This window comes from Azospirillum sp. TSH100, from assembly GCF_004923295.1.
Classification (GTDB): Bacteria; Pseudomonadota; Alphaproteobacteria; order Azospirillales; family Azospirillaceae; genus Azospirillum.
Genome location: NZ_CP039636.1, coordinates 160001 through 216086, shown reverse-complemented (window position 1 = coordinate 216086; position 56086 = coordinate 160001). Strand labels below are relative to the sequence as shown.

54 protein-coding genes (2 of these 54 cut by a window edge) are annotated in these 56086 nt (G+C 66.2%); 17 read left to right on the top strand and 37 right to left on the bottom strand.

Annotated elements, in window-relative coordinates:
• Window positions 1-666: the 3' portion of a sensor histidine kinase gene (locus E6C72_RS18760; protein WP_247875936.1), read on the top strand. The gene continues 366 nt to the left of window position 1, outside the view; only the last 666 of its 1032 coding nucleotides appear in the window; its start codon lies off the left edge, out of view; the stop codon is at window positions 664-666.
• A 67-nt stretch (window positions 667-733) separates the two neighbouring features.
• Complete coding sequence (locus tag E6C72_RS18755) at window positions 734-1489, top strand: TlyA family RNA methyltransferase (protein ID WP_109442981.1); 756 nt, start codon at window positions 734-736, stop codon at window positions 1487-1489.
• Window positions 1490-1530: 41 nt separating this feature from the next.
• Here the strand turns inward: E6C72_RS18755 and E6C72_RS18750 are convergent, their stop codons facing one another.
• From E6C72_RS18750 to E6C72_RS18730, 5 genes are all read right to left on the bottom strand, one after another.
• Window positions 1531-2400 carry an alpha/beta fold hydrolase gene (locus tag E6C72_RS18750; protein WP_109442980.1) on the bottom strand — a complete coding sequence of 290 codons (870 nt, stop codon included), beginning with the start codon at window positions 2398-2400 and terminating at the stop codon, window positions 1531-1533.
• 149 nt (window positions 2401-2549) lie between these two features.
• Window positions 2550-4412, bottom strand: coding sequence for a right-handed parallel beta-helix repeat-containing protein (locus E6C72_RS18745; protein WP_109442979.1), 1863 nt, complete (start codon window positions 4410-4412; stop codon window positions 2550-2552).
• A gap of 345 nt (window positions 4413-4757) precedes the next feature.
• Window positions 4758-5525, bottom strand: coding sequence for an amino acid ABC transporter ATP-binding protein (locus tag E6C72_RS18740; RefSeq protein WP_109442978.1), 768 nt, complete (start codon window positions 5523-5525; stop codon window positions 4758-4760).
• Window positions 5522-6181 (bottom strand): amino acid ABC transporter permease, encoded by a 660-nt coding sequence (locus E6C72_RS18735; protein WP_371298448.1) that lies wholly within the window; start codon window positions 6179-6181, stop codon window positions 5522-5524. Before E6C72_RS18735 ends, E6C72_RS18740 begins: the two co-directional genes overlap by 4 nt.
• 132 nt (window positions 6182-6313) lie before the next feature.
• Window positions 6314-7087 (bottom strand): amino acid ABC transporter substrate-binding protein, encoded by a 774-nt coding sequence (locus E6C72_RS18730; RefSeq protein ID WP_109442976.1) that lies wholly within the window; start codon window positions 7085-7087, stop codon window positions 6314-6316.
• 341 nt (window positions 7088-7428) lie between these two features.
• On the opposite strand from E6C72_RS18730, the gene E6C72_RS18725 reads away from it, so the two are divergent.
• The gene (locus tag E6C72_RS18725) at window positions 7429-9492 is read left to right on the top strand and encodes a HAMP domain-containing methyl-accepting chemotaxis protein (protein WP_109442975.1); all 2064 of its coding nucleotides are present in this window, start codon (window positions 7429-7431) and stop codon (window positions 9490-9492) included.
• Window positions 9493-9556: 64 nt separating this feature from the next.
• Here the strand turns inward: E6C72_RS18725 and E6C72_RS18720 are convergent, their stop codons facing one another.
• Window positions 9557-9895, bottom strand: a complete 339-nt coding sequence (locus E6C72_RS18720; protein ID WP_109442974.1) for a hypothetical protein — start codon at window positions 9893-9895, stop codon at window positions 9557-9559.
• Window positions 9896-10100: 205 nt separating this feature from the next.
• Here E6C72_RS18720 and E6C72_RS18715 point away from each other — a divergent pair, with 205 nt between their 5' ends.
• On the top strand, window positions 10101-10778 hold the full coding sequence (locus tag E6C72_RS18715) for a dienelactone hydrolase family protein (protein WP_109442973.1): 678 nt from the start codon (window positions 10101-10103) through the stop codon (window positions 10776-10778).
• Here E6C72_RS18715 and E6C72_RS18710 read toward each other — a convergent pair.
• Both E6C72_RS18710 and msrP read right to left on the bottom strand, forming a co-directional pair.
• The gene (locus tag E6C72_RS18710; RefSeq protein WP_109442972.1) at window positions 10690-11454 is read right to left on the bottom strand and encodes a sulfite oxidase heme-binding subunit YedZ; all 765 of its coding nucleotides are present in this window, start codon (window positions 11452-11454) and stop codon (window positions 10690-10692) included. The genes E6C72_RS18715 and E6C72_RS18710 overlap by 89 nt on opposite strands.
• A gap of 2 nt (window positions 11455-11456) precedes the next feature.
• Window positions 11457-12404 (bottom strand): protein-methionine-sulfoxide reductase catalytic subunit MsrP, encoded by a 948-nt coding sequence (gene msrP / locus E6C72_RS18705; protein ID WP_109442971.1) that lies wholly within the window; start codon window positions 12402-12404, stop codon window positions 11457-11459.
• Window positions 12405-13163: 759 nt separating this feature from the next.
• On the opposite strand from msrP, the gene E6C72_RS18695 reads away from it, so the two are divergent.
• From E6C72_RS18695 to E6C72_RS18675, 5 genes are all read left to right on the top strand, one after another.
• The gene (locus E6C72_RS18695) at window positions 13164-19088 is read left to right on the top strand and encodes a HAMP domain-containing protein (RefSeq protein ID WP_211100502.1); all 5925 of its coding nucleotides are present in this window, start codon (window positions 13164-13166) and stop codon (window positions 19086-19088) included.
• A gap of 236 nt (window positions 19089-19324) precedes the next feature.
• A complete protein-coding gene (locus E6C72_RS18690) occupies window positions 19325-21466 on the top strand; it encodes a response regulator (RefSeq protein ID WP_109084628.1) in 2142 nt (713 codons plus the stop codon).
• A gap of 63 nt (window positions 21467-21529) precedes the next feature.
• Window positions 21530-21904: a hypothetical protein gene (locus E6C72_RS18685; RefSeq protein ID WP_109084627.1), complete on the top strand. Its 375-nt coding sequence runs from the start codon at window positions 21530-21532 to the stop codon at window positions 21902-21904.
• A gap of 85 nt (window positions 21905-21989) precedes the next feature.
• Window positions 21990-22259 (top strand): DUF5985 family protein, encoded by a 270-nt coding sequence (locus tag E6C72_RS18680; RefSeq protein ID WP_199228696.1) that lies wholly within the window; start codon window positions 21990-21992, stop codon window positions 22257-22259.
• Window positions 22259-22534, top strand: coding sequence for a DUF5985 family protein (locus E6C72_RS18675; protein WP_109084626.1), 276 nt, complete (start codon window positions 22259-22261; stop codon window positions 22532-22534). The genes E6C72_RS18680 and E6C72_RS18675 overlap by 1 nt, the downstream gene beginning before the upstream one ends.
• A gap of 52 nt (window positions 22535-22586) precedes the next feature.
• Here E6C72_RS18675 and E6C72_RS18670 read toward each other — a convergent pair whose 3' ends face one another.
• Window positions 22587-22949, bottom strand: a complete 363-nt coding sequence (locus E6C72_RS18670; protein ID WP_247875520.1) for a hypothetical protein — start codon at window positions 22947-22949, stop codon at window positions 22587-22589.
• A 255-nt stretch (window positions 22950-23204) separates the two neighbouring features.
• Here E6C72_RS18670 and purT point away from each other — a divergent pair, with 255 nt between their 5' ends.
• Entirely contained in the window at window positions 23205-24374 is a 1170-nt protein-coding gene (gene purT / locus E6C72_RS18665) for a formate-dependent phosphoribosylglycinamide formyltransferase (RefSeq protein WP_109084624.1), read from the top strand.
• 47 nt (window positions 24375-24421) lie between these two features.
• Here purT and E6C72_RS18660 read toward each other — a convergent pair whose 3' ends face one another.
• From E6C72_RS18660 to E6C72_RS18600, 13 genes are all read right to left on the bottom strand, one after another.
• Window positions 24422-25600: a calcium-binding protein gene (locus tag E6C72_RS18660; RefSeq protein ID WP_109084623.1), complete on the bottom strand. Its 1179-nt coding sequence runs from the start codon at window positions 25598-25600 to the stop codon at window positions 24422-24424.
• A 279-nt stretch (window positions 25601-25879) separates the two neighbouring features.
• Window positions 25880-27115: an MFS transporter gene (locus E6C72_RS18655; RefSeq protein WP_109084622.1), complete on the bottom strand. Its 1236-nt coding sequence runs from the start codon at window positions 27113-27115 to the stop codon at window positions 25880-25882.
• A complete protein-coding gene (locus tag E6C72_RS18650) occupies window positions 27115-28284 on the bottom strand; it encodes a thiolase family protein (RefSeq protein ID WP_109084621.1) in 1170 nt (389 codons plus the stop codon). Before E6C72_RS18650 ends, E6C72_RS18655 begins: the two co-directional genes overlap by 1 nt.
• Window positions 28281-29747: a class I adenylate-forming enzyme family protein gene (locus E6C72_RS18645; RefSeq protein ID WP_109084620.1), complete on the bottom strand. Its 1467-nt coding sequence runs from the start codon at window positions 29745-29747 to the stop codon at window positions 28281-28283. Before E6C72_RS18645 ends, E6C72_RS18650 begins: the two co-directional genes overlap by 4 nt.
• Window positions 29748-29787: 40 nt before the next feature.
• Window positions 29788-30336 carry a biotin transporter BioY gene (locus tag E6C72_RS18640; RefSeq protein WP_109084619.1) on the bottom strand — a complete coding sequence of 183 codons (549 nt, stop codon included), beginning with the start codon at window positions 30334-30336 and terminating at the stop codon, window positions 29788-29790.
• Between the two features lie 27 nt (window positions 30337-30363).
• Entirely contained in the window at window positions 30364-31014 is a 651-nt protein-coding gene (locus E6C72_RS18635; RefSeq protein WP_109084618.1) for an energy-coupling factor transporter transmembrane protein EcfT, read from the bottom strand.
• Window positions 31014-31688, bottom strand: coding sequence for an energy-coupling factor ABC transporter ATP-binding protein (locus E6C72_RS18630; protein WP_109084617.1), 675 nt, complete (start codon window positions 31686-31688; stop codon window positions 31014-31016). Before E6C72_RS18630 ends, E6C72_RS18635 begins: the two co-directional genes overlap by 1 nt.
• 138 nt (window positions 31689-31826) lie before the next feature.
• Window positions 31827-32627, bottom strand: coding sequence for a class I SAM-dependent methyltransferase (locus E6C72_RS18625; protein ID WP_158280123.1), 801 nt, complete (start codon window positions 32625-32627; stop codon window positions 31827-31829).
• Between the two features lie 167 nt (window positions 32628-32794).
• Entirely contained in the window at window positions 32795-33622 is an 828-nt protein-coding gene (locus E6C72_RS18620) for an amino acid ABC transporter ATP-binding protein (protein ID WP_109084615.1), read from the bottom strand.
• Window positions 33622-34326 (bottom strand): amino acid ABC transporter permease, encoded by a 705-nt coding sequence (locus tag E6C72_RS18615; RefSeq protein WP_109084614.1) that lies wholly within the window; start codon window positions 34324-34326, stop codon window positions 33622-33624. Before E6C72_RS18615 ends, E6C72_RS18620 begins: the two co-directional genes overlap by 1 nt.
• A gap of 4 nt (window positions 34327-34330) precedes the next feature.
• Window positions 34331-34978 carry an amino acid ABC transporter permease gene (locus E6C72_RS18610; RefSeq protein ID WP_109084613.1) on the bottom strand — a complete coding sequence of 216 codons (648 nt, stop codon included), beginning with the start codon at window positions 34976-34978 and terminating at the stop codon, window positions 34331-34333.
• A gap of 79 nt (window positions 34979-35057) precedes the next feature.
• The gene (locus E6C72_RS18605; RefSeq protein WP_247875519.1) at window positions 35058-35903 is read right to left on the bottom strand and encodes a transporter substrate-binding domain-containing protein; all 846 of its coding nucleotides are present in this window, start codon (window positions 35901-35903) and stop codon (window positions 35058-35060) included.
• Between the two features lie 50 nt (window positions 35904-35953).
• Window positions 35954-36799 (bottom strand): GntR family transcriptional regulator, encoded by an 846-nt coding sequence (locus E6C72_RS18600; protein ID WP_109084612.1) that lies wholly within the window; start codon window positions 36797-36799, stop codon window positions 35954-35956.
• 394 nt (window positions 36800-37193) lie between these two features.
• On the opposite strand from E6C72_RS18600, the gene E6C72_RS18595 reads away from it, so the two are divergent.
• From E6C72_RS18595 to E6C72_RS18585, 3 genes are read left to right on the top strand one after another with little or no spacing between them, the layout of a single operon-like run.
• Window positions 37194-38288 (top strand): paraquat-inducible protein A, encoded by a 1095-nt coding sequence (locus E6C72_RS18595; protein WP_247882160.1) that lies wholly within the window; start codon window positions 37194-37196, stop codon window positions 38286-38288.
• On the top strand, window positions 38281-39954 hold the full coding sequence (locus tag E6C72_RS18590; RefSeq protein WP_109084611.1) for an intermembrane transport protein PqiB: 1674 nt from the start codon (window positions 38281-38283) through the stop codon (window positions 39952-39954). The genes E6C72_RS18595 and E6C72_RS18590 overlap by 8 nt, the downstream gene beginning before the upstream one ends.
• A gap of 56 nt (window positions 39955-40010) precedes the next feature.
• Window positions 40011-40586 (top strand): membrane integrity-associated transporter subunit PqiC, encoded by a 576-nt coding sequence (locus E6C72_RS18585; protein ID WP_247875517.1) that lies wholly within the window; start codon window positions 40011-40013, stop codon window positions 40584-40586.
• A 14-nt stretch (window positions 40587-40600) separates the two neighbouring features.
• Here E6C72_RS18585 and E6C72_RS18580 read toward each other — a convergent pair whose 3' ends face one another.
• The 5 genes from E6C72_RS18580 to E6C72_RS18560 form a co-directional block, all read right to left on the bottom strand.
• Window positions 40601-41140, bottom strand: coding sequence for a hypothetical protein (locus E6C72_RS18580; RefSeq protein ID WP_109084609.1), 540 nt, complete (start codon window positions 41138-41140; stop codon window positions 40601-40603).
• A gap of 109 nt (window positions 41141-41249) precedes the next feature.
• Window positions 41250-42008 carry an ABC transporter permease gene (locus tag E6C72_RS18575; protein ID WP_282183283.1) on the bottom strand — a complete coding sequence of 253 codons (759 nt, stop codon included), beginning with the start codon at window positions 42006-42008 and terminating at the stop codon, window positions 41250-41252.
• On the bottom strand, window positions 42005-42964 hold the full coding sequence (locus E6C72_RS18570; protein WP_109084608.1) for an ABC transporter ATP-binding protein: 960 nt from the start codon (window positions 42962-42964) through the stop codon (window positions 42005-42007). Before E6C72_RS18570 ends, E6C72_RS18575 begins: the two co-directional genes overlap by 4 nt.
• On the bottom strand, window positions 42961-44145 hold the full coding sequence (locus E6C72_RS18565; protein WP_247875516.1) for an ABC transporter permease: 1185 nt from the start codon (window positions 44143-44145) through the stop codon (window positions 42961-42963). The genes E6C72_RS18570 and E6C72_RS18565 overlap by 4 nt, the downstream gene beginning before the upstream one ends.
• Window positions 44146-44154: 9 nt before the next feature.
• Window positions 44155-45087: an ABC transporter substrate-binding protein gene (locus tag E6C72_RS18560; protein ID WP_109084607.1), complete on the bottom strand. Its 933-nt coding sequence runs from the start codon at window positions 45085-45087 to the stop codon at window positions 44155-44157.
• A 169-nt stretch (window positions 45088-45256) separates the two neighbouring features.
• On the opposite strand from E6C72_RS18560, the gene E6C72_RS31820 reads away from it, so the two are divergent.
• Entirely contained in the window at window positions 45257-45433 is a 177-nt protein-coding gene (locus E6C72_RS31820; protein ID WP_169055241.1) for a hypothetical protein, read from the top strand.
• 42 nt (window positions 45434-45475) lie between these two features.
• On the opposite strand, the gene E6C72_RS18555 is transcribed toward E6C72_RS31820, so the two are convergent.
• Window positions 45476-46036 carry a cysteine hydrolase family protein gene (locus E6C72_RS18555; protein WP_109084606.1) on the bottom strand — a complete coding sequence of 187 codons (561 nt, stop codon included), beginning with the start codon at window positions 46034-46036 and terminating at the stop codon, window positions 45476-45478.
• Between the two features lie 151 nt (window positions 46037-46187).
• Here E6C72_RS18555 and E6C72_RS18550 point away from each other — a divergent pair, with 151 nt between their 5' ends.
• Complete coding sequence (locus E6C72_RS18550; RefSeq protein WP_109084605.1) at window positions 46188-46607, top strand: Lrp/AsnC family transcriptional regulator; 420 nt, start codon at window positions 46188-46190, stop codon at window positions 46605-46607.
• A 15-nt stretch (window positions 46608-46622) separates the two neighbouring features.
• On the opposite strand, the gene pqqE is transcribed toward E6C72_RS18550, so the two are convergent.
• From pqqE to E6C72_RS18505, 9 genes are all read right to left on the bottom strand, one after another.
• A complete protein-coding gene (gene pqqE / locus E6C72_RS18545; protein WP_109084604.1) occupies window positions 46623-47741 on the bottom strand; it encodes a pyrroloquinoline quinone biosynthesis protein PqqE in 1119 nt (372 codons plus the stop codon).
• A gap of 25 nt (window positions 47742-47766) precedes the next feature.
• The gene (pqqD, locus tag E6C72_RS18540) at window positions 47767-48063 is read right to left on the bottom strand and encodes a pyrroloquinoline quinone biosynthesis peptide chaperone PqqD (protein ID WP_109084603.1); all 297 of its coding nucleotides are present in this window, start codon (window positions 48061-48063) and stop codon (window positions 47767-47769) included.
• On the bottom strand, window positions 48060-48836 hold the full coding sequence (gene pqqC / locus E6C72_RS18535) for a pyrroloquinoline-quinone synthase PqqC (RefSeq protein ID WP_199228695.1): 777 nt from the start codon (window positions 48834-48836) through the stop codon (window positions 48060-48062). The genes pqqD and pqqC overlap by 4 nt, the downstream gene beginning before the upstream one ends.
• Window positions 48833-49777 carry a pyrroloquinoline quinone biosynthesis protein PqqB gene (pqqB, locus tag E6C72_RS18530; RefSeq protein ID WP_109084602.1) on the bottom strand — a complete coding sequence of 315 codons (945 nt, stop codon included), beginning with the start codon at window positions 49775-49777 and terminating at the stop codon, window positions 48833-48835. Before pqqB ends, pqqC begins: the two co-directional genes overlap by 4 nt.
• Before the next feature lie 84 nt (window positions 49778-49861).
• The gene (pqqA, locus tag E6C72_RS18525; RefSeq protein ID WP_014249839.1) at window positions 49862-49942 is read right to left on the bottom strand and encodes a pyrroloquinoline quinone precursor peptide PqqA; all 81 of its coding nucleotides are present in this window, start codon (window positions 49940-49942) and stop codon (window positions 49862-49864) included.
• A gap of 136 nt (window positions 49943-50078) precedes the next feature.
• A complete protein-coding gene (locus E6C72_RS18520; RefSeq protein WP_109084601.1) occupies window positions 50079-50597 on the bottom strand; it encodes a rhodanese-like domain-containing protein in 519 nt (172 codons plus the stop codon).
• Between the two features lie 59 nt (window positions 50598-50656).
• Window positions 50657-51307 (bottom strand): response regulator transcription factor, encoded by a 651-nt coding sequence (locus E6C72_RS18515; protein ID WP_109084600.1) that lies wholly within the window; start codon window positions 51305-51307, stop codon window positions 50657-50659.
• Window positions 51308-51490: 183 nt separating this feature from the next.
• Window positions 51491-51952 (bottom strand): cytochrome c-550 PedF, encoded by a 462-nt coding sequence (gene pedF / locus E6C72_RS18510; RefSeq protein ID WP_211100501.1) that lies wholly within the window; start codon window positions 51950-51952, stop codon window positions 51491-51493.
• 253 nt (window positions 51953-52205) lie between these two features.
• Complete coding sequence (locus E6C72_RS18505; RefSeq protein ID WP_109865398.1) at window positions 52206-53123, bottom strand: SIS domain-containing protein; 918 nt, start codon at window positions 53121-53123, stop codon at window positions 52206-52208.
• 247 nt (window positions 53124-53370) lie between these two features.
• Between E6C72_RS18505 and edd the strand changes: the two genes are divergently transcribed.
• Window positions 53371-55209 carry a phosphogluconate dehydratase gene (gene edd, locus E6C72_RS18500; protein WP_109865397.1) on the top strand — a complete coding sequence of 613 codons (1839 nt, stop codon included), beginning with the start codon at window positions 53371-53373 and terminating at the stop codon, window positions 55207-55209.
• Between the two features lie 137 nt (window positions 55210-55346).
• On the top strand, window positions 55347-56086 hold the 5' end (the start) of the coding sequence (zwf, locus tag E6C72_RS18495) for a glucose-6-phosphate dehydrogenase (RefSeq protein WP_109865396.1). It continues 781 nt past the right edge of the window; only the first 740 of its 1521 coding nucleotides appear in the window; the start codon lies at window positions 55347-55349; the stop codon falls past the right edge of the window.

The window sequence follows — 56086 nt, the reverse complement described above, 5'->3', positions numbered from 1 at the left end:
CTGGGAGTCAATGGTGTCGTCCGTGGACTGATCATCACGGCGGAGGAAACCCCGGAGTCGGTGGCGGAGCACGACCGCCGCCTGCGCGACGTGAGCCACCGCCTGAAGAACACCCTCCAATTGGTTTCCAGCCTGCTGACCTTGCAGACACTGTCGAGCAAGGATCCGGAGGTGCGGCGGGCCTTGCAGAGCGCCGGCGGCCGCGTCGGCATCGTCACCCAGGCCCATCAGCGCACCCATGGCTCCTTGCGCACCGGCACCATAGACATGGCGGTCCATCTGCGTGAACTCTGCCAGGAGCTTGAGGCGACTCTGCCCGGTGCTCACAGAATTCTGGTCACGGCGGATTCGACGCAGATGCCAGCGGATACCGTCATTCCCTTCAGCCTGATCGTCAGCGAACTGGTGGGCAACGCGGCCCGCCATGCCTTCCCCGCCGGGACGCCCGGAACCATTGATGTGCGGCTGGGGCGAGGCGAGGGAGATGCTATTCGGTTGGAGGTCCTCGACCGCGGCACCGGCCTGCCGCCCGGCCTCGATATGTCGCGGGCGACGACACTGGGTCTGAAGGTGGTGCGCGCCTTCGTCGGCCAGTTGCGCGGCAAGCTGACGGCGGACAGCAGCCCCCAAGGCACCCGTGTTGTGGTGGAGTTTCCCCCAGCCTGAGAGGGCTTGCCCTTCCGACCGTTCCGCGTCAGGAATGCGCCATTGCGGGAGAGCGAAGGGCAACGCTATGGCACGGGTGAGGGTTGACGTGGCGCTGGTGGAGCGTGGGCTGGCGGAAAGCCGCGCCAAGGCGCAGGCGCTGATCCTGGCCGGGCTGGTCTATTCCGACACCAAGCGTATCGACAAGGCCGGCGATCTGATCGCGGCGGAGGCCCCGCTGGCGGTCAAGGGGCAGGACCATCCCTGGGTCTCGCGCGGCGGGTTGAAGCTGGTGAAGGGGTTGGACGTTTTCGCCATCGATCCCACCGGCCTGACTGCGGTCGATGTCGGCGCCTCCACCGGCGGCTTTACCGATGTCCTGCTGACCCGCGGGGCGGCCAAGGTCTATGCCGTCGATGTTGGCCACGGCCAGCTGGCCTGGAAGCTGCGCAACGATCCCCGCGTGGCGGTTCTGGAAAAGACCAACGCCCGCCATCTGACTGCCGCCGAAATTCCCGATCCCATCGACCTCGTGGTGTGCGATGCCAGCTTCATTGGGCTGGAGATTGTGCTGCCGGCCGCACTGGCCCTCGTGGTGCCGGGCGGCCGGCTGGTCGCCCTGATCAAACCGCAGTTCGAGGTCGGCAAGGGCCGCGTTGGTAAGGGCGGCGTGGTGCGCGAACCCGAACTGCACCAGGAAGTTTGCGACCGCATCCGCACGTGGCTGGACGCGCTGCCGGGCTGGCGTGTGCTGGACATCACCGAAAGCCCGATCACTGGGCCGGAAGGCAACAAGGAGTTCCTGATCGGCGCAGTGAAGGACGTGGGTTTACTGGAGCCGTGATGCGGTTCCCCCTGGTTGTGCCTGATCCCGGCGGCGAGGTCTCACGTTCTGCCTTGAAGTGCCAGGAAAGTCAGGAGTTCCCGGGCAAGCTCCGCCGGTGCTTCCTCGGCCATGTGATGGCCGCAGTCCAGTCCACGGCCGGACAGGTCGGGCGCCCACGGCCGCCAGACGGCGAGGACGTCGCCATAAAGGGCTTCGAGGTCGTCCCGTTGTGACCACAGGGCCAGTGTCGGGCAGGCGATGGTCCGCTCGGCCCGCCGGTCCGCTTCATCATGCTCCCGGTCGATGCCGAGCCCGGCACGGTAGTCCTCCATCATGCCGTGGACCGTGTCCGGGTCGTGGATGGCGGCGCGGTAATCGGCATAGGCTTCGGATCCCATTTCCTGGGGCGAGCCGCCGTACCAGACATCCGGATCGGTGAGGATGGCCCGCTCCGGCTTGTCGGGCTGGCCGTAGAAAAACCAATGCCACCAGGACTGGGCGAACCGGGCATTGCAGCGCCCCAACGCCTCGGCGATGGGCACGCCGTCCAGAACGGCCAGATGCGTGATGGCCTGCGGATGATCCATCGCAGCGCGGAAGGCCGTGTAGGATCCCCGGTCATGCCCGACGATGGCGAAGCGTTCGAAGCCCAGGTGATGCATCAGCGCGATGCAGTCCCCGGCTTTGGCGCGCTTGGACGATCCCGCATGATCGGGGGTATCGGCCGGCTTTGACGACCGGCCGAAGCCGCGAAGGTCCGGGCAGACGACGGTATGTGAGCCGGCCAGCAGCGGGGCGACGCGGTGCCATGTGGCATGGGTGCGGGGATGCCCATGGAGAAGCAGGACGGGCGAGCCATCCCCTCCATGGCGCACGCGCAAGGTCGCTTTCGGCAGTTCCACCATCTCGAGATGGAAGCCTTCGAACATGAATGCCTCCTCGCGGAAGTGGCGTGGCTTTCGATGGATCCTGTTTTCAACAACATGCTCGCGATGTGCCGGTTCCCGGCATCATCAACTGCAAAAAGGGCCATCCGTCGCCGGACGGCCCGCTAGTCAGGATGGCTGATTGAGGTCGGTCAGCCGATCAGCCCGATGTCATGGGTGGGGATGTGATCGAAACCCATCCCGTAGACCGGCGAGTTGGACGCGAGGCTGTAATCATGGGCACCTGGATTGACGAAGGCCGGGTCCAGCTGCACCGAACCGTTGTCGTAGCCGGCGGCCTTCCACTCGGCCAGATCGCCCTTGCCGCCGCCCGCCATCACCTGCGGCCAGACGTCGAACATGTCCTTCGACGTGTCCAGGTTGCTGTAGAAATTGTTGTGGAAGTTGCCGACATTGGCCGGGCCGTAGATGTGGACCGCAGTGCCGTCTCTGACATCGACGACGTTGCCGGAAATGTCGTTGCCGCTCATCTGGTGGCCTTGCCAGCCGCTCCAGGCGACCGGCTGTTGAAGGCCGATCTGGGCGCCGCTGTTGTCGGCGATCACGTTCTCTGTGACCGTGTTGTCCCAGCCGCCATGCAGGAATACGCCGCCGATGTTGCCATGGACGATGTTGCCCTTCACCGTGGCGCCGCTGGTCCAGTCGTCGAGATAGATGCCCCAACTCGCCACGTCGCCCGACGGGTTGGTGGCGGTGGTGCCGGTTACCTCGTTGTTGACCACGGTGTGGTCGGTCAGGTCCTGCTGGCGGTTGATCAGGTAGATGCCGCCGCCGTCGTTCGATTCCAGGTTGGCGTCTACCACCTTGTTGTTGGCGATGGTGACCCGGTGGGTGGCGTCGCTGCCGTCCGTCTGCACCGAGCCGACGGCGATGGCCTTCTCTGGCGAATCCTCGACCAGGTTATGCGTCACCTGGACGTCGGAGCTGCCGTTGATCCAGATGCCGGCATCGCCGCGGTCTGCGGCGTTCGGGTGCGTGATGTGGTTGTCCGACACGATGGTGGCGTTGGAGCCGGCCTTGACGAAGATCGCCTCGGCGCCGGTGCTGTCGAATTGGTTGCCGATTACCTTGCTGTCGGCACTGTTCTGCACCGTGATGCCATAACCGCCGCCCTTCACCGCGTTGTTGGCGAAGGTCAGGCCGGAGGCATTGTCGGCGAAGACATAGTGGCCGCCAACGACGCCGTCGGCGAAGGTCAGGCCTTCGATGGTGACGTTCTTGGCGCCGCCGAGACCGAAGGACACGGACGCATTCGACCCGCCGTGGATCACTGCCTTCTCACTGCCATAGCCGGCGAAGGTGACGCCGGAATCCTGGCCGTCCAGCCACAGGCCGTTCTGGTGGTAATCGCCGCCACGGATATAAGTGGTGTCGATGTTCGGGTCGGCGCGCATCGCGGCTTGCGCCTTCTGCAGCGAGGCAAAGGGACCGTCGGTGCCGTCGACATTTGGGGCTGCCAGCTTGCCAGACCAGCTGTCGTTGCCGTTGGTGGCCACATAGAAGCCTGGCTCGGTCGGCTTCGGCACCGATGGCGCGGGAGTGGAGGGCGTCGGGTCGGTCGACGGCGCCTCGCTGACCGGCGGAACGGTGGGAGTCGTCACCGCGGAAGTGGGAAAATAGCTCTTGTCCGCGTCGACGACCAGCGTGCCGTTCCACCACAGGCCGGCCTGACCATCGGCGACGTTGCGGCCGTCCAGCGCGCCCTTGTCGTAGGACACATGGTCGTCGGTCGGCAGGACAGACTTCCCGTTGATGGTGATTTCGTTGACGATCAGGTTGCGGTCGGTCCCGTGGAAGATTCCGTCATTGTCGTACTGGACCTCCACCTTGTGACCCTGGCCCTGAACGATGTCCGTCTTGAAGACGAAGTCCTTGGCCGTGGCATCCGTGGTGCCCTCACCGATCTTCTTGCTGTCGACCAGCAGGTTGAAATGCGCGTCGAGGGTACCCTTCGCGCTCACCGTGATGGTCGAGTTCCCGGAGGTCGTGGCCATTGATCCGTATCCTTAGCGGTTTTGATGCGGCGCCAAGATGGTCAAGACAGCTGGGGCAATAGTGAGGCATTTTTCACAGACTTAACGAATAGGTGGTAAAATCTGTTATAATACTGCGACCAGTCGTTGTTTATCTTTTGGTATAGTACGCATAGTCCCGAATTGAATCAGTAAGGGGCACCTCTGTGGCCGGTATGATGCTGTTGCTATTCTGAATGAGAAGGTGGGGTGATCAGCGGCTGCGGGCAAAATGCTTTCTGATTCATCCTGTCGATGCCGGCGGAGCAGCATTCCTCTCTTGAATGCTGCTTGGCGCCGGCTCTTGCCGATGGCCGGTGGTCCCCTTCAGACCCCCTTGCCCCGCTGTCCGTGCTGAGTCAGGGTGGCGATGAAGCGTTGGGTGCGCTCACGGCTGGGGTGGCTGAACAGCGTCTGCGACGGGCCGGCTTCCACGACCTGCCCAGCGTCAAGGAATACCACCTCTTGGGCGATGCGCGAGGCGAGCCGCAGGTCGTGGGTCGCCATCACCATGGTGGTGCCCTCGGCCGCCAGCGCCCCCAACACGTCCACAACTTCGCCTGACAATTCAGGATCGAGGGCGGAGGTCGGCTCGTCGCACAGCAGCACGCGTGGCGACGGGGCAAGCGCGCGGGCGATGGCGACGCGCTGCTGTTGTCCGCCGGACAGGGTCGTTGGCCAAGCATCGGCCTTATGGTCCATGCCGACCTTGCGCAGCAAGGCCATTGCGCGGTCGCGCGCTTTTTCCGCCGGCCATTTCTGCACGGTCACCAGCCCCTCCATCACATTCTCCACGGCCGTGCGGTGGGGGAAGAGCTGGAAGTTCTGGAACACCATGCCGGTCTGGCCGCGCAGCCGCTGGATGTCCTTCCAGCCGGGCTTGCCGCCGGGCTGGAAGCTCAACTCCTCCTCGCCGATGCGCACGGTGCCGGAGGTTGGGATCTCCAGCAGGTTGATGCAGCGCAGAAGCGTGCTCTTGCCGCCGCCGGACGGGCCGATCAGGGCGGTGACGCGGCCCTCTGCCACGGTGACCGATACGCCCTTCAGCACGGTCAGGTCGCCGAAGCGCTTTTCGATGTTCGTCAGCCGGATCACGACTTGGCCTCCAGGAAACCGCCATACTGGTTGAGCCGCTTCTCCAAGCGGACTTGCAGCGCCGACAGGACGGAACTGAGCACGAGATAGATCAACGCCGCCTCGACATAGAGGATCAGCGGCTCGTAGGTGGTGGCGACGATGCGCTGGGCAGCCTGGAACAGCTCCGGCACCGTGATGGCGGCGGCGAGCGAGGTGTCCTTGACCAGCGAGATGAAGCTGTTGGACAGCGGCGGCACGGCGACGCGGGCGGCCTGCGGCAGGATGGTGCGGCGCATCGCCTGCGACCAGCTCATGCCGATGGAATAGGCGGCTTCCCACTGGCCCTTCGGCACCGAGCCGATGACGGCGCGGATGATCTCGGAGGTGTAGGCGCCGACATTCAGCGTGAAGCCGATCAGTGCGGCCGGGAAGGCGTCCAGCACGATGCCGGCGCTGGGCAGGCCGTAGAAGATCAGGAACAGCTGCACCAGCAGCGGCGTGCCGCGGATGATCCAGACATAGAAGCGGACGATGGCGGCCAGCGGGGCCGGCCCGAACAGCCGGACCACCGCCGCGACCAGCCCGACGATCAGGCCCAGCGCGAAGGAAGCCAGCGTCAGCGGAACGGTGAAGACCAGCGCCGCCCACAGCAGCGACGGAAGCGAGTCCGCCATCAGGGTAAGCCAGTGCAGCACGGGGAAGGTGCCTCTCGTGAGGATGGAATGACGATTGATGATGGAACGACAATGCCCCCGGCCCGGACGGGCAGGGGGCATTGTTGAAAGCCTGAATATAAAGCGGGACGGTTACCTGGAAACGTCGGCGCCGAAATACTTCTGCGAGATCGCCGCATAGGTGCCGTCGGCCTTGATGGCGGTCAGCGCCTCGTTGATGGCAGTGACCAGCTTGGCCTCGCCCTTGCGGACGATGATGCCGGACTGGTCGGCATTGTCCTGGGTCGCGGCGATCTTCACGTTGGCGTCTGGCTTGTGCTTCTTGAAATCGAGGAAGGATAGGCTGTCATTCACCGTCGCGTCTGCCCGGCCGTTTAGGACCAGCTGGATCGACTGGTCGAAACCGTCGGTCCCGACCAACTGCGCGCCCGACGCCTCCGCCAGCTTGCCGAAGTTGCTGGTCAGCGACTGGGCTGACTTCTTGCCCTTCAGGTCGGCGAAGCTCTTGATCACGCTGTTGTCGCCCTTCACGATCAGCACGGCGCGGCTGGTGATGTAGGGGTCGGAGAAATCATACTTCGCCTTGCGCGCCTCGGTGATGCCGACCTGATTGATGACGGCGTCGTAGCGGCGGGCGTCGAGGCCGGCAATCAGCCCGTCCCACTTTCCCTCCAGGAACTCCGCCTTCACGCCGATGCGCTTGGCGATCTCGCGCCCGATCTCCACGTCGAAGCCAACGAGCGCGCCCGATGCGTCATGGTAGGTGAAAGGGGCATAGGTGCCTTCGGTGCCGATCTTCAGCACGCCGTCGGCCTTGATGCGGTCCAGGTCGGCCTGAGCCTGGGCGGCGGAGACGGCAGCGACCTGAAGGAGGCCGGCGACGAGAAGCGATTTCAGCCATTTCATCGGTTGATGCCCAATGTTTCTTGCATGCGAGGTTGGGTTGGTTCGCCGTCTTCGGCGCTTTACGGCCGATGCCTGTCTTGGCGTTCGACGGCTCGGGTCACGCTACAGCGAAGAATAGTTTATCACAAGGGAATATCAAATATATTTAGCGCGCAGAATATGTACAATGTGCGTACCGCCTTCGGGCTTCGATGGGAAACCGGCGCCGATCGGTCTGGGTCCCGAGCCGATCGCATCGGGCTCCGGACGGCCCCTAAGTGACTGACGGACGAAATACAATTACTTTCATGGCTGCTACCGGACACAATCAGAATCCGGCGTCAGCCGCCTGGGGGACTCGCATGAATATTCGTACCAAGATTCTGTGCGCGAATATCCTGATCGCCGCCTTTCCCATCTGTATGGCGGCAGTCCTTGCATGGGATGCGGTCGGCGCCTTGCAGCAGCGCCACCGGACCGAACGCTCGCTCTACGCCTTCGAGGCGACGTTGCAGATCGGCCCCCTGCTGGCCAGCGAACGCGGGCGATGGGCGGTGGCGTTCGACAGTGACAAGCCGCTGGAGGCTGCCACCGCCAAGCCGCTGGACGACGCCGTCGGTGTCACCGACGCCGCGATCGAAAAGGCGCGGGCGCGGATGGAGGCCGCCGGCCTGTCCACCGGTCCCATCCTGAACGCCGCCAGCCAGATGAAGGCCGCCCGCACCGCGGCCCGACAGGCGGCGGAGCAGGCCAAGCCTGCCCGCCCGGCGACCATCGCCGCGGTCACCATCGACGCCATCGCCTCAGCCAACCAGAGTGTCGGCAAGGCGATCGACGACACCTACCGGTCCACCATCGTCAACGGCTCCGACCTGTTCGGACACGTCAATCTGGCGCGTCTGGCTCAGGACATGCGCGACATCGGCGGCACAAGGTCTGCATCGGTCGGGCTGTTCGTCGCCGGCATGCCGTTCGGGCCGGACCGCTTGCAGGCGGCGACGGAAATGACCGGCAAGGTCGCCGTCCTGTGGCAGATGATGCAGCAGGCGGTGCTGAATCTCGGCAATCCGCCTGAACTGACCAAGGCGCTGGACCATGTGCGCTCCACCATGATGACGGAGGGGGAGCAGCGTTTCCAGAGCGTGCTCGACGCAGCGCGGAAAGGCACGCCGTCTCCGGTCGCGTTGGCCGACTGGCGTCCTTGGGTGACGCCAATGCTGAACAACATCCTGGTGATGCGCGATGCGTCCCTTGCCGTCGCCCATCAGCTCAACGAGGAGAGCATTGCCGAAGCCTGGACACAGCTGATCCTGGCCGGCCTGGTTCTGGCTGCGGTCTGCATCACCTTCGGCATTGTGCTGATCGTGCTGTCGGTGCAGGTGACGCGGCGCCTGGGCTCGCTGACCTCCACCGTGGTGCGGCTGGCCGACGGCGACCTTGGCGTCGACATCGCCTATTCCAAGCTGCCGGACGAGATCGGCGCCATGGCGCGGGCCATCCAGGTGCTGAAGGAAAGTGCCGTGGAGCGCGTGCGGCTGGAAGCCGATCAGGAAACCCAGCGCGCCGCCCGCGAAAAGCGCACGGCGACGGTTGAACGGATGGTGCATGACTTCGACAGCACTGTGTCGGCCATCCTGAACAGCGTCTCCGGTGCCTCCGCCCAATTGAGCGAAACCGCCGATTCGATGGCCACGCTGGCGGAGGAGACCAGCCGGCAGGCCTCCGCCTCCACCTCGGCGGCCGAGCAGACCTCGATGAACGTGCAGACGGTGGCCTCCGCGACCGAGGAAATGACGGCGTCGATCCGCGAGATCAGCGAACAGGTCTCCCGCTCCAACAGCGTCGCCGCTCAGGCGGTGAGGGAGGCGCAGGACACCACCGGTTCCGTCCGCAACCTGGCAGGAGAGGTGGCGCGTATCGGTGAAGTGGTGAAGCTGATCCAGTCCATCGCCAGCCAGACCAATCTGCTGGCCCTGAACGCCACCATCGAGGCGGCACGCGCCGGCGAGGCGGGCAAGGGCTTTGCCGTCGTGGCGAGTGAGGTGAAGCAGCTGGCCAACCAGACGGCCAAGGCGACCGAGGACATCTCTGCCCAGATCGACAGCGTGCAGAACGCCACCCAGGGCACGGTCAGCGCCATCGAAGGGATCGGTGGAACCATCAGCACGATGAACGAGATCGCCGCGACCATCGCCGCCGCCATCGAAGAGCAGAGTGCCACCACGGCGGAGATTTCCCGCAACGTCCAGCAGGCGGCCCAGGGCACGGGCGAGGTCAGCGGCAACATCGCGCAGGTGCATGAGGCCGCCGCGCAGACCGGGCAGGCGGCATCGCTGGTTCTCGACGCCTCCACCGGCCTGACCCGTCAGGCGGCGGACCTTCGGCGGGAGATCGAGACCTTCCTGTCCGGCATTCGCGCAGCCTGAGGCCCTTGTCATTAGGGGGCGCCACGACGGTTCGCAGCGCCCCCGGCAGCCGGTTGAAAGCCGGTCAGTCGAAGCTGAAGCCCTGATCCTTCATGTAGATGTTCTTGACCTTGCACCAGTCGACGCTGAACTTCTCCGATTCATAGCCGACCCAGTCGACCTTGAAGGGCACGACGCAGTTGCCCTCGTTGCTGCCCCAGTCCATCTCGGCGGATTCGCCGGGCTTCAGCTTGAAGTCGATCCAGTTCTTGCTCCAGGTCCCGCCCTCATAGGTGCGGAAACCGCTGATGACGTAGTCCGACGACTTGTTGTGCAGGTTGAACTTGTAGGTGTCGGCCGCCTGTGCGGAGACGGCGGCGCCGGTCAGGGCGGTGAAGACGGCAAGGAAAGCGAAGTTGCGCACGATTCACCTCGTCATGGGTAGGCCGGCCTTGGAGGCCACGGACCGAAACCTGACGAAGCAATAACACGAAGGGAAGGGTGGATATGCCGAAGGAGGCAGGGCGCCGCCCTGTCGCCAGTTGCCCTGACGTTTCAGACCCTTATGATTGTCCGCAACGACCGCCTGGACCTCCGTGAGCGGTCTTGCAAAGATGAGGGTTCGGGACATGAGTGACGCAACGGCTGCCGGCTGGATCGAACTGACGGCGGCGGACGGCCACCGGATGCGCGCCTATCGCGCGCCGGCCAGGGGCGAGGAAATCGGGCGCCTGATCGTGGCGCCGGAGATCTTCGGCATCAATCATCATATCCGCAGCGTCTGCGACGGTTTCGCCCAGCAGGGCTTCACCACCGTGGCGCCTGACCTGTTCGACCGGGCCGAACGCGGGGTGGAGCTGCCCTATGACGATGCCGGGATCAAGCGGGGCATCGCCCTGAAGGGGGCGGTGGCGATTGCCGACGCCCTGCAGGATGTCTCGGCGGCGCTGGCCTATCTGGGGGGCGACGGGGCGGCTGCCATTGTCGGCTATTGCTGGGGCGGCAGCGTCGCCTGGGCGTCGGCGGCGTCGCTGCCGGTGCGGGCGGCCGTCTGCTATTACGGCGGCGATATCGGCAAGACGCTGGACAGCCCCCCGCGGGTGCCGACCCTGCTGCATTTCGGCGAGCAGGATCACGCCATCCCGCTGTCGGTCGCCGAGGGGGTGCGGTCGCGCTATCCATGGGCGCCGGTGCATGTCTATCCGGCCGGCCACGGCTTCAACTGCGACGAGCGGGGGAGCTTCCATCCGGAAAGTGCGGTTCTGGCGCTTCGCCGGACCGTCGGGCTGTTGCGGGCCGTGTTCTGACCGCAGGTGTCTCATCCTTCCGCCGCCGGTCCTTTTCCCGTCCCAACCGGATCGGCCAGCGGCGGAAGGCCAGCAGCCCGACGCAGATCAGCGCATAGACCAGCGGTGTGGTCTGCCAGCCTTTCACCAGCATGATGAAGTGCAGGCAGCCAGCCAGCCCGGCGACGAACACAGCCTTGTGCAGGACGCGCCAGCGCTTGCCGCCCAAGCGCTTCACCATGCCGTCGGTGGAGGTGGCGGCCAACAAGGTCAGGATCAGGAAAGCCCCCATGCCGACCGTGATGTAGGGCCGCTTGACGATTTCCTTCCAGATCGCCGCCCAGTCGAAGAACTGGTCCAGCCCGACATAGGTGGACAGGTGGACGGCTGCGTAGAAGAAGGCGAACAGCCCCAACATCCGGCGGAAGCGCGCCAGCCCCGCCACCCCCGTCAGCATCCGCAGCGGGCTCAGCGCCAGCGCGATCAGCAGAAAGCGCAAGGCCCACAGCCCACTGGCCTTGACGCTCTCCAGCACCGGCTCCGCCCCCAACTCGCCAGTGTAGGCGAGCCAGACGGTCCAGACCAGCGGAACCAGGGCGAGGGTGAAGACGACGGGCTTGGCCCAGCGCGAGGTGAGGGCGGCGTTCGCGGCGGCGCGCACATCGACGCCGCCGGCGGAGGCGAGGGGGGCGGCCATGGTCAGTAATTCGCCTTCAAATCCATGCCGGCATAGAGCGACGCGACCTCTTCGCCATAGCCGTTGAAGGGCAGGGTCTTGCGGCGCGAGAATTCGCCGACGCGCCGCTCGGTCGCCTGGCTCCAGCGCGGATGGTCGACGTCCGGATTGACGTTGGAATAGAAGCCGTACTCACGCGGCTGCGACTTGTTCCAGGCGGTGGCCGGCTGCTCCTTCACCAGCGAGATCTTGACGATCGATTTGATCGACTTGAAACCGTATTTCCATGGCACCACCAGCCGGATCGGGGCGCCGTTCTGGTTGGGCAGCACCTCGCCATACATGCCGACGGCCAGCATGGTCAGGGGGTGCATCGCCTCGTCCAGCCGCAGCCCTTCGGTATAGGGCCAGTCCAACACCCAGGAGCGCAGGCCCGGCATCTGCTTCGGGTCGTTCAGGGTCTGGAAGGCGACGTATTTTGCGTTGCCGGTCGGCTCAACCCGCTTCAGCAGTTCCGCCAGCGAAAAGCCGACCCAGGGGATCACCATCGACCAGCCTTCGACGCAGCGCAGGCGGTAGACGCGTTCCTCCATCGGGAATTTCAACAGATCCTCGATCCCGATGGTCATCGGCTTGGCCACTTCGCCGCCGATGGCGATTTCCCAGGGACGGGTCTTCAGAGTGCCTGCGTTTTCGGCCGGATCGCTCTTGCCGGTGCCGAACTCATAGAAGTTGTTGTAGCTGGTGGCCGACTTCATCGGCGTCGTCGGATCGAACTTCGGATCGGCCGGCTTGATCGTGGTCGCCGCCTGGAAAGGGCCTGCCAGCGCGTTGCCGCTCCAAACCGGCAGGCTGCCCAGCGCCATGGCGGCGGCGCCACCGGCGATCAGGCTGCGGCGCGACAGGAACAACTCCCGCGGCGTCACCTCGTCTTCGCGTGCCTGCGACGCGGTGGGAAACTTGAACAGCATCGACCCTCTCCCGAACGGACCATTCCTGCCACTAACCATAGGTCTGCGGCCGGCCATCGGCAAATCACAGGGTCTACACAATTGCGTGAGCGGGCGTTTAGGGGCGATCAGCGCCGTCCGAGCGGGATCACCACGGCCGAACCGACGAACCCACCCCCACGCGCCGTACGGCGTGCCGGGAAGGGCAACACGTTGGCCGGAGGCGGCGGCTGGGTGAGGAGAGGCATTCCGGAAAAGGAGTGGGCAAGGGCAGCACCCTGTTGGCAGGCGCGCATCCAAGAGAGCATGCAGCACATCGAAGCCTGCATGGGAAACGTCCAAAAAGTCATTGCCAAGCCTCGGGCTGTGAAGTGTCGGGTCGTCTTGCCTTGCGGAAAGCGGCAGCTGCTGAAAAGTCCCGCCATGGCTGAGTTTATAACGGTCGCGGCCGTCGAATCGTTCCGGAGCCTGAGCTTTGCACATCGGCCGCTCGGCTGAGTTGAGCCCGTGATAAGACCGGCCAAGCTCAAGAAAATTCCAGCCCCATCCTAAGTTATAGGCATAGCACTTACGCCGGAAGTTAGAATTTATACGAAAGGCCAAGTTGACCCGAATCGCCTTTACTTCATGGTGCGGGGCTGTAGGACTGCGCAGTCACGCTCCGGATGAGGATGGAGTGCGCACACTGTCGGTGCGGACGTTCGGAATCCCGGTTGTGTTGGCCTAAGTTTTCTTCGACCGCGCAGTCGGGCGGTCCTGGGGATGGGCAGAGCGCGGTCCATGGTGGGCACGGCGCGCGGATTGGGGAACGGCATGACGGCGATGGTCGAGACGGCGGACGCGTTGGATCCGAAGGTTCTGCTGATGGCCCTGCGGCAATTGCGCAAGGGTGAATTCTCGGTACGGCTGCCGCTGGACCTCACCGGAATCGACGGCGAAATTGCCGCCGCCTTCAACGACGTGGTCGAACTGAACCAGAACCTGACCGCCGAGGTCAGCCGACTCAGCGTCGCCATCGGCAAGGAAGGCCGCATCAGCCAGCGCGCCAAGCTGAACAATGCGTCCGGCGGGTGGGAAACCTGCGTCGACAGCATCAACACGCTGGTCGGCGATATGATCCAGCCGACGACGGAAATCGCCCGCGTCATCGGCGCTGTCGCCAAGGGCGACCTGTCCAAGACCATGGCGCTTGAGATCGAGGGCCGGCCGCTGCAGGGTGAATTCCTGCGCACCGCCCGCAACGTCAACACCATGGTGGACCAGCTCGTCACCGTCACCACCGAACTGACGCGCGTGGCGCGCGAGGTCGGCATCGAAGGCAAGCTGGGCGGTCAGGCCCAGGTCAAGGGCGTCGCCGGCAGCTGGAAGGATCTGACCGAGAACGTCAACGTGATGGCGGCGAACCTGACCGGTCAGGTCCGCAACATCGCCGAAGTGACGACCGCGGTCGCCAAGGGCGACCTGTCGAAGAAGATCACCGTCGATGTGAAGGGCGAGATCCTCGAGCTGAAATCGACCATCAACACGATGGTGGACCAGCTGAACAGCTTCGCCTCGGAAGTGACGCGCGTTGCGCGCGAGGTGGGCTCGGAAGGCAAGCTGGGTGGTCAGGCCAAGGTCGAGGGTGTCGGTGGCACCTGGAAGGATCTGACCGACAATGTGAACATGATGGCGGAAAACCTGACCGGTCAGGTTCGCAACATCGCCGAAGTCACCACCGCGGTCGCCAAGGGCGACCTGTCGAAGAAGATCACCGTCGATGTGAAGGGTGAGATTCTGGAGCTGAAATCCACCATCAACACGATGGTGGACCAGTTGAACAGCTTCGCCTCGGAGGTGACGCGCGTTGCGCGCGAGGTGGGCTCCGAAGGCAAGCTGGGCGGTCAGGCCAAGGTCGAGGGCGTCGGCGGCACCTGGAAGGATCTGACCGACAGCGTGAACATGATGGCGGCCAACCTGACCGGACAGGTCCGCAACATCGCCGACGTGACCACCGCCGTCGCGACGGGCGACCTGTCGAAGAAGATCACCGTCGATGTGAAGGGTGAGATTCTGGAGCTGAAATCGACCATCAACACGATGGTGGACCAGCTGAACAGCTTCGCCTCGGAAGTGACGCGCGTTGCGCGCGAGGTGGGCTCGGAGGGCAAGCTGGGTGGTCAGGCGAAGGTGGAGGGTGTCGGCGGCACCTGGAAGGATCTGACCGACAGCGTGAATCTGATGGCGGCGAACCTGACCGGTCAGGTCCGCAATATCGCCGATGTGACGACCGCCGTGGCGAACGGCGACCTCTCGAAGAAGATCACCGTGCCGGTGAAGGGCGAAATTCTGGAGCTGAAGAACACCATCAACACGATGGTGGACCAGCTGAACAGCTTTGCCTCGGAAGTGACGCGCGTGGCACGCGAGGTGGGTTCCGAAGGCAAGCTGGGCGGTCAGGCCCAAGTGAAGGGCGTTGGCGGCACCTGGAAGGATTTGACCGACAGCGTGAATGCGATGGCGACCAACCTGACCGGTCAGGTCCGCAACATCGCCGAAGTGACGACCGCCGTGGCAAACGGCGACTTGTCGAAGAAGATCACCGTCGACGTGAAGGGCGAGATTCTGGAGCTGAAATCGACCATCAACACGATGGTGGACCAGCTGAACAGCTTCGCCTCGGAGGTGACGCGCGTGGCACGCGAGGTGGGCTCCGAAGGCAAGCTGGGCGGTCAGGCGCAGGTGAAGGGGGTTGCCGGCACCTGGAAGGATCTGACCGACAATGTGAACGCGATGGCGACCAACCTGACCGGTCAGGTCCGCAACATCGCTGAAGTGACGACCGCCGTGGCAAACGGCGACTTGTCGAAGAAGATCACCGTCGACGTGAAGGGCGAGATTCTGGAGCTGAAATCGACCATCAACACGATGGTGGACCAGCTGAACAGCTTCGCCTCGGAAGTTGCCCGCGTGGCGCGCGAGGTGGGCATCGAGGGCAAGTTGGGCGGCCAGGCGCAGGTGAAGGGGGTTGCCGGCACCTGGAAGGATTTGACCGACAACGTGAACATGATGGCGGCCAACCTGACCGGTCAGGTCCGCAATATCGCCGAGGTGACGACGGCGGTCGCCAAGGGCGATCTGTCGAAGAAGATCACCGTCGACGTGAAGGGCGAAATCTTCGAGTTGAAATCGACCATCAACACGATGGTGGACCAGCTGAACAGCTTCGCCTCGGAAGTGACGCGCGTGGCGCGTGAGGTGGGCTCCGAAGGAAAGCTTGGCGGACAGGCCAAAGTGGAGGGGGTCGGCGGGACGTGGAAGGACCTGACCGACAATGTGAACATGATGGCGGCCAACCTGACCGGTCAGGTGCGCGGCATCGCCAGCGTCGTCACCGCGGTCGCCGACGGCGACCTGAAGCGCAAGCTGGCGGTGGACGCCAAGGGCGAGATCGCGGCACTGGCCAACACCATCAACGGGATGATCGACACGCTGGCGACCTTCGCCGATCAGGTCACCAACGTGGCGCGCGAGGTGGGCATCGAAGGCAAGCTGGGCGGTCAGGCCCGCGTGCCGGGTGCCGCCGGGCTGTGGAAGGATCTGACCGAAAACGTGAACCAGCTGGCCGCGAACCTGACCACCCAGGTGCGCGCCATCGCCGAGGTCGCCACCGCAGTGACCAAGGGCGACCTGACCCGCTCCATCACCGTGGAGGCGATGGGCGAGGTCGCGGCGCTGAAGGACAACATCAACGAGATGATCCGCAATCTGCGCGACACGACGCTGAAGAATGCGGAACAGGACTGGCTGAAGACCAACCTCGCCAAATTCACCCGCATGCTCCAGGGCGAACGCGATCTGGTCACCGTCTCCAACATGATCCTGTCGGAGATCGCGCCGCTGGTGAATGCGCAGCATGGCGTCTTCTATGTCGCCACCCGCGACCGCGACGAGCCGCTGCTGGAACTGGTCGCCTCCTACGCCTTGAAGGAGCGCAAGAACCTGTCCAACCGCTTCCACCTGAAGGAAGGTCTGGTCGGGCAGTGCGCCTACGAGAAGAAGCGCATCCTGCTGACCAACGTGCCGCGCGACTATGTCGCCATCAGCTCCGGCCTGGGCGAGGCGCCGCCGCTGAACATCATCGTCCTGCCGGTGCTGTTCGAGGATGACGTGAAGGCGGTGATCGAGCTGGCGAGCTTCGGGCGCTTCAGCGAGACGCATCAGAGCTTCCTGGAGCAGCTGACCGAGAGCATCGGCATCGTTCTGAACACGATCGCCGCCAACATGCGCACCGAGGGGCTGCTGAAGCAGTCCCAGCGCCTGACCACCGAGCTGCAAAGCCAGCAGGAGGAGCTGAAGACCACCAACGAGCGGCTGGAACAGCAGGCCGCCTCGCTGCGCAAGTCGGAAGAGCTGCTGAAGGCCCAGCAGGAAAAGCTGACCACCACCAACGAGGCGCTGGAGGAGAAGGCCGAGCAGCTGGAGAAGCAGAACATCGAGGTGGAGCGCAAGAACCGAGAGGTCGTGTTCGCCAAGGCGGCGCTGGAGGAGAAGGCCGAACAGCTTGCCCTGACCTCCAAATACAAATCGCAGTTCCTAGCCAACATGAGCCACGAGCTGCGCACGCCCCTGAACAGCCTGCTGATCCTGTCGAAGCTGCTTGCCGACAACCCCGACACCAACCTGTCCGACCGTCAGGTGGAATTCGCCCGCACCATCCATTCCGCCGGCTCCGACCTGCTGGGCCTGATCAACGACATCCTCGATCTGTCGAAGATTGAATCCGGCACAGTGACCCTGGAGATCGGCGAGGTCGTGCTGGGCGACCTGCGCAACCATGTGGAGCGCACCTTCGCGCAGCTGGCGCAGGAGAAGAAGCTGGACTTCGCAATCGAGATGGACGCGGCGCTGCCCGCCAGCATCCAGACCGACGAGAAGCGGCTGGCCCAGGTGCTGAACAACCTGCTGTCCAACGCCTTCAAGTTCACCGAAACCGGCGGCATCACCTTCCGGGTCGCCCCGGCTACGGAAGGCTGGAGTGCCGCCCACCCGACCCTGGACGCCGCGTCCTCGGTGCTGGCCTTCACGGTCATCGACACAGGTATCGGCATCCCCGAGGACAAGCAGCGCATCATCTTCGAGGCGTTCCAGCAGGCCGACGGCACCACCAGCCGCAAATACGGCGGCACCGGTCTCGGCCTGTCGATCAGCCGCGAAATCGCCCGGCTGCTGGGCGGTGAAATCCGTGTCGCCAGCACGCCCGGCAAGGGCAGTGCCTTTACCCTGTTTGTGCCGCGCAGCTATGACATCGTCGCCGAGCCCGTCACTCCTCTGGGCACCCCCGCCATTGCGGCGGCCAGCGCCACGATGCCGCCGGCCGCCCTGCTTCCCAAGCGGACGGAAACGGCGACCCGGCCGGTGGTGGCGTCCGGTCCGCAGGAAGGGCTGGCGCTGCTGGACATGCAGCCTGCCAGCGACGACCGCGAGCGGCTCCGTCCGGGCGAGCCGGTGGTGCTGATCGTCGAGGACGACAACACCTTTGCCTCCATCCTGCTGGACTTGGCGCGGGAGAAGGGCTTCCGCACCATCCTGTCCAGTGGTGGGGCTGCGGCGTTGCCGCTGGCGCGCAAATATCGGCCCGACGCCGTGCTGCTCGACATCGGGCTGCCGGACATGGACGGCTGGGCGCTGCTCGACCTGCTGAAGCGCGACCCGCAAACCCGGCACATTCCGGTTCATGTCATTTCCGCCAAGGACGAGCGGCGGCGCGGCTTGGCGATGGGCGCTTTCGATTATTCGGAAAAGCCGGTTGAGCGCGAGGCGATCTTCGACGCCCTGAACCGGGTCAAGAGCTTCAAGGAGCGCGACCACCGCAGGCTGCTGGTGGTGGAAAAGGACAGCCCGCAGCCAGGCGGCGTCGCCGCCCTGATCGGCAATGGCGACGTCGAGACGCACACCGTCACCTCGATCGAGGCGGCGATGGCGGCGCTGAGCGCCGACCAGTTCGACTGCATGGTGCTGGATCTCTCGAGCCCTACCCTGTCCGGCCCGGTTGCGGTTGATTTCGAATTGGTGGAATGGCTACGCACCCGCGATACACTCGCCTGGATGCCGGTGGTGGTCTATGTCGCGGCCGACATCGCGGCGGAGGACGAAGCGCGGCTGCGTCGGCTGGCCGAAACCGTGGTGCTTAAGAGCGCACGGTCGCCGGCCGGGCTGCTGGACGAAACCGCCCTGTTCCTGCACCGCGCTGTCGACCGGCTGCCCGACGAGAAGCGGCGCAGCATCCTGGATCTGCGCCAGCACGACCCGGCGTTGGCCGGCAAGCGGGTGCTGGTGATCGACGACGACATCCGCAACATCTTCTCGCTGGCCAGCGTGATGGAATCCCACAGGATCGAGGTCCTTCATGCCGAAAGCGGGCGCGAGGGGATCGAGCGGCTCCGCGCCGACCCCAATGTGGACGTGGTTCTGGTCGATATTATGATGCCGGAGATGGACGGCTATGAGACCATGCGCACGATCCGCAGCATCGACGAGTTCCGTGCCCTGCCGATGATCGCGGTCACCGCCAAGGCAATGAAGGGCGATCGCGACAAGTGTATCGAAGCCGGGGCGACCGATTACATCGCCAAGCCGGTGGACATCGATCATCTGCTGTCGCTGTTGCGGATTTGGACCGCCAGGAGCAGCCGGCAGCAACCGCGCGGCGGGGTGCAGGCATGACCCGGCGCAAGCTGCAACCCCTACGAGCGGTGCGGCGTGCGCCGTTCGTCCCGCCCGCGCCCAGCCCGCTGCCGGCGGCCCGTCGGTCTCGCCTGCTCGGCACCACCAGCGTCAAGTCGGCCAGTACCCAGCCGACAGGCGGGGTGGAGGTCGTGCCCGCCGTCCCCGTGACGACTCCTTCGGCCACCGTTATGCCGCCGCCGGCCACCGTTCCCGCGGGATGGGAAAGCGGAATCATGACCACCGATTCACATCCGCAGCCCGACAGGGCGGACGTCGCCATCCTGATCGTCGACGACGATCCGCGGAACCTGTTCGCCGTGCGCGAGACGCTGGAGGATATGGGAGCGCAGCTGGTGCTCGCGCGCTCTGGCGAAGAGGCGTTGAAGCATCTGCTGCGCCAGGATTTCGCCCTTATCCTGCTGGACGTGCACATGCCCGGCATGGACGGCTACGAGACGGCGGAACTGATCCGCCTGCGCGAGAAGTCGCGGCACATTCCGATCATCTTCCTGACCGCCATCAACAAGGACGAGACCCACATCTTCCGCGGCTATGCCTCCGGCGCCGTGGACTACATGTTCAAGCCGGTCGATCCGCAGATCCTGAAATGCAAGGTGGCGGTCTTCGTCGACCTCTACCGCAAGACGGAGGAGGTGAAGCGCGAGGTCGAGGCCAAGCAGCGCCTGCTGGACGAGAATGAGCGGGTACGGCGGGAGATGCGGCAGGCCGAACAGGCGCTGCGGCGGTCGGAGGAGCGGCAGGCGCTGATTCTGGGCCAGCTTCCCATCGTGCTCTATACCGCTGACCTGACGCCGGGCATTCCGTTCCGCTACCTGTCCGACACGACGGAGACGGTGCTGGGCTGCGCCTCCGCCCGCTTCATCGAGGACCCGAATTTCTGGGAATCCGGCCTGCATCCGGACGACCGCAGCCGCGTGCTGCGCCAGCTGGCGTCGATTCACGACACCGGACTGACGATGGTGGAGTATCGTTGGCGCGGGCCGGACGGCGGTGAACGCCATCTGCTGGACCAGGCGGTGGTGGTGCGTGACGAGGACGGCCGGCCGGCCGAGCTGTTCGGCACCATCATGGACGTGACGGAAACTCGCCAGGCCCAGCAGCAGCTTGCCCATGCCCAGAAGATGGAAATGGTTGGTCAGTTGACCGGCGGAATCGCCCATGACTTCAACAACATGCTGATGGTGGTGATCGGCAGCCTGGAACGGCTTGTCCCCGGTCTTGCCGACGATCCCAAGGCGGCGCGGCGGGCGGAGATGGCCTTGCAGGCGGCGCTGCGCTGTTCCGACATGACCCGGCGGCTGCTGACTTTTGCCCGGCGTCAGCAGCTTCACCCGGAACCGGTCGATCTTGGCGATCTGGTCGCCGGTATGGGCGAACTGATGGAGCGCACGCTGGGCGGCGCCGTCAGCATTTCGATCGACGCGCCGCCGGCCGACGCCGAGCCGCTGTGGATCGCCTCGGTCGACCGCTCGCAGGCGGAGTCGGCGCTGCTGAACCTCGTCATCAACGCCCGTGACGCCATGCCCGGCGGCGGCACCCTGCGTATCAGCACCGCCAACACCCGCTTTGCCGAGCCGCAGACCGGTCACGGCATGTCGGTGCCGGCCGGTGACTATATCCTGCTGTCGGTGGCGGACAGCGGATGTGGCATGCCGACGCACGTTCTGGAGCGTGCCTTCGAGCCTTTCTTCACCACCAAGGAAACAGGGAAGGGCACCGGCCTGGGCCTCGCCATGATCCATGGCTTCGTCAAGCAGTCGGGTGGGCTGATCGGCATTGATAGCAAGCCGGGGATCGGCACCACCTTCCGCCTCTATCTGCCGCGGGCGGCGGTGGATGCCCTCCATGGTGCGACCACCGACGAGGACGGCGCCGACGAATCCTTCGCAGGCCGTGGCGAGACCGTGCTGGTGGTCGATGACGACGCCGACGTGCGATCAGTCGCGGCACAGGCGGTGGCGGCGCTGGGTTACCGCGTCCAGGAGGCCAACGGGGCGGAGGCGGCGCTCACCCTCCTGGACCGCCAGCCGGTCGATCTCCTGTTCACCGACATTGTCATGCCGGGCGGCCTGAACGGGCGCGAACTGGCGCTGGAGGGGCTGCGCCGTCATCCATCGCTGCGGGTGCTGTTCGCCTCGGGCTATGCCAACGGTACCACAGCGCCGGAACCGGAGGCCGGCGCGTCCACCGGCACCGACGCCACCGCCGATCCCGGTGCCGTCCTGGGGGCTGTTCTGGGCCGGGCGGAAACGCTGTCCAAGCCGTACCGCAACGGTGATCTGGCCCGCGCCCTGCGGCGCGCGCTGGATTTGCATGCCCCTCTCACCCCGGCGGAGGCCGTCAGGGGGCGATGAGGGGGATCGAGGACGGCGTTACCCCACGCCGTCGGTTGTGCATATCAGGTCAGGTTCTGGTTCATGGTTTTGTCCGACGATGCGCTTACCCTGCTGCGAGGTTCGATCCGGTCTGTCTGGGCATTGGAGCTTCTTCTTCTGCTGCGACGGAACCCTGGCCGCGACTGGTCGAATGGCGATCTGGTCAGCGAACTGCGTGGCAGCGAGGTGGTGGTGCAGGAGGCCCTGGCAGGCTTCCTTGGCGCCGGTCTGCTGGTTGCCCAGGCCGACGGCCGTCACCGCTACCGCCCGGCCGCCCCACTTCTGGACCAGTGGGTGGAGGAGATCGCGCAGGCCTATGCCACCCGTCCGTCCGCCATCATCCGGGAGATCTTCGCCGCGCCCGGCAACAAAGTGCAGATATTTGCCGATTCCTTTCGCTTCCGCCTCAACGATTGAAACCAGTGAATGAGATGAGCACCTGTCTGACAGTCAGGAATGCGTGCCGTCCCCGGCGGGGGAAGAACGGGGTGGGAGCGCTGACATGGATGTCGTGAAGTCGGCGGTCTATCTGCTGTGCTTTGCCGCCAGCCTGCTGTGCATGCTGCTGCTGCTGCGCAACTGGCTGCGCTCGCACAGCCGGCTTCTGCTGTGGAGCACGCTGTGCTTCGTCGGGCTGGCAGTCAACAATCTCCTGTTGTTCATCGACGTGGTCGTTCTGCCGACGCAGATCGACCTTCTGCCGCTGCGCCAGTTCTCCGCCATGGCTGGCGTGGGCGTGCTGCTGTACGGCTTCATCTGGGATGCAGAGTGATGCTGCCCACCACCTCCAGCTTTTTCACCGGGGCGCTTGCCGCTCTCTATGCGATCGCCGGGCTGTTCTTTCTCAGCTTCTGGAAGCGGACGCGCGATGCGCTGTTCGTCAGCTTTGCGCTGGCCTTTCTGCTGCTGGCGCTGAACCAGATCGTGCTGGCGCTGGGCGGCCTGGAGCGGGAGGAGCAGAGCTGGGTCTATCTGCTGCGCCTCCTGGCCTTCCTGCTGATCATCGCCGCCATCTTGCGGAAGAACCTGGAGCGGCAGCGGCGCTGACCGGCAGTCCACCGATCGGCCATCGACCAATCCTCGGTCAACCGCTCGGCGCCTATTTCCGGCCGTCGCCGAAGCGGCGGCAATCCCACTCGTCGGTGCCGGATTCCGCATGCCCGCCGTTGGAGGTGCGGTAGCGCGCATCGTCGCATTGGCCGTTGCCGGCATAACGGCTGTAGCCTCGGCCACCATAGCCACCGCTATAGCCATTTCCATAATAGCCGCTGTTGTCGTAGCCGCCACGATGGCGATGATGGCGGCTTCGATTGTAATCGCCATCATCGTCATTGCCAGAGGTGGCGGCTAGCACGCCCAGCCCCACCACGGCCGCACCGATTAGCAGCGCTCCGGCTATGTCGTCATTTCCGTTGCCGGCACAGCCGGGCAGGGCCAGCGAGACGGTCAGGCAGGCAGCCATCGCGGTTCTGCTGCCAAGAAACCCGCGCCGTATTGCCGTTTCCATCGCCGCCTCCGGGAAATAACGCCTTCATTTACGCATGAACGCATGAGCGGAGTTTTTCATCCGCCACCATTATAATTTCATTTTAGAAATATTTTAGCCGGCAACGTCCCGTTTCCCCGGTGCATACGGGAGGCTGACGGCGGGACTTGGCCCGGCCGGCGGGAAGCCCTATGGTTCGCCCAAGCTGTCGCCAATATCGGGAGTGCGTGGATGTTCACCGCCAGGATCCTTCTGCTCGGTTCCGGGGAACTGGGCAAGGAATTCGTCATCGCGGCCAAGCGGCTGGGCTGCGAGGTCATCGCCTGCGACAGCTACGCCAACGCGCCGGCCATGCAGGTCGCCGACCAGGCGGAGGTGTTCTCCATGCTGGATGCCGACGCCCTGCGCGCTGCCATCGCCAGGCACCGTCCCGACTATATCGTGCCGGAGGTGGAGGCGATCCGCACCGAGGTGCTGCACGAGTTCGAGGATGCCGGCACCACGGTCGTCCCGTCGGCCCGCGCCGCCACCATGACGATGAACCGCGACCGCATCCGCGAGGTCGCCGCCACCGAACTCGGCCTGCGCACGTCGCGCTACCGATATGCCGAGAGTCTGGAGGAGGTGCGCGCCGGGGCGGAGCACACCGGTTTCCCCTGTGTGGTCAAGCCGGTGATGTCGTCATCGGGCAAGGGGCAGAGCACGGTGCGGGACGCCGCCGGACTGGAGGCCGCCTGGGAGTACGCCGTGGCGAACATGCGCGGCGACCGTCGCAAGGTGATCGTCGAGGAGTTCGTCCCCTTCGACTACGAGATCACGCTGCTGACCGTCCGCACCCGTGACGGCATCCTCTATTGTGAGCCGATCGGCCACCGGCAGGAGCGCGGCGACTATCAGGAATCCTGGCAGCCCGTCCTCATGCCGCAGACGATGCTGGACGACGCCAAGGCGATGGCGGCACGCGTCGTCGACAATCTCGGCGGCTACGGCATCTTCGGCGTCGAGTTCTTCGTGACGGCCGACGAAGTGATCTTCTCCGAACTGTCGCCGCGCCCGCACGACACCGGCATGGTCACCCTGCTGTCGCAGAACCTGTCGGAGTTCGAACTGCACGCCCGCGCCATTTTGGGCCTGCCGATCCCAAACATCCTTTGCCGTGCCCCGTCGGCTTCCGCCGTCATCCTGGCAGACCGTGAAGCGGAGAGTTTCCGCATCGACGGGCTGGCCGAGGCACTGAGCCTGGGGGCGGCGAATCAGGAGGTTGATGTCCGCCTGTTCGGCAAGCCGACCACCCGCAAGAACCGCCGCATGGGCGTGGCGTTGGCCACCGGGACCGACACCCACGACGCGCGGGCGCGGGCCAAGCAGGCGGCCGACAAGGTAACGATCCGGTATCTGTAAGGCTGGCGCGGGCGGGGATGACTGCCCCGCCCGCGCCGGGGGAATGTTCAGGTGGCGGCTGCCAGCATTGTGGGCGGTGCATTGGATGCCAGCATCGGTGCCGCCCGGCCGGTGGTGGTCAGCGGCGCGGTTGAGCGGCCTTCGCGATAGCCGAACGCCACATAATGGGCTGTCGCCGCCGTCTCGCTACCACCCAGCGCACGCTGGAGATCCGGATTGCGCGCCAGATAGGCCGCAGCGTTGAAGGTCGTGGCCCGTCCTTCCAGCCGTCCGCTGGTGGCATAATGCAGAGCTGCGGCCGTCGTATTGTTGCCGAGCGCCCGGATCAGGTCCGGGTTTGCCGCGATATAGCTCATTGCATTGAAGGACGTGCTTCGCCCTTCCAGTCGTCCGGTGGTGATGTAATGCCGGGTGGCCGCAACAGTGTTCGTCCCAAAGACCGCGGCGAGATCCCGGTTCGCGGCCAAATACCCGGCGGCATCGAAACTGGTGGAGCGGCCTTCGGTATAGCCGCTCTGGACATAATGGTTGAACGCCGCCGCCTCGTCGGTGCCGAGTGCAGACGCCAGATCGCGGTTGGCCGCCAGATAGCCCAGAGCATCGAAGCCTGTGGCGCTGGCGGGCGCCACTGTCCGATCGTAGAACCGGATATATTCGACGTTCCTCAGCAGGTCGGAACCGTTGCTCCGGTCAAGAATGGCTACCTGTCCGTTGAAGGCGATGAGCTTGTCGGCGGTGTAGTACTGGTTGCTGATTACGATGTCCGTGCCTTCGCCGCCGTCGATGATGTCCGTGCCAGATCCGCCGCTGATGAGATCGTCGCCACCGCCACCGGCGATATAGTCATTGCCCGAATAGCCATACAGGGTGTCGGATTGGGCCGACCCGAAGATCTGGTCGTTGCCCGACAGCATCGATTGTGTGGTCAGTGCGCTGGCGAGGCTGTAGACGCTGGAAAACCCGATGCTGGCATTGCTGAACGATACGAGAAGCGCGCCGTCCGGCCGGGTTGCCGTAAGGGACGTTATCCGGCCCGAAGCACTATAATCGGTTATGTTCAGAACACCGCCAATAGTGATGTCCATCACCGGCGCGCTGTTCAACGTGTAACGAAAGCTGATCTGTGTTAAGCTTTGTGAGATGATATAATAATCATCATACAAAATCCCGGCGGTGTCTCCGCTTCCCGATAGATTTATCGGAACATTTGCGACAACGGTACTCATCCCAAATCCTTTTCTGAATTATTGGCGTCAAAGTGCAAAAAGTGGAGATTGTCGCTATCCGCAATTGTTCGCCCGTAGGGCGATATAACAGCTTTGTGGGTGGACTTGACGTACGAACTGACGAATTGGAGTCAACATTCTTCGTCCTTTCTTCGGATTGAACGAAGAACGCTGTCCGCTTGATACAGCCTTAAGTATAGGATTTAGCCTGTAGAATGTCTAGGGTTGAGGATGTCGCACTGTGGTCCTATGCAGCAATGCGTAGGGCCGCCCCCGCCCTTATCGCCCCAACAGCCGGTCCACCCGCCGCAGGGCCGGGAACATCACCGCCCACAGTCCGGCGAGCCCGACCGCGCCGACGCCGCCCAGGACCACCGCCGGCACCGCACCGAACAGCGCCGCGACGCTGCCGGATTCGAACTCGCCGAGCTGGTTGGAGGCGCCGATGAACAGCGAGGTGACGGCGCCGACCCGGCCCCGCATCTCGTCGGGGGTGGACAGCTGGATCAGCGTCTGGCGGACGAACATGCTGACCTGATCGGTGGCGCCAACCGCCAGCAGGGCGATGAAGGACAGCACCGGATCGGCCGACAGGCCGAAGGCGATGGTAGCGAGGCCGAACCCGGCCACCGCCACGAGCATCCAACGTCCGGCATGGCGCTTCACCCCCCAGCGGGTGATGACCATCGCCATGACGAGCGCCCCCAGCGCCGGACCCGAGCGCAGCAGGCCAAGGCCCCACGGCCCGACATGCAACACGTCGCGGGCATAGATCGGCAGCAGCGCCGTCGCTCCACCCAGCAGCACCGCGAACAGGTCGAGCGAGATGGCGCCCAGGATCTCCGGCCGGCTGCGGATGAAGGCGGCGCCGGCCAGCATGCTGGTCAGACTCATGGCGCGTTTGGTCATCGTCACCGGACGCGGCCGGCAGGCGGCGATCAGCAGGACCGACAGCACCAGCATCGCCGTGCTGACGCCGTAGACCGCCGCCGGACCGGCGATGTAGAGCAGCCCGCCCAGCGCCGGGCCGGAGATCTGAGCCACCTGCACCCCCGACGACTGCCAGGCGACGGCGTTGGGGAGATCCTCCACCGGCACGGTCGCCGACAGGATCGCCTGATTGGCCGGTCCCTCGAAGGATTTGGCGAGGCCGATCAGTGCCACCACGGCGAAGATGGCCGGGGGCGACAAGGCACCCGTCATCGTCAGCAGGAACAGGGCGGCGACCGCGATCATCTCGATCGACAGGGCGCCGAACAGCACCGTCTTGCGGTCGTTGTTGTCGACGACATGGCCGGCGACCAGCACCAGGGCCAGAGTGGGCAGGAACTGGAACAGCCCGACAAGCCCGAGGTCGAGCGGATCGCCGGTCATGGCATAGACCTGCCAGCCGACCGCCACCACCTGCATCTGGATAGCCAGCATCGAACAGACCCGTGCACTCCAGAACAGGGCGAAGGCGCGATGGCGGAAGGCCGACCGGAAACTATCCCCGGCCGCAGGGGCACTGGTCATTAAACAGGCTCCAGAAGTGTGGCGAGCCCCAGCCCGCCGCCGATGCCGAGCGTTGCGATGCCCCGGCGGGGCGACGTGCCCGGGGCCGGAAACAGCAGTTCGGTGAACAGGCGCGTCACCAGGATCGCCCCGGATGCGCCATAGGGATGGCCGAGCGCCAGGGCACCGCCGCCGACCGACACGCGGGCAGGGGCGATGTCGAGTGCATCGAGGCATGCCAGCACCTGGGCGGCGAAGGCCTCGTTGAACTCGACGAGGTCGATGTCGGCGACGGTCAGGCCAGGATTGCGGTCCAGCAGCTTGGTCACAGCCGGGATCGGGCCGGTGCCGAGCAGCCTGGGGTCCACCCCTGCCGCAGTACTGTCGACCACCGCCAAGCCACGTGTGAAGCCGAGCGAGCGGAACTTCCGTTCCGACACCATCGCAACCACGGCAGCACCGTCGTTGACGGGGCAGGCGTTGCCGGCGGTCACCGTGCCGTCGGTCCGCAGGATCGGGCGCAGGGCGGCCAACCGGTCGAGGCTGGTGTCGACGCGCGGGCATTCATCACGGTCGACGATGCGGCCGTCGCGCAGCGTGAGGGGGACGATCTCGCGGTCGAACCGCCCACCGGCCTGCGAGGCGACCGCCTTGCGGTGGCTGTCCAGGGCATAGCGGTCCTGGCGGGCGCGGTCGATGCCGTAAGCTGCGGCGACATTCTCCGCCGCCTCGATCATCGACGGGTCGCCGATATCGTCGGGAGCGAACCGGGCACGGTCGTAGAAGGCCGGGCTGCGGTAGAGGCTGGCCGGCTTGGCGACGCGCCAAGGGGCGGTGCTGGTGCTCTCCACCCCGCCGGCCAGTATGATCTCGCAGGCCCCGGACTGCACCAGCCGGGCGGCGAGGTTGACCGCCTCCAGCCCCGCCCCGCATTGCCGGTCAACGGTGACGCCGGGCACCGACACGGGCAGCCCGGCGGCCAGCGCCGACAGCCGCGCGACATTGCCGCCGGGACCGACGGCGTTGCCCAGCATTACCTCGTCCACCTCCGCCGGGTCGAGGCCGGCATCGGCAAGCACGGCGCGGATGACCGGGGCGGCGAGATCCTCGACGGGAAGCTCACGCAGGCTGCCGCCGATGTGGCCGACCGGGGTGCGCCGGGCGGCGACGATGATCGGGCGGTTGCTCACTCCACCATCTCCAGCCCGCCTGCCTTTGCCCGTTCGCGGACATCGGCGCGGGCGATCTTGCCGCTGCCGGTCAGGGGCATGTCGGACGCGGCGAACAGCCGCCGTGGCGCCTTGTAGGCCTCCAGCCGCTCCTGGCACCAGCCGCGCAGGTCGGCGAGCGAGGCGCGCGCGGTTCCGCGCCACCAGACGACGGCGGACAGGGCGTCGCCCCAATAGGGATCGGGCAGGCCGAACACCACCGCCTCCGCCACGGCGGGATGGGCCCGCAGGGTCGCTTCGACTTCCGCCGGATAGACGTTCAGGCCGCCGGTGATGACCATGTCGCCGGCTCGACCGACCAAGCGCAGCCAGCCCTCACCGTCGATCCAGCCGTAATCGCCGACCGTGCCCCAGCCGTTGTGTTCGCGATAGCCGGCCCTGTCGGTGGTGCCGAGATAACCGTCGCTCAGCATGCCGCTGCGCACCCAGACGGTGCCCCGCCGGCCGCGCTCCACCGGATTGCCGTCGTCGTCGCGCAGGCTCAGTTCCACCCCGTGGAAGGGGCGGCCAACACTGTCGGCGGGGGCGCCTTCGCGGGATGAGCGCAGGCTGACGAAGCTCAGCTCCGACGCACCGTAATATTCAAGAACGGCAGCATTGGGGCAGAGGGCGGTCAGTCGGTCATGCACCGCGGGCGCCAGCTTGGCTCCGGAACAGACCACGTGGCGCAGGGCCGGGAAACGGTGGCCCTCGCGCTCCGCGGCGTCGAGGATGCCAACCAGCATCGTCGGCACCAGAACCACCGTGGTGACACCGCACTCCGCCAGCTGGGCTGCCGCGTCTGTTCCGTCAAATTTCGGCTGCACCCGAACCGTTGCGCCGGCCGACAGCCCTTCCACCGCGCCATAGAGGCCCAGGCCATGGACCAGAGGACCCGGCACCAGCACGATGTCGTCCGGTCCGATGCCGAACTCCACGCGGCTCGCTTCCAAGGTGGCCAGCCAGGAGCCCTGGCTGCGGATGAAGGCCTTCGGCCGCCCGGTGGTACCGGAGGTGAAGCCGACGAGGAAAGGTGTCTTCGGGTCGACCGCAGGGATGCGCCAGTCGGCCGGTTGGTCAGCGATCCAACCGGCGGCGGTCTCCGCCGTCAGGTGAAGGTCGGGGCGGAGGATTTCCAGCGCGGCGGCTGTTTGTGCGGCGCTCCATTTCGGGTCGAGCAGCCCAACGATGCCACCGGCCGCGACGATGCCGAGGAAAAGCACCGGCAGTTCCGCTTGGTTCCCCAGGCTGAGCGCCACGCGCGGCGGCTCTCTGCCCCGGCTCAGGCCGGACACGCCGGCGCCTGCCTGGCACACCAGCTCCAGCGCGGCGCCGTAGGACACCGTTTGATCGCCGAAGACCAGCGCCGGATGGTCGGGCGCCCGCCCAGCGGCCATTGCGAAGGGGCGGGCGAGGTTGTCCGTTCCCGGATGGCCGCCGGTCATGTCCGGTCGATCGGCCGGCGATCGGTCGGACGCCGCATTCTCATGCATGGATCGGCAGGATGCCGGCGCGGCGGACGCCCGAGGCGGCGACGGCGGCGACACCGGCCTTGATCAGGTCGCCCGGGACGAAAGCCAGAGAACCGAAGACCGCCTTCTCGATCGGCAGGCCGGCAACCAGCCACAGCCAGGGAATGCCGCCGGCATAGACGACCAGGATGCCGCCGACAACGCTGACCGCGAACAGGCGGATCGGGTTGGCGCCGGTGGCGAAACGCTCCGCCAGCCAGCCGGTGACGAAGGCGGCGACCGGCCAGGACAGCACGAAGCCGCCGGTCGGGCCCATCAGCACACCGATGCCGCCGCGCCCACCCGCCAGCAGCGGCAGGCCGGCTGCGACAAGCAGCACGAACAGCAGGGCAGCGATGCCGCCGCGCTTGGCACCAAGGATGGTGCCGGCCAGCATGACGCCAAGCGTCTGGGCGGTGACCGGAACCGGCAGGAAGCCGAGCGGGATCGGCGGCGCCATGCCAAGCCCACCCAGCAGGGCGGCGAACAGGGCGCAAAGAACGAGGTCACGGGTGGACAACATTGCAGACGCTTCCTTCGGCTGATGACGTTATCGTTGAATGCTGTTCTTGGTCCTGTTGACTTCGGCCTCGCCATCGGCCGGGTCATAGCCGCGCGCCTCCAGCGCAGCGGTAAGATCATCGGCCATGGTGAGGATCTTGACCAGCAGCGGAACGAACAGGGCGGCTATGTTGCGTTCCACGCCGCGTGCGCGCTGGGCCATCCGCACCTCGCGTACCTGCTCGCCGAGCAGCGGGATGAAGCGGATGGTCAGGGCCAGCATCAACGCCATCTTCGCCGGATTGACGCCGACCGGACGCAGCAGGCCGAACAGCCGCTCGAACAGATCTACCATGTCCATGACGCGGGTGGTCAGCGTGACCAGCGTTGCCAGCAGGATCAGGACGGCGAAACGGGCCACGGCGACGGCCATTTCCTCCCACCCGCCACCAGCCAGCAGAGCCTGGAAACCGAACAGCAGGGTCAGCATGGTGACCGGCGCCCGCAGTTCGGCCATAACCCTCCCGGCCGGCAGCTTTGCCGCCACCAGCACCGCGATGCCGATCAGCCCGGCGACAAGCGCCCCCCAGGTGCCGGGCAGTGCCAGCACCAGAATGGTCACCAGCAGCAGTCCGCCAAGCTTCACCCCCGCTGGCAGACGGTGGATGACCGACTCCCTATGCAGGTAGAGGCCCAGCATCAGCCGAGCCGTTCGATGTACGCAGGCACGGTTTCGGCGGGAGGGCCGTCGGCGACCACCCGGCCCCCCTCCAGCACCAGCCCCCGGTCGAAGTCCCGCACCATATCGAGGTCATGGGTGACGACGATCACTGCCTGCGGCAGGCCGCGCAGCAGCTCGATCACCTTGCGGCGGTTGCGCAGGTCGAGCAGGGTGGTCGGCTCGTCGAAGATGACATAGGCCGGTTCCAGCACCAGCACCCCGGCGATGGCGAGCAGCTGCTTCTCGCCGCCACTCATCTGGTGGGCCGGCTGATGGCGGTAGCGGTCGAGGCCGTAGCGCTCCAGCGCCCCGGCAACCCGGCGGGCGATCTCGTCCTTCGGCAGTTTGCGCGCCTTCAGTCCGAACGCGAGGTCTTCCTCCACCGTCGGGTAGACGATCTGGGTGTCCGGATTCTGGAAGACGAAGCCAACCCGCTGGCGCACCGCGCGGCCGTTGCTGCGGGTATCGAGCCCATCGACAGTGACCGTCCCGGTGGTCGGAACGATCAGCCCATTCAGCAGGCGGGCCAGCGTGCTCTTGCCCGAGCCGTTGCCGCCAAGGATGGCGATGCGCCGTTCAGTCAGCCGCAGCGACAAATTGTGCAGGACGGGACGGTCGCCATAGGCGTGGGTGACGGACCGGAGTTCGATCATCGGCGGGCGCGGGGCTTTCGCGTTGCGGATCTGTTGCGCGTGCGAAAGGTTCTTAGCCCGTTTGCAGGCGGGGTTCCAGGGGGAAGCGGACCTGTCCAGTGCCCGAGTTCGGGGGATTGTCCCCCATTTGGTCGCCGATCAGCGATGACCCATTCGCTCAACGATCCACAGGCGGTCTCCGGACGTGGTCGCGGGAATTGCATCGAAACTGCCCAGTTCCGTCAGAACTCGGAAGCCATGGCTTGTCAGCAGCGCGTGCATCTCGTCCGGAGGGCACCAGCGCATTTCCAGAGACTCATCCTTGCTTTTGAGAACTCTGTTCTCCTTGTCCAATATCTCATAACTGACGGTGAAGTCCGCGATCTTCCTCTCGTGATCTATTCTGTCACTTTTGAAGGTACGGGCAACATTGAATGGAGAGCCTTCCAGCTCGACAATAACCCTACGGTTCTGAATTGCCGGGCGCAGACGGCTGTTATCGTCCGAGGCGCCCCAGGTATCAATGGCAGCCCGACCGGTATCGGAAAGATGTCGATGCAATGCCTGAAGGAAGCGGCTTCTGTCGTTGTCCTTCAGAATAAAATTGAAGACCCGGTAGGGAGCTATCGCGAGATCGAAGGAGCGGCCGAGTTCCAACTCGCAGACATCCGATTGTATTAAAGTCACACGGCCTTTGACCGCCTCATCGGCAGCGTCCAGCTTGCGGCGGGCGATGGCGAGCATGTCGTGCGAAAGGTCGACACCAACCACGTCGTGCCCAGCCTCGGCGAGCGCGAATGTCAGTCGCCCGGTTCCGGCCCCGAGGTCCAGGATCGGCGTTCCGGTACCGATCGCAAGCGTTCGATAGAATGCCGCCTCGGTTTCCGGACACAGGGCGCCGTCGATCAGGTCGTACAGTGCGGCACTGAAACTGCCCTGTCCGTAATAACGCTCCGTCATTGACCTGCTGCCGTTCTCACCACAAAAAGTTCCGGTTTCGGAGCCGCTGGCCCGGCAGTTATCCATATCCCGGGATGATCGGGCAACACCATGGATGTTTTCCTCCCACGCAGGCGGAAGGAACAGCGGCGGCCGGTGACGCCCGCCGCCGGGTTGCGGGCGGATCCTTAGAAGCTGTTGCGCTCGTGGTAAGTCTGCAGGAACTGCTGCACCCGCGGTTCGGTCGATTCGTGGAAGACCTCGCGCGGGGTACCGAAGGCGGCGATGCGGCCACGGTCGAGGAAGGCCACCTTGTCGGCGACGTTGGCGGCGAAGCCCATCTCGTGGGTCACCACCACCATGGTCATGCCATCCGCCGCCAGATCGCGCATGACCTGCAACACCTCGCCCACCAGTTCGGGATCGAGCGCCGAGGTCGGCTCGTCGAATAGCATCAGGTGGGGTTCCATCGCGATGACGCGGGCGATGGCAACGCGCTGCTGCTGGCCGCCGGACAGGCGGGCGGGGTAGCTGTCGGCCTTGGCGGCCAGACCGACCCGGTCCAGCATCCGGCGGGCATGGGCCGCCGCTGCGGTCTTGTCCATGCCGCGGACCTGAACCAGGGCTTCGGCCACATTCTCCAGCGCGGTCATGTGGGGCCAAAGGTTGAACTGCTGGAACACCATGCCGACGTTGCGGCGCAGATCGCGCAGATCGCGGTTCGACAAGCGGCGGCGCGGCGTGCTTTCGGTATAGCCGACCAGCTTGCCTTCGATGCGGATCTCGCCGCGGTCGTAGACCTCCAGGAAGTTGATGCAGCGCAGAAGCGTGCTCTTGCCCGATCCGCTGGGGCCGATCAGGCAGACGACCTCCGACCTGTTGACGGTCAGGTCGATGTCGCGCAGCACCTCGTTGGTGCCGAAGCTCTTGCCTACGCTACGGATCGAGACCATCGGCACGGCGTCGCCCTGGGCGGGACTGCGCGGCGGAGTGGCGGTTTCGGAAACGGCGGTCATCACGCCCTCGCGGTTGCGGTCTCGGACGACGACCCCTGCGGCGAGGCATGGGTCAGGAAACGGGTGACGCGCGCTTCCAGCCGGCGGCCCAGGCGCGACACCACCTCCACCAGCAGCCAGTAGAACAGCGCCATCCCCAGGATGGTCTCGAAGGTGGCGAAGGTCTCCGCCGCCATCGTCTGCATCTCGTACATCAGTTCCGGCACGGTGATGATCGACAGCACCACCGTCTCCTTGGTCAGGATCGCCATCATGTTGACGATGGCCGGGATGGTCGACACCAGCATGGCCGGCACGATCACCCGGCGCAGGATCGAGCCGTAGGACATGCCGAGGCTGAGCGCCGCCTCCACCTGCCCCTTCGGCACCGCCTGATAGCCGGCGCGGAAGATCTCGGCGAAATAGGCGCTGCCGTAGATGCCGAGGCCGAGGATGCCGGCGGTCGTCGCCTCCAGCCGCAGGCCGATGGACGGCCCGCCGCTGTAGAGCAGGAACAGCTGGATCAGGAAGGGCGTGCCGCGGATCACTTCGATGTAGGCGCGGATGATCCAGCGCAGCGGCTTCACCGGCACCTGCCGCAGCAGCATCAGCGCGAAGCCCAGCACCATGCCGATCATGCAGCCGGCAGCCCAGCACAGGATGGTGACGCCGAAGCCGCGCAGCAGCGCCGGGCCATACTGGACGAGGAGGGAAAGGTCCAACATCGGGTCAGGCCTGTTGCAGGCGGCGTTCGACCTGTGTGCCGAACAGGGCGAGCGCGCCGTTGATCGCCAGATAGATGAGGCCGGCCGCCAGATAGATTTCCAGCGGGCGGTAGTTGCTGGCCGAAATGGTCTGGCTGGTCCGCGTCAGTTCCGCCACCCCGACGACGGAGATCAGCGAGGATGCCTTCAGCAGCAGGATCAGCTCGTTGACCAGCGCGGGAACCGAGATGCGGAAGGCCTGCGGCAGCAGGATGCGCGTCCAGATCGACGAACCGGGGAAGCCCAGCGCCAGCGCCGCTTCCGATTGCCCGTGCGGAACGGCATTCAGCGCGCCGCGGTAGATCTCCGACACATAGGCGCCCGAGGCGAGGCCGAGTGCCGCGATGGAGGCGACCAGCGGCGGCACGTCGATGCCGATCAGCGGCAGCATGTAATAGATCAGCAGCAGCTGGATCAGCAGCGGCACGCCGCGGAAGAAGCTGACATAGACCCCGCCGGCCATGTTCGCCGCCCGCCCGCCCGACTGGCGCGCGACGCAGACGGCGACGCCGATCACCTGCCCCAGCAGCACGCCGAGCAGCGAGACCCAGATGGTCGTGACGGCCGCCCCCAGCAGATAGGGAAGGGCGTCGATGATGACGCTGAACTTCATAGGGTGGGCCTTCGTCGGCAGTCCGGGAACCAGTCCCCTCTCCCCGGGGGGAGAGGGGAATATCCGGGTCCGTTCCGCCTTACAGCTGCGGTTCCGGAACGGTGGTCGGCAGCTCCTGCGAGACGCCGAACCACTTCTTCTGGATGGTGGCCATGCGGCCGTCCTTCTGGATCTTAACCAGCGCGGCGTTGACCGCCTCGATCAGGCTCTTGTCATCGTCAGCGAGGCGTCCGACCCAGGAGAAGTAGGACGGCTTGCCGAAGGGCGGCAGGACGACCGCGAAGGTCTCCTTGCGCTGGGCGGCGGCGAAGTTCAGGTTCGGCAGCGAGTTGACCGAGGCGTCGACGCGGCCGGCGGCCAGATCGGCGTAGGACTGGTTGCTGTCGACATATTCGCGCACGTCCGGCGGGGTCGGCAGCGTCTGGCCGAACTCCTTCACCTGGGCCAGTTGCGAGGTGCCCTTGCCGCCCCCGACCTTCTTGCCGGCGATGTCCTCCGGCTTGTTGATGGTCTTGTCGTCGGCGCGCTTCATCAGGGCGGCGGTCGCCTCCGAAATCGGCACGGTGAAGGAATAGCGCTTCATGCGCTCCTTCGTGATGGTGACCGGGGCGATGACCAGATCGAACTTCTTGGCTTCCAAGCCCGGCAGAACGCTGGTCCAGGGCAGGTCCATGTACTTGGCCTTGACGCCAAGCTCCTTCGCCACCTCATCGATCAGGTCGCGATCGACGCCCTTGTATTCGTTGCTTTCAAGAAAATCGAAGGGCGGAAACTGCATCTCGGTTGCGACGGTCAGGACGCCCGCCTTCTTCACGTCGGCCAACGTGTCGGCCATCGCCGTGCCGGTGGCGGCACCGGCGACCAGCAGGGTGGCGCCCAGCAGCGCCGTCTTGAACATCGTCCGAACCATAGACTTGGTCTCCATCGTGAATGGTCCCCTGTTGCGGCCGGCGGCTGTCGCCGGTCCTTTTGTGTTTACAAATTCAACTCGGTCGCGCTGTCGGTGATCGACGATCCGCTGAGGCTGAAGCGGTCGCCGACCGAGAGGAAATGAACGAGCGTCACCGGCCGGCTGAGATGCATGGTCTGCCGCCGGATCGAAAGGCAGGCGGCGCCGGCCTCCACCCCCAGCAATGCTGCCATCTCCGCGGTGGCGTTGACCGCGCGTACGGTGTGGTCGGCCGACGACCAGGGAACCCGGTCGACCAGCCATCGGCTGGGTGCCACGACATCGAAGGCTTCGTCAACCACCTCCGGCACGACGTCCAGATTGACCAGACGCCGTTCATGCTGGATCGGCGTGCCGTCGCTGAAATGCAGGCATTCCAGCGCCAGGATCGGTGTTCCGTCCGGCAGGTCGGGCCAACGGATGCCGTTGCCGTTGCGAAGGGTCTTGCGGTCGCGGAGGCGGAATTCATAAACGTGCCCTTCCCGCACCACGACATCGCCGATGTCCTCGATGGGCAGGGCGAAGCGGTCGCGGCGGCCGGTGGCGACGAAGGTGCCGGCGCGGCGGCGGCGGATCAGGAAACCTTCGCGCGCCAGCAGGGCGATGGCCTTGTGCACGGTCTGGCGCGAGACGCCATAGAGGCTGGACAGTTCCGCCTCATTGGGAAGACGCTGGCCCGCCTGCCAGCGTCCACGCAGGATCTGGCCGGCCACGGCGCGCTTGATCTGGTCGAACAGAGGGCCGCGACCGTCCAGTGCGCTGTCCGGTTTGCCGCCCGGGGCGATGGCAGCCTGCACCGGACTTGCCGGCGGGGAAGCCGGTCCGTCACCGCAGTTCTGTCCGGTCAGGCTGTGCCGTACCAACCCCTGCACCCCGCTCTCCGCGTCGCGATGTGACGTTTGGAAGATAATGTATGTACATAATCTTTCGGTCAATCGCGAATTCCCGGCTTGGTCGCCGGCATTGCTGCAATGCGGCGGAAATCCGCCTACCCCGTTCGCCGGGGCTTGCGCAGAGGCGTGAAAAGGCCAATTGGAGTGCGGGATTTGCGATAAAATCGGTTCGGACGCGTGCATGTCGATTTGGCAGGGCAAGGTGAGGTTGAGGGAGCTTGGGGCAATGGTACGGGACGATCTGGTTGCTTGCCCGGATTGCGGGCGGCTTCACCGTGTCCGTGAGTTGCCCCGCGGCGGCCGGGCCGCCTGCACGCGGTGCGGCGCGCAGCTGTACCGCCATGTCGCGGGAGGCCCCCGTCATGCCCTGCCAATGGCGTTGACCGCGCTGCTGATGCTGGGCCTGATCGCCTTGAACCCGTTGATGGCCGTGCATATCCAAGGTAACGACCGTGCCGGTCTGGTCACCACCGGGATCGAGGCGCTGGCCGATCAGGGAATGTGGCCGCTGTCGCTGCTGGTCGGGCTGCTTGTGTTGGGGGTGCCGCTACTCCGTGTCGCGGGTGTGATCGCCATGATGCTTTGCCTGCATGGCGGGCGTCCGCCGGAGTCGCCGCGTGCAACCGCGCGGCTCTTCGCCCTGACCGAGGCCCTGCGCCCCTGGGCCATGCTGGACGTCTTCCTGCTCGGCCTGCTGGTCGGCTATTCCAAGCTGTATGGATTCGCCAATGCCGAACTGCTGACCGGCGGGCTTGCGCTCGGCGGCTATGTGCTGGCAATCACCATGATGGATCAGTCGCTCGACCGCCGGATGCTGTGGTCCGCCATCGACCATGTGCCGTCCGATCCGGCGCCATCTCCGCAGCGCTGGATCGCCTGTTCGGTCTGCCAGCGCATCCATGGGTATGACCAGGAAGCGGCACCACACCGCTGCACGCGCTGCGGCAGCCGTTTGCATGCGCGGGAACCGGACAGTTTGGGGCGGACGACAGCGCTGGTCGCCACCAGCGCCATCCTCTATGTGCCGGCCAACCTGCTGCCGGTCATGACCGTGGTCAACTTCGGCCAGGGCGACCCCAGCACGATCCTGGGCGGGGTGGGGGAATTGGCCGGGTCCGGCATGTGGCCGCTGGCGCTGCTGGTCTTCGTCGCCAGCATCGCCGTGCCGCTCCTCAAGCTGGGCGGTCTGGCGTGGTTCGTCGCCACCGCATGGCGTGGATCGGCCGCGCAGCTGCTGGGCCGGACCCGCCTCTATCGCCTTATCGATGCCATCGGGCGCTGGTCCAACGTGGACGTCTTCATGATCGCAATTCTTACGGCGCTGGTGCAGTTCGGCGCCGTCGCCTCCGTCCGCGCCGATGCCGGCGCAATCGCCTTCGCCGCCGTGGTCATCCTGACCATGTTGGCGAGCCATGTCTTCGACCCGCGCGTGATGTGGGACCGCGCCGACGGGGTGCGGCATGACTGATGCCAACCACTCCCCAGATCAGCCTCCGCATCCGCCGGAGGTCGCGTTCTCGACGCGCCGCCGGCTGTCCCTGCTGTGGCTGTTGCCGCTGGTGGCGGCGCTGATCGCCGGCTGGCTCGGTTGGCGCTGGCTGGAGGATCGCGGACCGCAGATCGTCATCACCTTCCCGTCCGGCGAGGGGCTGGAGGCCGGTCGGACCCGGATCAAGCACAAGAACGTCGATCTGGGCGTGATCGAAACGGTGCGGCTGTCGGACGACCTGTCGCAGGTGATCGCCACCGCCCGCATGGACCGCACCGCCACCCGCCATCTGAAGGACCGCACCCGTTTCTGGGTGGTGGCGCCCCGTCTCAGCCTTGCCGGGATTTCGGGCCTCAGCACCGTCGTGTCCGGCACCTATGTCGAGATGGAACCCGGCGGCGGCGATGACCGGCGGGAATTCGATGCGCTGGACGAGCCGCCGGTGGTCCGCGCCGATGTGCCGGGCCGCAGCTTCAACCTGAGGACCGAACAGCTGGGATCGCTGGCCCAGGGTTCTCCGGTCTATTTCCGTGGTGTCCAGGTGGGCGAGGTGATGGGTTACAGCCTGTCGCCCCAGGACCGGAGGGTCGGGGTATCGATCTTCATCCGCGCGCCCTACGAGGAACTGGTGCATGAGGGAAGCCGGTTCTGGCGCTCGTCCGGCATCCAGTTCTCCGCCGGGGCCGACGGCTTCAAGTTCCAGACTGAATCGTTGAAGACGCTGGCCCTGGGCGGCGTGGTGCTGGAAACCCCGCCCGATCCGGAGGCCGGGCCGCCGGCGCTGGACTGGACCAGCTTCACGCTCTACGAGGATCAGGCCGCCGCGGCTGCTGCACGTGACCGGCTGCGCGTGCGCTACCGGCTGGAGTTCCCCGGATCGGTGCAAGGGTTGCAGGCCGGCGCGCCGGTGCTGTTGCGCGGCCTGACGGTGGGCCATGTCGCCACGGTGAGGCTTGAGTATGACGAGGCCAGGGAGCAAATGCACATCCCGGTCGACATCGACTTCGAACCCGATCTGGTGGCGCGGACCTATGCCGTCAGCGACGGGAAGCCGATGGACGAGCCGGCGGTGCGCAAGCTGATCGCCACCGAGGTGCGCAAGGGGCTGCGGGCACGGCTGGCGTCCGGCAACCTGCTGACCGGGCAAAAGCTGGTGTCCTTCGACTTCGAACCGGGTTCACCGCCGACCGCGCCCGGAACCGAGCGGTCTGAATTGCCGGTCGTCGCCTCCAGCGACCTCGATTCCCTCACCCGGTCGGCCGGCGTGGTGATGGACAAGGTCGCAGCATTGCCGCTCGATGCGCTGATCGCCGACCTGCGCGGCACCTTGCAGTCGGTCGGCGGGCTTGCCGGTTCGCCGGACCTCGCCCGGTCGCTGGCTGCACTCGCTAAGGCGCTCGGTAGCGCCGACGCGTTGATGCGCACTGCCGACCGTCAATTGCCGGAGGTGGTGAAGAGCCTGCGTGGCGTGGCGACGGCGGCAGAGGGTACGCTGAAGAATGCCAGCGGGCTGCTGGGTGGCGGTGGCGGTCAGGCCGATCTGGCGGGCGTGATGCGGCAGCTGAACGATGCCGCGCGGTCCTTCCGCGTGTTGGCCGACTATCTCGAACGCCACCCGGAAGCGCTGCTGAGAGGCAAGAATTGATGGAAGGGAGAGAGCGGGGCATGAAAGTGGTGCGAGGATTGCGGCCCGGATTGAAGATGGCCGCGTTTGCGGCGCCGCTTCTCGTTCTGGTGGCCTGCCAGTCGACGCCGGACAGCCGGCTCTACACGCTGGCGGTGGTTCCGCCGTCCGGGACGGCGCAGCCGGTGCATTCCGCGCCCCAGACTCTGGCCTTGGGCTCGCTGGACCTGCCGATGCTGATCGACCGGCCGCAGATCGTCCGGCGCATCGACGGTAACCGGGTCGAGGCGCTGGAGTTCGACCGCTGGGCCGAACCGCTGGCCGACGGATTGCGCTCCACCCTGTCCGGTGACCTCGCGGCGCGCCTGCCGGGCACTACGGTGCTGCCGGTGGCCGGCAGTTCGGTGGGGGACGGCACGGCGGTGCTGACCGTCACCATCCTGCGCTTCGACGCCGATGCGACAGGGGGGGTGGTTCTGGATGCGCAATGGAGCCTGTCGCCCGGCGGCGGGACTGGCGGGCGCAAGAGCGGGCCGACGCGCGAAACGGTCGAGGTCCCGTCTGGCGGCGCCGGTCCGGACGCGCAGGTTCGGACCATGAGCCGGGCGGTCGGCCTATTGGCGGACCGGATCACCGCCGGGGTGCGACGCTGACCGGCAGCCTTGCGTCAGTGCAGGAGGGTGGCGCCGCGGTCGGCGGTGGGGCGCGGCCGGTCCATGCGGCCGACCGTCGTGCCGCCCGCCATCCGCGACTCTTCGCCCGGGTCCGGCAGTGTCAGGCCGGCGCGGGACAATGCGGCGGCCAGGACGCAGAGCGGCGCCATCGCCATGCGCACGCCGACCAGCGGCAGCCAGTCGTTCATCAGCAGTCCGGCCTCGCCATGCTGGCCCCGTTGCGCCAGTCGCAACATATCGAGCAGCAGCGCCTCATCGCTGCCCAGGCAGGGGCAGGACGGGCGGTGCAGGTCGAGCGGCCGGGTGGTGGCGGCCAGCACGATGCGCATCAGCGTGTCGAACGCCACCGCCGCGTCGTTTGACAGTCCGGCCCTGGTCATGTCGTCCTGCCAGTGCGGGTGCCGGCGGTCCGGTTCGCGTAGGGGTTCGGCCCACAGCCGCAGAACCGAGACGACCAGCGCCTCGGCACCGCGCAGTTCCTGGAAGCGCTCGCGAGCCGGCGCGGCGCGGCGGTGGGACTGCATGCTGGACATGACGGACTCCGCTTGAGGGGAATAGGCGGAGGGTAAGGCGTTCATATTGCGAATGCAAGTCATTCTCAAATTGTCGTTCGCAAATAAGGCGTCGGCGTCTGTCTGCCCCTCAGCGGTGCGACCAGCGAGTCAGCCAGCCAGCCAGCCGGTCGAACCCGGCGTCGATCACCACGGCGAGTGAGGCGACGATCAGCGCGCCCTGGATGACATAGGCCTGGTTGGACCCGTTCAGCCCGACGATGATCGGCAGCCCCAGGGTCTTGGCCCCGACGGTGGAGGCGATGGCGGCGGTGCCGACATTGATGATGACGGCGGTGCGCACGCCGGCCAGGATCACCGGCGCGGCCAGCGGCAGTTCCACCCGGAACAGCAGTTCCACCGGTCCCATGCCCAGCCCACGGGCGGAGTCGAGGACCGGGGCCGGAACGCCGTCCAGCCCGGCGACCGTGTTTTCCACAACCGGCAGCAGGGCGTAGAGCGTGAGCGCGATCAGCGCCGGCTCGGGACCGAAGCCCATCACCGGCACCGCCAGCGCCAGCACCGCCACCGGCGGAAAGGTCTGGCCCATGGTGGCGACGGTTTCCAGCAGGCCGCGGAATTCCTTGCCCCAGGGCCGCGTGACGGCGATGCCGGCCCCGCCGCCCAGCAGGATCGCGGCGAGGCTGGAGAGGCCGACCAGCGCCATATGGTCGAGAGTCAGGCTGACGAAGCTCTCCGCTTCGTACAGCGGCCGATCCAGGCGCGGAAAGAGCGTGGCGAACAGCGGCTTCAGCGACGGCATTCCCAGCACCAGAGCCACCAGCGCCACCAGCCCCAGCATCAGCCGGTCGGTCAGGAACTCCCGCGGGGCCATGCCGGCGCCGGTCATGCGGGGCCGCCGGAGGCAGACTGGTGCGCGGAGGGCCGCACAAGGTCGGACAGGTGCAGCACCCCGGCCGGCCGGCCGTCGCCATCCACCACCGGCAGCCTTTCGGTGCCGCGGGCGACCATTTCCGACAGGGCGCGGTGCAGCGGGGTCTCGGCGGCCAGCGGCTCGCCGGTCACGCTTTCCTGCCGGCGGGCGCGGTCGCCGACCGTCTCCACCGCCAGCCGCTTCAGCCCCCACTCCTCTCGCCCCACCAGATCGCGGACCAGCGGGCTGGCCGGGCGCGTCAGAATCTCCAGCGGTGTGGCGCACTGGATCAGCCGGCCATGGTCCATCACCGCGATGCTGTCGCCTAGCAGCAAGGCCTCGTCCATGTCGTGGGTGACGAAGACGACGGTGGTGCCGGTGCGGCGGTGGATGGCCGACAGCTCGGTCTGGAGACTGGCGCGGGTGATGGGATCGAGCGCGCTGAACGGCTCGTCCATCAGCAGGATGCGCGGTTCCGCCGCCAGCGCGCGGGCGACGCCGACGCGCTGCTGCTGCCCGCCCGACAACTGGTGCGGGTAGGCGCCGCGATAGCGGTGGGGGTCGAGGTTCAGCAGCTCCAGCAGCTCCGTCACCCGATCGCGGATTCGCGCCTTGGGCCAGCCGAGCAGGCCGGGGACCGTGGCGATGTTGCGCTCGACCGTCCAGTGCGGGAAGAGCCCGACCGACTGGATGACATAGCCCATGCGGCGGCGAAGCTCTTCCGGCTTTAGCGACGCGATGTCCTCGCCGTCGATGCGGATGGCGCCTTCGTCTGCCGGGATCAGCCGGTTGATCATCCTCAGAACCGTCGATTTGCCGGAGCCCGACGGGCCGATCAGCACGCGGAACTCCCCCTCCGCCACGGTGAAGGACAAGGCATCCACCGCCGTCCAGGAGCCGAAGCGCTTGGTCACGCGCTCGAAGTCGATCATGGCGCACTCTTTCCCGGCAGAACGCCGATGCGGTTGGTGGCGGCGGCGATGCCGATGGACAGCAGGGCGTCGGCCGCCACTGCCAATAGAATGACAGGAACGGCCCCCAGCAGCACAAGGTCCAGCGCGTTGGCGAAAAGCCCCTGGAACATGATCGCCCCCAGGCCGCCGGCACCGATCAGCGCCGCCACCGCCGCCAGCCCGACCGCCTGGACCACGGTAATGCGCAACCCCGACAGGAAGACCGGCAGCGCCAGCGGCAGGTCGACGCGCAGGAAGATCTGGCGCGGCGTCAGCCCCATGCCGCGTGCCGCCTCCCGCACCGGCGCCGGCACGCCGTCCAGCCCGACCGCGGTGTTGCGCACAATGGGCAGCAGCGAATAGAGGGTCAGCGCGATCACCGCCGGCAGCGGCCCGACCCCACTGATCCCCGACCCCGGCAGCAGGGCGCCCAGTGCCGCCAGCGGCGCCATCAGCAGCCCGAACAGGGCGATGGACGGCACCGTCTGCACAACGTTCAGCACCGGGAACACCGCGCGGCCGACTGCCTGCACCCGGTGGGCGGCAATGCCGAGCGGCACGCCGACCAGCAGGGTCGGCACCAGCGCCGCCGCCACCAGCGCGGCGTGGCGCAGCACGGCGTCGGCGAAGACCTCGCGCCGGTTGGCGTATTCCTTGAGAATCGACAGGGCATCGAGATGGCCCGATGCCAGTTGCAGAGCCACCAGCCCGGCCACAGCCCCGCCGACCGCCATTCGGCCGACGGCGCCCAGACCCAGCCGCCGGGCTGCATCGACCACGGTCAGAAGTCCGGCCGCCGCCATCACCCAGAAGCCGGAGGCGAAGGAGGTCCGCGCCGCCGCGGATGCTCCCTGCGCAAGGGTTGCCGCATGGGCACCGGCCAGCCAAACCAATCCGGCGCAGAAAAGCCCGCCGGCCGCAATGGCCAGGCCAAGCCCCACACGCCTTGGCGGCAGGAACGGTGTCGCGAGCAGGGCCAGTCCCGCCAGCAAAACCGCGATTCCATCCAACCCCCGCACCGCTGCCCAAAACGATACCGGCCTGCCGGACAGCAGCCGGTTGGGCGCGAAGCCGAGGAATGGCAAGCCAATGGCGGCGAGCACCACTGCCAGTGCCATCAGCAGGGCCACGCGGTTGTGCAGGGAAAAACGGCCGGTCACGTCGCCGGCTTACTTCAGCAGGCCCTTGGACTTCAGATACTCGGTGGCGACCTGCTTCTGGTCCTGCCCGTCGACCGAGATCTTGGCGTTCAGTCCGCGCAGAGTATCGGCGTCCAGGCCGGCGAAGACCGGATTCAGCAGGTCGGCGATCTTCGGATTGGCGGTCAGCACCGCGGCGCGGACGGTCGGTGCCGGCTCATACACCATCTGGGCACCCTTGGTATCGGCCAGCACAACGAGATCCAGTGCGGCAATGGCGCCGTCGGTGCCATAGACCATGGCGGTGTTGACGCCGGAGGTCTGCTCCGCCGCCGCACGGATGGTGGCGGCGGTGTCGCCGCCAGCCAGGATCAGCATCTGGTCGGGCTTCAGCGCGAAGCCATAGGTCTGCTGGAAGGAGGGCAGGGCGGCCGGGCTTTCCACGAACTCGGCCGACGCTGCGACCTTCGCCTTGCCGCCGCTGGAGACCCACTTGGCGAAATCCTCCATCGTCTTCAGCTTGTTGGCCTCGGCGACGTCGCGGCGGACGGCCAGCGCCCAAGTGTTGTTGGCTGGGGCCGGTTTCAGCCAGACAATGTTGTTCTTCTCCTGGTCGAGTTGCCGGACCTTGTCATAGCCGGCCCCGGCATTCTTCCAGACCGGATCGCTGTCGACGTTGAAGAAGAAGGCGCCGTTGCCTGTGTATTCGGGGTAAATATCGATCTCGCCGGACAGCAGCGCACCGCGCACGATCTTGGTTGGGCCCAGCTGGATCTTGTTTTCCGTCGGGATGCCGCCCGCTTGCAGCACTTGCAGGATCATGGTGCCGAGCAGCCCGCTTTCGGCATCCAGTTTCGATCCGACGCGGACAGCATCCGCAGCCTGTGCCGTGCCGGCCGCGAGTCCCAGCGCGAGAACCGCCGCGCCCGTCATGACGCGGCTGATATTGAAGATCTTGAACACCCCGGAACCTCCCCCTGAAAGCGGTGTGGGAAAGGATGGGTGACGGCCCCGCTCACGGCAAGCCGCGCTTTCCGACTGTTCTGTCCCGGATATGAGTTTCAGCCTATTTCCCCAAGGAACCTCCCAATCGTGGGCACTGTTGAGTTGGCAATTGCACCAGGAGGATTCGATGTCCCAAGGCGACAAGGACAAGTACACCGACAAGCAGAAGCGCAAGGCCGAGCATATCGAGGAGGGGTACGAAGAGCGCGGCGTGTCGCACGAGGAGGCGGAACGCCGCGCCTGGGCGACCGTCAACAAGCAGGACGGCGGCGGCAAGAAGGGCGGGTCGGGCGACAGCGCCTGAGATGGGGCCTGAGACGCTGCCGCTCCGCCTCCTGGTGCGGGGTCACAGACTCCGGATGATGGCGTCGGTGGTGGTCAGCTCGCAGAACTCGTAGCCCAGCGTAGCGACATGGACGGTATGGACCTGTTCCGCCGGGATGATCCGGCCATGTTCGTCCGGCATGTCGAAACAATCGCAGGCGTCGGTGACCAGCATGATCGGCCAGCCCAGATTGGCGCCGGTGCGGACGGTGGTCGACACACACATGTCGGTCGAGATACCGAACACCACCAGCCGGTCGATGCCCATCCGGCGCAGCCGCAAGTCCAGATCGGTGCCGATGAACGCCGAATTGACGCTCTTGGTCACCAGCGCTTCACCATCCTGCGGCTCGAACCCCTCGCGGAAGCGATTGCCCGGCTGTCCGGGGCGCAAGGTGGAGGTCGGACTGACCGAATCGTGACGCACATGGATGATCGGGCGGCCGCTGCGCCGCCAGGCATCGACCAGCCGCAGGCCGTTGTGGTCGAGCGCGCGGTTCCAGCGCCTCGGCCAGCGCGGCTCGTCGAAGGCGCACTGCATGTCGACCGACAGAAGAGCGGAGGCGGCGGGAAGCAAGGTCATTGGATACTCCGTGCAAATCGTCCATGGTCCGTGGCCATGAACTTTGGCCACGAACTTTGACCATGAACTTCCGCCGAAGGGTTGCCGGTTGCATCCCGGCAAGATGCCGGCAGGCCGGCATTCCGCCGGTGGGGCGGATGCGGGGACGGGGATGGACGAAAAGGATAGGCTGCTGCTGGCGGCGTTGCGCAAGGATGGCCGCCGCACATTGGTGGCACTTGCCCGCGATGTCGGATTGTCGCGCAGCGCCACCCAGGAACGGCTCGACCGGCTGCTGCGGTCAGGGGTGATCCGTGGCTTCACGACCATCGAGGACGGTCCGGCGGCCGATGGGGTCGCCGCCTATTTCCTGCTGCGCCACGAACCGGGCCGCAGCTGTGCGCAACTGGTTCCCAAGCTGCGGCGGATTCCCGGCATCGTCACGATGGATGCGGTGGCCGGCGCCATCGATCTGGTGGTCCGTGCCGAGGCGGCGGACATCCGCGGCATCGAGACGATCCGCGCCGCCATCGTCGGGCTTCCCGGCGTCGCCGAGGTGACGACGCAGATGGTGCTCGAACGGTTCCAGTAGGCATCGCCGTGCCAGTCAGGCACCGCGATAGGTCCAGACGCTGTCCAGCGCCGCTGCATCGCGGTCGCGCAGATCTGCTACATCCGCATGGGCCGGGGACAGTTCACACACAGGGTCGGTCGCATCGGCGCTGCCGGCGAGCGCAAGCGCCTGACAGCGGCAGCCGCCCCAATCCTCTTCCTTGTGGTCGCAGGACTGGCAGGGCTGCGGCATCCAGTCGGTGCCGCGGTAGCGGGTGAAGGCCGGTCCGTCGCGCCAGATGTCGGACAGGCTGCGGTCGTGCACCGTCTCGAATTCCATGCCGGGGATGGTTTCCGCGGCATGGCAGGGCAGGACGCGACCGCGCGGGGTGACGTTCATGAAGCGCCGCGCCCAGCCGCCCATGCAGCTTTTCGGCCGGCGGGCATAGTAATCTGGCACGACGTAATCCACCACGATCCGTCCGGCCAGTTCCGGGAGCCGGGCGCGCACCGCCGCGTCCATCTCCAGCAACTGTTCGCGCGACGGCATCAGCGCGGCGCGGTTGGCGAGCGCCCAGCCGTAATACTGCACGTTGGCGATCTCGATCCGCCCGGCGCCGAGATCCATCGCCAGATCGATGACCTCGTTCACCCGGTCGATGTTGTGGCGGTGCAGGACGGCGTTGATGGTCAGCGCCAGACCCTGGGCCACCACCGCCCGCGCCACCTCCAGCTTCTTGGCATGGCCGCCCTTGAAGCCGCCGACGCGGTCGGCCCCGGCGGCCTCCGCATCCTGAAGGCTGATCTGCACATGCTGAAGCCCGGCGCGCTGCAAACCCTCCAGCCGCGGCCGGTCGAGCAGCACGGCCGAGGTGATGAGATTGCTGTAGAGCCCGATCTCCGTCGCGTGGGCGACCAGCTCCTCCAGATCCTTGCGGACGCAGGGCTCGCCGCCGGAAAAATGGACCTGGAGCGCACCGACATCGGCCGCCTCGTCAAGCACGCGTTTCCAGGTGGCGGTGTCCAGCTCGGCACTGGCGGAATCGAGCGCCATCGGGTTGGAGCAGTAGGGGCAGCGCAGCGGGCAGCGGTGCGTAAGCTCCATCAGCACCGCGAAGGGCGGGGCCGGTTCGGTGGCCGGGGATGCCGCAAAGGCGGGCAGGGCGCAGCTCATCGGATGGATCTCCTGGGGATGCGCCTCACGTGACGACATAGCCCTTGTTGCGCAGGTCGGTCAGCATCTCCAGCACGTCGGCGGCGACCTCCGTCCGCGGGGCGTCGTATTCCACCGTCAGCCGGTCGATGCCGGCGGCCACGTCGGCGACCTCCGGCCCGACGCAGGCGCGCACCACCGCCAGCGCCATTTCGTCCAGCACCAGAAGCCGTTCCGGTGCCATCAGCATCCATTGGCCTCGGCGGCGGTCGTTGCGCAGCATGACGCCGGGTGCGAGCCGCAGCCGGTCGGTCTCCGCGACGTGTGGAGCGATCGCGTTCACCGGCTGTACCGTGTCGCTTCCATGTCCACCGGCACGAAGGCGCCGGGTGGGATCAGGTTGGGGGTGACGTAGGCGTGGTGCAGGGCGTCCAGCTGCGCCCACAGCAGCTCCGTCTTGAAGCGAAGGGCGCGCAGGCATTGCCGTTGCTGTTCGCCGGTGTAGGCGTTGGTCAGCACATACTCCAGCCCGAACTCCACGTCGCGCGGCGCCTCGTCCAGCCGCTTGCGGAAATAGGACAGGGTGCTGTCATTGGCGAAGGCATAGTTCTGCTCGAACCCGGCGATGCGCTCGCGGTGGATCGACGGGGCGAACAGTTCGGTCAGCGAGGACGCGACCGCCTCCAGCAGCGAATGGTCGCGCACGAAATTGACGTAGGCATCCACCGCGAAGCGGGTCGCCGGCAGGATGCCCTCCAGTGATTTCACGTAATCGCGGTCCAGCCCCAGCCCGTCGGTCAGGCGCAGCCAGCGCTCGATGCCGCCGACCTTGGTCTCGTCCAACGCGCCGGTCTGGGTCAGCCCGTCATGGTCGAGCACGCGCTGCAACCAGGCGCGGCGCAGTGCCGGGTCGTCCATGCGGGACATGATGGTCAGATCCTTGCGCGGGATCGAGACCTGATAATAGAAGCGGTTCAGCGCCCAGGCCTGGATCTGTCCCTTCTGCAGCTTTCCGCCGTGCAGAAGCTGATGGAACGGGTGGAGGTCGTGATACTGCCGCTCGCCGATGGCATTGAGGGCGGCACGGAACTCCTCGCGGGACATCAGGTCGGTCATAGGGTCAGCTCCAGCCCGTCATGGGCGATGCGCCAGCCGGCCGCCTCGGCCTCCGCCCGTTCGGGCGAGTCCTCCAGCAGGGCGGGGTTTGTGTTGTTGATGTGGATGTAGATCTTGCGGGCGACGTTCAGCGGCTCGAAGGCCGCCATGCTGCCGGAAGAACCCGCCATCGGCATATGGCCCATCCGCGCCGCGGTCTTCACGCCGGTGCCGCTGCGGATCATCTCGTCGTCGGTCCAGGTCGTGCCGTCGAACAGCACCAGCGGCGCCCCATGCAGCCGGTCGGCCAGCCAGCCCGGCATGCCGGCGCAGCCGGGGATGTAGAAGAAACCCTCGCTTGAACCGTCGCTGGGCTTGATTTGCAGAGCCACCGTATCTTCGGCGACGGAGCCGAAGCCGGGGCCTGCCGAGGCGTCCTCCAGATAGAGCGCCACCTTGCCCGGTACGGCGAAGGCCTCCACCTCCAGACCCAGCGGGCGGCCATCGGCGCCGGCGGGCTGGAATGGCTCGCCCAACGACATCGGTCGGCGGGCGACCAGTTCCGGGTTCAGCACGTTGAAAACGCTGTTGGCCGCCAACACCCTATGGACGCGCGGCGTTGCATAGACGGCGAAGGGGTGGGATTCCCGCAGGGTCAGCAGACCGGCGACATGGTCGATGTCGGCGTTGGTCAGCAGCGCCGCGCTGATCGGGTTGCCGCGCAGGGAGCCATGGAGATGACCCTTGGGATGGAGTTGCGGGTTGGCGAGCAGCTGCGCGCCCAGATCGGGCGAGGCGTTCAGCAGCAACCAGCGCTCGCCGTCCGCCGTCACCGCCAGCGACGACTGGGTGCGCGGCTGGGCTGCCGGATCGCCGGACCGGGCACGGCGGCATCCCTCGCAGGCGCAGTTCCATTGCGGGAAGCCCCCGCCGGCTGCCGAACCGAGTACGAGTATTCTCATGGCCACCGTCTTGAGCGCGGTCCTTGGGGTGAAGGGCCGGGGAAGCGCTGTCACGCGGTGCTTCCCCGCGTCCCATCGGCCGGCTTACAGGCCGGCGCAGGCGTAGGCGTTGATCTCGGTGCCGACGGCGATCTCGGTGGTCTTCGGTTTGCGCCAGGTCTTCATCGCGTGATACTCCTGCTTGCTGACTGTTGCTGACCATGATGGTTGGCGAGATTAAGAGTAGCGGTCCGGAGCGGCTTGCCGCCATGCTACCATGGTGTAATCCGCCACCTCTTTCGATGCTGCTCCGCCCGCTAAATCAGGGAGCGGGAGCGGTGGGAGGGGGCAGTGGATGCGCCTCCTCCGTCGGCAGACCGGCCTCCATCCAGCCGTCGATGCCCGTCGGGTACCAGTGGACCCGGGCATAGCCAAGCAACACCGCCCGCTTGGCGGCGTTCCATGACAGCCAGCAATCGGACAGGCAGTAGAACAAAAGATCACGGTACCGGTCGCCACCGGTCAGCCGCTCCAACTGGGATTCGAACCAGATCAGCGTCGCAGGATCGGGCGCTCCCACCCCCACGTTGGGCAGCCAGACGCTGCCGGGGATTTGCCGGTAGGGCTTCGATTGCAACCAGGGACCTCCGGGCAGCGTGCTGCGCTCCAGCCGCTGGACAAAGATCGGGATGAGGCGCCCTCGCGACAGCAGCGTCTGGACCGTGGGTGTATCGACCGTTTCCGCCCCGGCGACACCATCCGGCGTGGGGGATCGGTAGTCTGACAGGCGGTAGCCGTCGGGCGGCGGAATGCCCGCGGCGCGGACGGGGGTGGGGAGCATGAGTGTGAGGAGAAGGGCAATGAATTTTGCGAGGCTTCGCCGTCTCCCCGAACCTTTCCTCACCGCCGGTCAGCCAGAACGCGGTTGGCGATCACCACCGCCTGGGTGCGGCTGTAGACCTTCAGCTTCTGCAGGATCGCCGAGACATGCGCCTTCACCGTCGTTTCAGTGATGCTGAGGTCGAAGGCGATCTCCTTGTTCAACTTGCCGGTGCCCAGCAACTCCAGCACTCGCAGCTGCTGCGCTGTCAGGGTGCTGATGCGCCTTGCGATTTCCGCGGTTTCTGCGTCTTCTGCCTCATCGGCCGTGGCCTCATCACCGAGCTGTGGCGGAATATACAGTTCGCCATTCAGCACTTGCCTCAGGGCGGCGGCGATGGCGTCGCGCGGGGTCGATTTGGGGATGAAGCCGGCGGCCCCGCTCTCCATCGCCTCGCGCACCCAGCGGCGTTCTTCATGGGCGGAAACGACGACGACCGGCGTCGCCGGAAAGCGCTGGCGCAGCGTGCGCAGACCGCCCAGCCCATTCATGCCGGGCATGTTGACGTCCAGCAGCACGAGATCGAGGTCGCCCCGCTCCTCCAGCGCCTGCATGACGCTGTCGAGCCGGTCCGCCTCCATCACATCGGTGGCTTGGCAGGAATAGAGCACTGCGCTGCGCAAGGCATCGCGCACCATCGGATGGTCATCGGCAATCAGGATCCGAGTCATGGCCTGCGGTTCCCTGCACAGCGGCAAATGGAGGGGCGGAAGGGATGGATGAGAGGGAGCAGTTCCCACTTCCATTGTGTCAGAGCGAAATGGAGAGGCGCAATAACGCGAATGACGCGAATTGTTTTGTGCGCGAACATGCCGCACCGCCATCGGACGTACCCCTTTCGCCTGGAACGGCCATCACTCCTCGTGCACGGTTTCCAACCAGGAGCGGATGGCCCACAGTGCTTCCTGGCCCAGGGCATCGCCGAACTTGGGCATATAGGTCACGCCGTTGCGGATCGAGCCGTTGGTGACGCGCTCCTTGAACCACTCGTCGCCGGCATCGCCCTTTTCGAGGTAGCGCAGGTCGGGGGCGATGCCGCCAGACACCGCGCCCAGACCATGGCAGCGCGCACAGTTCTGGTTGAAGGCGGACGCCCCGATCTCGATGGCGCGCGGGTTGCCGCGGTAGGGATTGCTGTCCCGCCACTTATCGCCCAGCTTCTCCAGTCCGCTGGTGTCCACCGGCTGCGGGACTACGTCGCCATGAGCCAGCACCGAACCGGACGAGGTGACCGCCAGCAACCCGACCATCGCAAGTGGCGCGAGACGTGCCAAGCAGCGGGGACGGGCGGGCGGCATGGCGGACCTTTGCGTCATCTGTGCGTCCTCTTCCTGCAACCGTCTTTTGGACTCCCGCTTGCCGCCTTATGACCCGAATTCCGCATTCGCGGAGGCGCAGGACGGTTGCGGGGCCGGATTGCGGTCGAGAGTAGCAATCGTTCGTCCGCTTAATTATTCGACGATGGTACAAGGTCCGCCGCCACGGCCACGCCGGCGTTGCGCCGTCTTGGTCGATGGTCGGATGACGTTAAGGGCAATCGGCCAGCCGATTGGGATCAGGCCGCTACCATCAGGTCAGCGGCGGCAGCCTCCCGGCATTGATCGCCGACTTGACCTTTGCCAGCTGTCGCACGGCTGGATCGCCCAGCCGCAGGGCCACGCCGGTAGACAGAACGTCGATCAGCGTCAGATGCACCAGCCGTGAGGCCATTGGCGTGTACATCTCGGTGTCTTCCACCGGCTGGCTGGCGATGACAACGCTCGCCATCGCGGCCAGTGGCGACCGTGGTGCCGTGATCGCAACCACCGCCGTGCCCTGTGCCCTAGCGGCTGCCGCCAACTCATTGATCGTGCCGCTGCGCCCGGTGTTCGACAGCGCCAGCAGAACTCCGTCGGCCGCCAAATTCACCAGCAGCATGCGTGCCAGCACCGGGTCGGCGCAGGGTTGCGCGTCGGCTCCGAAGCGCAGCAGCTTGTGCGCCGCATCTTGGGCCAGGGCGCTTGACCCGCCAGTGCCGACACACAGTACCCGCGACGCATTTGCAAGCAGGATGATGGCCCGCTCCAGCGCCTCATCGTCCAGCGCGGATGACGCGGTGGTCAGTGCAGCTGCGCTCGATGAAAAAATTTTTCGCGCCAACATACCCACATCGTCGTCCGGCGCGACATCCTGGCTGATATAGGGGGTGCCGCCATGCACCTCGTCGCGCATCGCATCGCGCGCCTGTGATTGGGCTAGCCGCAGTTTGAAGTCCGGAAAGCCGGCGCAACCGACGCTGCGGCAAAAGCGCACGACCGTCGCCTCGCTGACTTCGGCAGCCTGCGCCAGCGAGGTGACGTTCAGTTCCAGAACGCGCCGCGGATCGGCCAGCACCAGATCGGCGATCTGCCCCTCCGAACGTTTCAATGCGCCACGCAGCCGACGGATCTCGTCCAATATATCCAATGGTGCAGGAGTGTGAACTGTGCTGTTGACCGGGGATGCCATGGCGTAAAGTTACTTCCCTGGAACGGTCTGCTGGGACGGACACATAGCTGGAAGCCGGGGCTGGTGATCGGATGAGCGGAGTCGATTTCAATGGCGCTGCCACCATTATGAAGAATTTCGTCGGAGATGGCGAGAAATCCTGCCGGTCGGGCTCGTTTATGAAAAAAATTTTCTTCACAACCTGCCCTCTCCGGCGTATGGTCCGTTCCAGAAATCATCGCCTCCCACAAACGGTCGAGACGCGATCATGAGCAAGCCTTCTCCCCTGAATTCTGTCGTCGCCCGCGTGACGGAGCGCATCGCGGAGCGCAGCCGCGACCGCCGCGCCGCCTATCTGGCACGGCTGGAGAGCGCCGCCGGAAAGCCGCGCCGCCATCGCCTGGGCTGCGCCAACCTTGCCCACGCCTTTGCGGCCTGCGGCGCGAACGACAAGACCGCTCTGCGCGGCGAGACGCAGCCGTCGATCGGCATCGTCACCGCCTACAACGACATGCTCTCGGCCCATCAGCCCTATGAGCGCTATCCGGCCATGATCCGCGAGTCGGTGCGCGCGGCCGGCGGTGTGGCCCAGGTGGCCGGTGGCGTTCCGGCGATGTGTGACGGCGTCACCCAGGGCTACGAGGGGATGGAACTCTCGCTGTTCAGCCGCGACGTCATTGCGCTGGCGACCGGCGTCGCTCTGTCCCATGCCACCTTCGACGGCGTGCTGTGCCTGGGCATCTGCGACAAGATCGTTCCCGGCCTGGTGATCGGCTCGCTTGCCTTCGGTCATCTGCCGACGATCTTCGTGCCGGCCGGGCCGATGCCGTCGGGCCTGTCGAATGCCGACAAGGCCAAGGTGCGCCAGCTCTACGCCCAGGGCAAGGTTGGGCGCGACGAGCTGCTGGAGGCCGAGTCCCAGGCCTATCATGCTCCCGGCACCTGCACCTTCTACGGCACGGCCAACACCAACCAGATGCTGATGGAGATCATGGGCCTGCACCTGCCGGGTGCCAGCTTCGTCAACCCCAACACTCCGCTGCGGGACGCGCTGACCGACGCCGCCGCCCGCCGTGTCGTGGCGATGACCGCCCCGGGCGCCGGTACTCCCATCGGCCGCATCGTCGATGAGCGCGCGCTGGTGAACGGCATCGTCGGGCTGCTCGCCACCGGCGGTTCGACCAACCACACCCTGCACATCCCGGCCATCGCCGCCGCCGCCGGCATAGAGCTGAACTGGGAGGATTTCTCGGAACTGTCGGCGGTCGTCCCGCTGCTTGCCCGTGTCTATCCCAACGGCACCGCCGACGTGAACCGCTTCCATCAGGCCGGCGGCATGCCTTTCATCATCGGGCAGCTGATCGATGCCGGGCTCGTCCACACCGACATCTCGACCATCCATGGCGAGGGCGGTCTGGAGCCCTACCGCAGCATGCCGGAGCTGGACGAGGGCGGCGCCTTGACCTGGACCCGCGCGGCCACCGACAAGAGCGGCGACCCGACGGTCGTCGCCACCACTGCGGCGCCCTTTGCGACCGAAGGCGGATTGCGGGTGCTGACCGGCAATCTCGGGCGTGGCGTCATCAAGATTTCCGCCGTCAAGCCCGAGCATCGGCTGGTCGAGGCCCCGGCCCGTGTCTTCGACAGCCAGGAGGCGGTTCAGGTCGCCTTCCGTGCCGGCGAACTCGACCGCGATGTGGTCGTCGTGGTCCGCTACCAGGGCCCCGGTGCCAACGGCATGCCGGAACTGCACAAGCTGACTCCGCCGCTGGGCGTGCTGCAGGACAAGGGCTTCAAGGTCGCGCTGGTGACCGACGGGCGCATGTCGGGTGCGTCGGGCAAGGTGCCGGCCGCCATCCATGTCACGCCGGAGGTAAAGGGCGGCGGTCCGCTCGGCCGTGTGCGCGACGGCGACATCCTGCGGCTGGATGCGGAAGCCGGGACGCTGACCGCCCTGGTCGATACCGCCGAGTGGGAGGGGCGCGGCGCTCCTCCGCCGCCGAGCGAGGATGCCACCCACGGCTGCGGGCGGGACCTGTTCTCCCTGTTCCGCAACAATGCCGGTCCGGCGGAGAGTGGCGCGTCCGTCCTCAACCTGCTGGGCTGATCCTGCCAGCGGCGAATCCTGAACGTTGGGCCGGCATCGGGCCGTGCCGGCCCGCATTGTGACCGGCCCATCCTTGTGGCACCATGACGCACGGGCTGACCAAACGCACCGTGCCATCGACGTCGAGAGGTCCGAAGATGAACTCCCGCTCCACCGTCGCAGCCCCTGCACTGCCTCCCTTTGACTATACGGTGTTCGGTGGCACCGGTGATCTGGCCCTGCGCAAGCTGCTGCCGGCGCTCTACCTGCGTGACAAGGCAGGGCAGGTGGCCGACGGCAGCCGCATCATCGGCGTCTCGCGCAGCCCGCTCGCCCCCTCCGACTACCGCGCCAAGGCGGAGGAAGCGATCCGCGAGCATGTGCCTGCCGACGAGCGCGACACCGCGCTGGTTGCCCGCTTCCTGGAGCGGCTGGATTACGTCCCCGTCGACGCCACTTCCGACGACGGGTGGGACGAACTGGCTGACCGGCTGAACAACCCGCCGCCGCGTAGCAGCGACGCGGTCCGCATCTTCTATCTCGCCACCTCTCCCAGCCTGTTCGGCCCGGTCAGCGACCAGCTGCGCACCTTCGGCCTCGCCACCCCGGCCTCACGTGTCGTGCTGGAAAAGCCGATCGGCCGCGACCTCGCCTCGGCGCAGGAGATCAACGACCGCGTCGGTGCCGTCTTCACCGAGCAGCAGATCTACCGCATCGACCATTACCTCGGTAAGGAGACGGTGCAGAACCTGCTGGCGCTACGCTTCGGCAACTCGCTGTTCGAGCCGCTGTGGAACGCCGACCACATCGACCATGTGCAGATCACCGTGGCCGAAACGGTGGGCGTCGAGGAACGCGGCGGCTACTACGACCAGTCCGGCGCGCTCCGCGACATGGT

Excerpts from the sequence above, each read along its gene's own strand:
- E6C72_RS18755 (WP_109442981.1), top strand. The coding sequence starts at position 734 with ATGGCACGGGTGAGGGTTGACGTGGCGCTGGTGGAGCGTGGGCTGGCG.
- E6C72_RS18750 (WP_109442980.1), bottom strand. The coding sequence starts at position 2,400 with ATGTTCGAAGGCTTCCATCTCGAGATGGTGGAACTGCCGAAAGCGACC.
- E6C72_RS18745 (WP_109442979.1), bottom strand. The coding sequence starts at position 4,412 with ATGGCCACGACCTCCGGGAACTCGACCATCACGGTGAGCGCGAAGGGT.
- E6C72_RS18735 (WP_371298448.1), bottom strand. The coding sequence starts at position 6,181 with ATGGCGGACTCGCTTCCGTCGCTGCTGTGGGCGGCGCTGGTCTTCACC.
- E6C72_RS18730 (WP_109442976.1), bottom strand. The coding sequence starts at position 7,087 with ATGAAATGGCTGAAATCGCTTCTCGTCGCCGGCCTCCTTCAGGTCGCT.
- E6C72_RS18725 (WP_109442975.1), top strand. The coding sequence starts at position 7,429 with ATGAATATTCGTACCAAGATTCTGTGCGCGAATATCCTGATCGCCGCC.
- E6C72_RS18715 (WP_109442973.1), top strand. The coding sequence starts at position 10,101 with ATGAGTGACGCAACGGCTGCCGGCTGGATCGAACTGACGGCGGCGGAC.
- E6C72_RS18710 (WP_109442972.1), bottom strand. The coding sequence starts at position 11,454 with ATGGCCGCCCCCCTCGCCTCCGCCGGCGGCGTCGATGTGCGCGCCGCC.
- msrP (WP_109442971.1), bottom strand. The coding sequence starts at position 12,404 with ATGCTGTTCAAGTTTCCCACCGCGTCGCAGGCACGCGAAGACGAGGTG.
- E6C72_RS18695 (WP_211100502.1), top strand. The coding sequence starts at position 13,164 with ATGGTGGGCACGGCGCGCGGATTGGGGAACGGCATGACGGCGATGGTC.
- E6C72_RS18690 (WP_109084628.1), top strand. The coding sequence starts at position 19,325 with ATGACCACCGATTCACATCCGCAGCCCGACAGGGCGGACGTCGCCATC.
- E6C72_RS18685 (WP_109084627.1), top strand. The coding sequence starts at position 21,530 with ATGGTTTTGTCCGACGATGCGCTTACCCTGCTGCGAGGTTCGATCCGG.
- E6C72_RS18680 (WP_199228696.1), top strand. The coding sequence starts at position 21,990 with ATGGATGTCGTGAAGTCGGCGGTCTATCTGCTGTGCTTTGCCGCCAGC.
- E6C72_RS18675 (WP_109084626.1), top strand. The coding sequence starts at position 22,259 with ATGCTGCCCACCACCTCCAGCTTTTTCACCGGGGCGCTTGCCGCTCTC.
- E6C72_RS18670 (WP_247875520.1), bottom strand. The coding sequence starts at position 22,949 with ATGGCTGCCTGCCTGACCGTCTCGCTGGCCCTGCCCGGCTGTGCCGGC.
- purT (WP_109084624.1), top strand. The coding sequence starts at position 23,205 with ATGTTCACCGCCAGGATCCTTCTGCTCGGTTCCGGGGAACTGGGCAAG.
- E6C72_RS18660 (WP_109084623.1), bottom strand. The coding sequence starts at position 25,600 with ATGAGTACCGTTGTCGCAAATGTTCCGATAAATCTATCGGGAAGCGGA.
- E6C72_RS18655 (WP_109084622.1), bottom strand. The coding sequence starts at position 27,115 with ATGACCAGTGCCCCTGCGGCCGGGGATAGTTTCCGGTCGGCCTTCCGC.
- E6C72_RS18645 (WP_109084620.1), bottom strand. The coding sequence starts at position 29,747 with ATGACCGGCGGCCATCCGGGAACGGACAACCTCGCCCGCCCCTTCGCA.
- E6C72_RS18640 (WP_109084619.1), bottom strand. The coding sequence starts at position 30,336 with ATGTTGTCCACCCGTGACCTCGTTCTTTGCGCCCTGTTCGCCGCCCTG.
- E6C72_RS18635 (WP_109084618.1), bottom strand. The coding sequence starts at position 31,014 with ATGCTGGGCCTCTACCTGCATAGGGAGTCGGTCATCCACCGTCTGCCA.
- E6C72_RS18630 (WP_109084617.1), bottom strand. The coding sequence starts at position 31,688 with ATGATCGAACTCCGGTCCGTCACCCACGCCTATGGCGACCGTCCCGTC.
- E6C72_RS18625 (WP_158280123.1), bottom strand. The coding sequence starts at position 32,627 with ATGACGGAGCGTTATTACGGACAGGGCAGTTTCAGTGCCGCACTGTAC.
- E6C72_RS18620 (WP_109084615.1), bottom strand. The coding sequence starts at position 33,622 with ATGACCGCCGTTTCCGAAACCGCCACTCCGCCGCGCAGTCCCGCCCAG.
- E6C72_RS18615 (WP_109084614.1), bottom strand. The coding sequence starts at position 34,326 with ATGTTGGACCTTTCCCTCCTCGTCCAGTATGGCCCGGCGCTGCTGCGC.
- E6C72_RS18610 (WP_109084613.1), bottom strand. The coding sequence starts at position 34,978 with ATGAAGTTCAGCGTCATCATCGACGCCCTTCCCTATCTGCTGGGGGCG.
- E6C72_RS18605 (WP_247875519.1), bottom strand. The coding sequence starts at position 35,903 with ATGGAGACCAAGTCTATGGTTCGGACGATGTTCAAGACGGCGCTGCTG.
- E6C72_RS18595 (WP_247882160.1), top strand. The coding sequence starts at position 37,194 with ATGGCGTTGACCGCGCTGCTGATGCTGGGCCTGATCGCCTTGAACCCG.
- E6C72_RS18590 (WP_109084611.1), top strand. The coding sequence starts at position 38,281 with ATGACTGATGCCAACCACTCCCCAGATCAGCCTCCGCATCCGCCGGAG.
- E6C72_RS18585 (WP_247875517.1), top strand. The coding sequence starts at position 40,011 with ATGGCCGCGTTTGCGGCGCCGCTTCTCGTTCTGGTGGCCTGCCAGTCG.
- E6C72_RS18580 (WP_109084609.1), bottom strand. The coding sequence starts at position 41,140 with ATGTCCAGCATGCAGTCCCACCGCCGCGCCGCGCCGGCTCGCGAGCGC.
- E6C72_RS18575 (WP_282183283.1), bottom strand. The coding sequence starts at position 42,008 with ATGACCGGCGCCGGCATGGCCCCGCGGGAGTTCCTGACCGACCGGCTG.
- E6C72_RS18570 (WP_109084608.1), bottom strand. The coding sequence starts at position 42,964 with ATGATCGACTTCGAGCGCGTGACCAAGCGCTTCGGCTCCTGGACGGCG.
- E6C72_RS31820 (WP_169055241.1), top strand. The coding sequence starts at position 45,257 with ATGTCCCAAGGCGACAAGGACAAGTACACCGACAAGCAGAAGCGCAAG.
- E6C72_RS18555 (WP_109084606.1), bottom strand. The coding sequence starts at position 46,036 with ATGACCTTGCTTCCCGCCGCCTCCGCTCTTCTGTCGGTCGACATGCAG.
- E6C72_RS18550 (WP_109084605.1), top strand. The coding sequence starts at position 46,188 with ATGGACGAAAAGGATAGGCTGCTGCTGGCGGCGTTGCGCAAGGATGGC.
- pqqE (WP_109084604.1), bottom strand. The coding sequence starts at position 47,741 with ATGAGCTGCGCCCTGCCCGCCTTTGCGGCATCCCCGGCCACCGAACCG.
- pqqC (WP_199228695.1), bottom strand. The coding sequence starts at position 48,836 with ATGACCGACCTGATGTCCCGCGAGGAGTTCCGTGCCGCCCTCAATGCC.
- pqqB (WP_109084602.1), bottom strand. The coding sequence starts at position 49,777 with ATGAGAATACTCGTACTCGGTTCGGCAGCCGGCGGGGGCTTCCCGCAA.
- pqqA (WP_014249839.1), bottom strand. The coding sequence starts at position 49,942 with ATGAAGACCTGGCGCAAACCGAAGACCACCGAGATCGCCGTCGGCACC.
- E6C72_RS18520 (WP_109084601.1), bottom strand. The coding sequence starts at position 50,597 with ATGCTCCCCACCCCCGTCCGCGCCGCGGGCATTCCGCCGCCCGACGGC.
- E6C72_RS18515 (WP_109084600.1), bottom strand. The coding sequence starts at position 51,307 with ATGACTCGGATCCTGATTGCCGATGACCATCCGATGGTGCGCGATGCC.
- pedF (WP_211100501.1), bottom strand. The coding sequence starts at position 51,952 with ATGACGCAAAGGTCCGCCATGCCGCCCGCCCGTCCCCGCTGCTTGGCA.
- E6C72_RS18505 (WP_109865398.1), bottom strand. The coding sequence starts at position 53,123 with ATGGCATCCCCGGTCAACAGCACAGTTCACACTCCTGCACCATTGGAT.
- edd (WP_109865397.1), top strand. The coding sequence starts at position 53,371 with ATGAGCAAGCCTTCTCCCCTGAATTCTGTCGTCGCCCGCGTGACGGAG.